Annotated in this window: 48 protein-coding genes, 1 tRNA gene and 2 pseudogenes (1 of these 51 running past the window's edge); 31 read left to right on the forward strand and 20 right to left on the reverse strand. The window is 67.9% G+C overall.

Features of this window, described 5'->3' with window-relative positions; translation table 11 throughout:
• The first annotated feature begins 137 nt into the window (after positions 1–137).
• The 9 genes from lpdA to CQY20_RS16145 all read left to right on the forward strand — a co-directional run bounded on the left by lpdA (position 138) and on the right by CQY20_RS16145 (position 11,279).
• Positions 138–1,508: a dihydrolipoyl dehydrogenase gene (gene lpdA / locus CQY20_RS16110; RefSeq protein WP_097941089.1), complete on the forward strand. Its 1,371-nt coding sequence runs from the start codon at positions 138–140 to the stop codon at positions 1,506–1,508.
• Positions 1,498–1,632, forward strand: coding sequence for a hypothetical protein (locus CQY20_RS35935; protein WP_272938816.1), 135 nt, complete (start codon positions 1,498–1,500; stop codon positions 1,630–1,632). The genes lpdA and CQY20_RS35935 overlap by 11 nt, the downstream gene beginning before the upstream one ends.
• 574 nt (positions 1,633–2,206) lie before the next feature.
• Positions 2,207–2,938: an SDR family oxidoreductase gene (locus tag CQY20_RS16115; RefSeq protein WP_097941090.1), complete on the forward strand. Its 732-nt coding sequence runs from the start codon at positions 2,207–2,209 to the stop codon at positions 2,936–2,938.
• 245 nt (positions 2,939–3,183) lie between these two features.
• Positions 3,184–5,469 carry an MMPL family transporter gene (locus CQY20_RS16120; RefSeq protein ID WP_163700877.1) on the forward strand — a complete coding sequence of 762 codons (2,286 nt, stop codon included), beginning with the start codon at positions 3,184–3,186 and terminating at the stop codon, positions 5,467–5,469.
• A 45-nt stretch (positions 5,470–5,514) separates the two neighbouring features.
• Positions 5,515–6,303, forward strand: a complete 789-nt coding sequence (locus tag CQY20_RS16125) for a UbiA family prenyltransferase (protein WP_207767284.1) — start codon at positions 5,515–5,517, stop codon at positions 6,301–6,303.
• Between the two features lie 70 nt (positions 6,304–6,373).
• Positions 6,374–7,435 carry a type III polyketide synthase gene (locus CQY20_RS16130; RefSeq protein WP_097941143.1) on the forward strand — a complete coding sequence of 354 codons (1,062 nt, stop codon included), beginning with the start codon at positions 6,374–6,376 and terminating at the stop codon, positions 7,433–7,435.
• Positions 7,436–7,443: 8 nt separating this feature from the next.
• Complete coding sequence (locus tag CQY20_RS16135) at positions 7,444–7,953, forward strand: isoprenylcysteine carboxyl methyltransferase family protein (RefSeq protein ID WP_097941093.1); 510 nt, start codon at positions 7,444–7,446, stop codon at positions 7,951–7,953.
• Positions 7,950–8,966 (forward strand): NAD(P)/FAD-dependent oxidoreductase, encoded by a 1,017-nt coding sequence (locus tag CQY20_RS16140; protein WP_097941094.1) that lies wholly within the window; start codon positions 7,950–7,952, stop codon positions 8,964–8,966. The genes CQY20_RS16135 and CQY20_RS16140 overlap by 4 nt, the downstream gene beginning before the upstream one ends.
• An 84-nt stretch (positions 8,967–9,050) precedes the next feature.
• The gene (locus tag CQY20_RS16145; protein ID WP_097941095.1) at positions 9,051–11,279 is read left to right on the forward strand and encodes a 6-phosphofructokinase; all 2,229 of its coding nucleotides are present in this window, start codon (positions 9,051–9,053) and stop codon (positions 11,277–11,279) included.
• 77 nt (positions 11,280–11,356) lie between these two features.
• Here the strand turns inward: CQY20_RS16145 and CQY20_RS16150 are convergent, their stop codons facing one another.
• Positions 11,357–11,818 (reverse strand): 6,7-dimethyl-8-ribityllumazine synthase, encoded by a 462-nt coding sequence (locus CQY20_RS16150; RefSeq protein ID WP_097941144.1) that lies wholly within the window; start codon positions 11,816–11,818, stop codon positions 11,357–11,359.
• A gap of 80 nt (positions 11,819–11,898) precedes the next feature.
• On the opposite strand from CQY20_RS16150, the pseudogene ribB reads away from it, so the two are divergent.
• Positions 11,899–12,519, forward strand: a pseudogene (ribB, locus tag CQY20_RS16155) (3,4-dihydroxy-2-butanone-4-phosphate synthase); the annotation flags it as partial.
• Between the two features lie 55 nt (positions 12,520–12,574).
• Here the strand turns inward: ribB and CQY20_RS16160 are convergent.
• The 4 genes from CQY20_RS16160 to CQY20_RS16175 form a co-directional block, all read right to left on the reverse strand.
• On the reverse strand, positions 12,575–13,585 hold the full coding sequence (locus tag CQY20_RS16160; RefSeq protein WP_097941097.1) for a sugar-binding transcriptional regulator: 1,011 nt from the start codon (positions 13,583–13,585) through the stop codon (positions 12,575–12,577).
• Positions 13,586–13,656: 71 nt separating this feature from the next.
• Complete coding sequence (locus CQY20_RS16165; protein ID WP_163700874.1) at positions 13,657–15,189, reverse strand: FGGY family carbohydrate kinase; 1,533 nt, start codon at positions 15,187–15,189, stop codon at positions 13,657–13,659.
• A complete protein-coding gene (locus CQY20_RS16170) occupies positions 15,176–16,141 on the reverse strand; it encodes a transketolase family protein (protein ID WP_097941099.1) in 966 nt (321 codons plus the stop codon). The genes CQY20_RS16165 and CQY20_RS16170 overlap by 14 nt, the downstream gene beginning before the upstream one ends.
• Positions 16,138–17,052 (reverse strand): transketolase, encoded by a 915-nt coding sequence (locus tag CQY20_RS16175; protein ID WP_207767285.1) that lies wholly within the window; start codon positions 17,050–17,052, stop codon positions 16,138–16,140. Before CQY20_RS16175 ends, CQY20_RS16170 begins: the two co-directional genes overlap by 4 nt.
• Before the next feature lie 355 nt (positions 17,053–17,407).
• Between CQY20_RS16175 and CQY20_RS16180 the strand changes: the two genes are divergently transcribed.
• The 6 genes from CQY20_RS16180 to CQY20_RS16205 are packed head-to-tail and all read left to right on the forward strand — an operon-like array spanning position 17,408 to position 22,770.
• Entirely contained in the window at positions 17,408–18,217 is an 810-nt protein-coding gene (locus CQY20_RS16180) for an SDR family NAD(P)-dependent oxidoreductase (protein ID WP_097941100.1), read from the forward strand.
• A 38-nt stretch (positions 18,218–18,255) separates the two neighbouring features.
• Positions 18,256–19,254 (forward strand): ABC transporter permease, encoded by a 999-nt coding sequence (locus tag CQY20_RS16185; protein WP_097941146.1) that lies wholly within the window; start codon positions 18,256–18,258, stop codon positions 19,252–19,254.
• Positions 19,251–20,189: a substrate-binding domain-containing protein gene (locus CQY20_RS16190; protein WP_097941101.1), complete on the forward strand. Its 939-nt coding sequence runs from the start codon at positions 19,251–19,253 to the stop codon at positions 20,187–20,189. The genes CQY20_RS16185 and CQY20_RS16190 overlap by 4 nt, the downstream gene beginning before the upstream one ends.
• Positions 20,190–20,216: 27 nt before the next feature.
• Positions 20,217–21,704: a sugar ABC transporter ATP-binding protein gene (locus CQY20_RS16195; RefSeq protein ID WP_097941102.1), complete on the forward strand. Its 1,488-nt coding sequence runs from the start codon at positions 20,217–20,219 to the stop codon at positions 21,702–21,704.
• The gene (locus CQY20_RS16200; protein WP_207767286.1) at positions 21,701–22,498 is read left to right on the forward strand and encodes an SDR family oxidoreductase; all 798 of its coding nucleotides are present in this window, start codon (positions 21,701–21,703) and stop codon (positions 22,496–22,498) included. The genes CQY20_RS16195 and CQY20_RS16200 overlap by 4 nt, the downstream gene beginning before the upstream one ends.
• Before the next feature lie 50 nt (positions 22,499–22,548).
• Positions 22,549–22,770 (forward strand): hypothetical protein, encoded by a 222-nt coding sequence (locus CQY20_RS16205; protein ID WP_097941103.1) that lies wholly within the window; start codon positions 22,549–22,551, stop codon positions 22,768–22,770.
• A 135-nt stretch (positions 22,771–22,905) separates the two neighbouring features.
• On the opposite strand, the gene CQY20_RS16210 is transcribed toward CQY20_RS16205, so the two are convergent.
• Together CQY20_RS16210 and CQY20_RS16215 are read right to left on the reverse strand one after the other, a co-directional pair.
• Complete coding sequence (locus tag CQY20_RS16210; RefSeq protein ID WP_097941148.1) at positions 22,906–24,534, reverse strand: acetolactate synthase large subunit; 1,629 nt, start codon at positions 24,532–24,534, stop codon at positions 22,906–22,908.
• 43 nt (positions 24,535–24,577) lie between these two features.
• A complete protein-coding gene (locus tag CQY20_RS16215; RefSeq protein ID WP_097941149.1) occupies positions 24,578–24,931 on the reverse strand; it encodes an Rv2640c family ArsR-like transcriptional regulator in 354 nt (117 codons plus the stop codon).
• 96 nt (positions 24,932–25,027) lie between these two features.
• Here CQY20_RS16215 and CQY20_RS16220 point away from each other — a divergent pair, with 96 nt between their 5' ends.
• Positions 25,028–25,474: an ArsI/CadI family heavy metal resistance metalloenzyme gene (locus tag CQY20_RS16220; RefSeq protein WP_097941104.1), complete on the forward strand. Its 447-nt coding sequence runs from the start codon at positions 25,028–25,030 to the stop codon at positions 25,472–25,474.
• Here CQY20_RS16220 and CQY20_RS16225 read toward each other — a convergent pair.
• The 3 genes from CQY20_RS16225 to CQY20_RS16235 form a co-directional block, all read right to left on the reverse strand.
• On the reverse strand, positions 25,471–26,250 hold the full coding sequence (locus CQY20_RS16225) for a DUF1906 domain-containing protein (RefSeq protein ID WP_097941150.1): 780 nt from the start codon (positions 26,248–26,250) through the stop codon (positions 25,471–25,473). The two genes, CQY20_RS16220 and CQY20_RS16225, sit on opposite strands and share 4 nt — an antisense overlap.
• Positions 26,251–26,254: 4 nt before the next feature.
• Positions 26,255–27,172 (reverse strand): cutinase family protein, encoded by a 918-nt coding sequence (locus CQY20_RS16230; RefSeq protein WP_097941105.1) that lies wholly within the window; start codon positions 27,170–27,172, stop codon positions 26,255–26,257.
• Between the two features lie 173 nt (positions 27,173–27,345).
• Positions 27,346–29,721: a lysylphosphatidylglycerol synthase transmembrane domain-containing protein gene (locus tag CQY20_RS16235; RefSeq protein WP_097941106.1), complete on the reverse strand. Its 2,376-nt coding sequence runs from the start codon at positions 29,719–29,721 to the stop codon at positions 27,346–27,348.
• Positions 29,722–29,846: 125 nt separating this feature from the next.
• Between CQY20_RS16235 and CQY20_RS16240 the strand changes: the two genes are divergently transcribed.
• Positions 29,847–31,412 carry an adenylate/guanylate cyclase domain-containing protein gene (locus CQY20_RS16240; RefSeq protein ID WP_097941107.1) on the forward strand — a complete coding sequence of 522 codons (1,566 nt, stop codon included), beginning with the start codon at positions 29,847–29,849 and terminating at the stop codon, positions 31,410–31,412.
• Between the two features lie 132 nt (positions 31,413–31,544).
• Positions 31,545–33,176, forward strand: coding sequence for a sensor domain-containing protein (locus CQY20_RS16245; RefSeq protein WP_133119076.1), 1,632 nt, complete (start codon positions 31,545–31,547; stop codon positions 33,174–33,176).
• A gap of 4 nt (positions 33,177–33,180) precedes the next feature.
• Here CQY20_RS16245 and CQY20_RS16250 read toward each other — a convergent pair whose 3' ends face one another.
• Positions 33,181–34,776, reverse strand: coding sequence for an aldehyde dehydrogenase (NADP(+)) (locus CQY20_RS16250; RefSeq protein WP_097941109.1), 1,596 nt, complete (start codon positions 34,774–34,776; stop codon positions 33,181–33,183).
• 133 nt (positions 34,777–34,909) lie between these two features.
• Between CQY20_RS16250 and CQY20_RS16255 the strand changes: the two genes are divergently transcribed.
• Positions 34,910–36,265: a DUF7159 family protein gene (locus tag CQY20_RS16255; protein WP_308494445.1), complete on the forward strand. Its 1,356-nt coding sequence runs from the start codon at positions 34,910–34,912 to the stop codon at positions 36,263–36,265.
• 7 nt (positions 36,266–36,272) lie between these two features.
• Here CQY20_RS16255 and CQY20_RS16260 read toward each other — a convergent pair whose 3' ends face one another.
• A complete protein-coding gene (locus tag CQY20_RS16260; protein WP_097941151.1) occupies positions 36,273–37,055 on the reverse strand; it encodes a M15 family metallopeptidase in 783 nt (260 codons plus the stop codon).
• A gap of 51 nt (positions 37,056–37,106) precedes the next feature.
• On the opposite strand from CQY20_RS16260, the gene CQY20_RS16265 reads away from it, so the two are divergent.
• Positions 37,107–38,159, forward strand: coding sequence for a PQQ-dependent sugar dehydrogenase (locus CQY20_RS16265; protein WP_097941111.1), 1,053 nt, complete (start codon positions 37,107–37,109; stop codon positions 38,157–38,159).
• A gap of 94 nt (positions 38,160–38,253) precedes the next feature.
• Here the strand turns inward: CQY20_RS16265 and CQY20_RS16270 are convergent, their stop codons facing one another.
• Positions 38,254–38,640, reverse strand: a complete 387-nt coding sequence (locus CQY20_RS16270) for a DUF2237 family protein (RefSeq protein ID WP_097941112.1) — start codon at positions 38,638–38,640, stop codon at positions 38,254–38,256.
• Between the two features lie 39 nt (positions 38,641–38,679).
• On the opposite strand from CQY20_RS16270, the gene CQY20_RS16275 reads away from it, so the two are divergent.
• Positions 38,680–40,029: an alpha/beta hydrolase domain-containing protein gene (locus CQY20_RS16275; RefSeq protein ID WP_097941113.1), complete on the forward strand. Its 1,350-nt coding sequence runs from the start codon at positions 38,680–38,682 to the stop codon at positions 40,027–40,029.
• Positions 40,030–40,140: 111 nt separating this feature from the next.
• On the opposite strand, the gene CQY20_RS16280 is transcribed toward CQY20_RS16275, so the two are convergent.
• Positions 40,141–40,626, reverse strand: coding sequence for a hypothetical protein (locus CQY20_RS16280; protein WP_097941114.1), 486 nt, complete (start codon positions 40,624–40,626; stop codon positions 40,141–40,143).
• Positions 40,627–40,824: 198 nt separating this feature from the next.
• Here CQY20_RS16280 and CQY20_RS16285 point away from each other — a divergent pair, with 198 nt between their 5' ends.
• The 4 genes and pseudogenes from CQY20_RS16285 (at position 40,825) to stpK7 (ending at position 44,876) form a co-directional block, all read left to right on the forward strand.
• On the forward strand, positions 40,825–42,483 hold the full coding sequence (locus CQY20_RS16285; protein ID WP_097941115.1) for a serine/threonine-protein kinase: 1,659 nt from the start codon (positions 40,825–40,827) through the stop codon (positions 42,481–42,483).
• Positions 42,484–42,501: 18 nt separating this feature from the next.
• Entirely contained in the window at positions 42,502–42,654 is a 153-nt protein-coding gene (locus CQY20_RS34875) for a hypothetical protein (RefSeq protein WP_165789267.1), read from the forward strand.
• 27 nt (positions 42,655–42,681) lie between these two features.
• Positions 42,682–42,977 (forward strand): annotated as a pseudogene (locus CQY20_RS16290) (mycothiol transferase); the annotation flags it as partial.
• A gap of 111 nt (positions 42,978–43,088) precedes the next feature.
• The gene (stpK7, locus tag CQY20_RS16295; protein WP_097941116.1) at positions 43,089–44,876 is read left to right on the forward strand and encodes a serine/threonine protein kinase StpK7; all 1,788 of its coding nucleotides are present in this window, start codon (positions 43,089–43,091) and stop codon (positions 44,874–44,876) included.
• Position 44,877: 1 nt separating this feature from the next.
• Here stpK7 and CQY20_RS16300 read toward each other — a convergent pair whose 3' ends face one another.
• Entirely contained in the window at positions 44,878–45,222 is a 345-nt protein-coding gene (locus CQY20_RS16300; RefSeq protein WP_097941117.1) for a type II toxin-antitoxin system HicB family antitoxin, read from the reverse strand.
• A 150-nt stretch (positions 45,223–45,372) separates the two neighbouring features.
• On the opposite strand from CQY20_RS16300, the gene CQY20_RS16305 reads away from it, so the two are divergent.
• Entirely contained in the window at positions 45,373–45,975 is a 603-nt protein-coding gene (locus CQY20_RS16305) for a rhomboid-like protein (RefSeq protein WP_097941118.1), read from the forward strand.
• A gap of 25 nt (positions 45,976–46,000) precedes the next feature.
• Here CQY20_RS16305 and CQY20_RS16310 read toward each other — a convergent pair whose 3' ends face one another.
• From CQY20_RS16310 to selD, 5 genes are read right to left on the reverse strand one after another with little or no spacing between them, the layout of a single operon-like run.
• The gene (locus tag CQY20_RS16310) at positions 46,001–46,795 is read right to left on the reverse strand and encodes an aminoglycoside phosphotransferase family protein (protein ID WP_097941119.1); all 795 of its coding nucleotides are present in this window, start codon (positions 46,793–46,795) and stop codon (positions 46,001–46,003) included.
• Positions 46,792–48,885 carry a xanthine dehydrogenase family protein molybdopterin-binding subunit gene (locus CQY20_RS16315; RefSeq protein WP_097941120.1) on the reverse strand — a complete coding sequence of 698 codons (2,094 nt, stop codon included), beginning with the start codon at positions 48,883–48,885 and terminating at the stop codon, positions 46,792–46,794. Before CQY20_RS16315 ends, CQY20_RS16310 begins: the two co-directional genes overlap by 4 nt.
• Positions 48,882–49,892 (reverse strand): FAD binding domain-containing protein, encoded by a 1,011-nt coding sequence (locus tag CQY20_RS16320; RefSeq protein WP_097941121.1) that lies wholly within the window; start codon positions 49,890–49,892, stop codon positions 48,882–48,884. Before CQY20_RS16320 ends, CQY20_RS16315 begins: the two co-directional genes overlap by 4 nt.
• Positions 49,889–50,419, reverse strand: a complete 531-nt coding sequence (locus CQY20_RS16325; RefSeq protein ID WP_097941122.1) for a 2Fe-2S iron-sulfur cluster-binding protein — start codon at positions 50,417–50,419, stop codon at positions 49,889–49,891. Before CQY20_RS16325 ends, CQY20_RS16320 begins: the two co-directional genes overlap by 4 nt.
• A gap of 51 nt (positions 50,420–50,470) precedes the next feature.
• On the reverse strand, positions 50,471–51,472 hold the full coding sequence (selD, locus tag CQY20_RS16330; protein ID WP_371871105.1) for a selenide, water dikinase SelD: 1,002 nt from the start codon (positions 51,470–51,472) through the stop codon (positions 50,471–50,473).
• A gap of 30 nt (positions 51,473–51,502) precedes the next feature.
• On the opposite strand from selD, the gene CQY20_RS16335 reads away from it, so the two are divergent.
• From CQY20_RS16335 to fdh, 4 genes are all read left to right on the forward strand, one after another.
• Positions 51,503–51,597: transfer RNA gene (locus CQY20_RS16335), tRNA-Sec, on the forward strand.
• A gap of 75 nt (positions 51,598–51,672) precedes the next feature.
• Complete coding sequence (gene selA, locus CQY20_RS16340; protein WP_097941123.1) at positions 51,673–52,953, forward strand: L-seryl-tRNA(Sec) selenium transferase; 1,281 nt, start codon at positions 51,673–51,675, stop codon at positions 52,951–52,953.
• Positions 52,941–54,623, forward strand: coding sequence for a SelB domain-containing protein (locus tag CQY20_RS16345; RefSeq protein ID WP_097941124.1), 1,683 nt, complete (start codon positions 52,941–52,943; stop codon positions 54,621–54,623). Before selA ends, CQY20_RS16345 begins: the two co-directional genes overlap by 13 nt.
• A gap of 40 nt (positions 54,624–54,663) precedes the next feature.
• Positions 54,664–57,671: the 5' portion of a formate dehydrogenase gene (gene fdh, locus CQY20_RS16355; protein ID WP_474630424.1), read on the forward strand. 259 nt of this gene lie beyond the right edge of the window; 3,008 of the gene's 3,267 nt are visible here — the first part of the coding sequence; the start codon lies at positions 54,664–54,666; the stop codon falls past the right edge of the window.

Genomic DNA, 57,671 nt, shown 5'->3' on the forward strand with positions numbered 1-57,671 from the left:
GGACTGGGCGAGGCAATGGTCGGTATCAACGTGGAGGAGATCGCGCAGCCCCACCGGCTCGCAGAACGCGGCTGGTAACGCACCGACGGCACGACGCCGCGATACACCCCGCCCCTGTCACTCACCGAAAGGCTCTGATGAGCACCTTCAGCACCGATCTCGTTGTCCTCGGCGGTGGACCCGCAGGTTACAGCACCGCCATTCGTGCTGCCCAACTCGGCCGCACCGTCACCGTAATCGAAGAAGATCTCGTGGGCGGCACCTGCCTGCACCGCGGATGTATCCCCACCAAAGGGCTGTTGCACGCCGCCGAAGTCGTCGACAGCACCCGTGAAGCAGCGCGATTCGGCGTCAACTCCACCTTCGACGGCATCGACAACACCAAACTGCACGCGTTCAAAGACGGCATCGTCGGCCGCCTGCACAAGGGCCTGGAAGAACTAGTCGCTCACTGGGGCATCACCGTGATCCACGGTCGAGGGCGTCTCACCGGACCGACCACTGCCGTCGTCGACGGAGTCGAGATCACCGGCTCAACCGTCGTCGTGGCCACCGGATCGGCGCCTCGAGTCCCCACTGGGCTCACCCTCGGCGACCGGATCATCACCAGCGACCAGGCGCTCACCTTGCCGATGGTCCCCACCACGGCGATCGTCCTCGGCGGGGGCGTCATCGGGGTCGAATTCGCGAGTCTCTGGGCATCGTTGGGCTCCAAAGTTACTGTCATCGAAGCGCTTCCCCGGTTGGTGGCCGGCGAAGACTCCGCAGTGTCCGCCCAACTGGAGCGCGCCTTTCGCCGTCGCAGGATCATCGCCAAGACCGGCGTGTCCATTGCGAGCGTCGACGCTGATGGCACCGGAGTCGTGGTCATCGATGATGCCGGTACCCACCACGTAGCCGACGTGCTGCTTGTGGCGACCGGCCGGGCGCCCCGCACTGCCGACCTCGGGCTCGAAGACGTCGGCATCCTCCTCGACGATGGCTTCGTACTCACCGACGCCCGGTTACGCACCGCGGTGCCGACCATCTATGCAATCGGCGATATCGTTCGCGGCCCACAGCTGGCCCACCGCGGCTTCCAACACGGCGTGTTCGTCGCCGAAGAGATCGCCGGTCACGCGCCACAGCCGGTCGAAGACGCCAACGTGCCGCGAATCACGTACTGTCGTCCTGAGATTGCTTCTGTCGGTCTGACGGAGGCGGCTGCCCGGGAACAATTCGGCGACGAGATTACCACCGCCAGCCATGATCTCGTCGGCAACAGCCGCAGCCAGATACTCAAGAGTGCAGGCTCGGTCAAAATCATCGTAGGGCCCAAGGGCGACGTACTTGGGGTACACATGATCGGAGAGCGGGTCAGCGAACTAATCGGAGAGGCGCAGATTCTGTGCAGCCTCGGTGTCGCTGCCGCCGACGCTGCCCGATACATCCACGCGCACCCCACCCAGTCCGAAGCACTCGGCGAAGCATTGCTGGCCGCGGTCGGCAAACCGCTGCATGGGCACTGACGGGACAGCTGGCGGCCAGTTTGGCCGCGACGGGCTGCTGTTGCTGCTGTCGCTGTCGGCCATCGATTTCAGTCTGGAGCAGCTTTGCCAGGAAGTCCGGCACGAAACCGTATGCGAGGAGTGATTCTTCGTGTGCCTCACCACCAACCGTTGCCTTGGACATAGGTCAAGGGGGTGCCGCTTGGGCGTCGACGTCAGCGACCTGCGGGGCGGCCACCTCGCCAGAGCGCAGACCACGGTACCCAATACCAGATGAAGTCCCTCGAGTTGAACCACCGATTCAGCGGTCCCTCTCCGGTCGCGTAGTCGGTTCGGACGTCGCACCTGCTGAGGAAGAACGTCCGTGTTCACCGGGAGCGTTTCGTGATTCAGGCCGGGGTTCTGCTGCAGGCGCTGCGCTCGAGTTCGCAGCGCTGGGTGTTGGGGCCGCGGGTATCGACGGCGTGGTTTGGTCTGTCGTCTCTTGCAGCTGGATGACGTTGTATCCCATCGCGGCTCGGACTGCGAGCACATCTCTTAGTGGAGGGTTCACGGGGTCGTTTCCGATAAGGACCAGGGTTCCGCCGCCGAGGCGCTCAACTGTTGACGACGACGGAAGTGACTGGCGGTCAAATTGCGTGGGCTCATCGTCGGCGAGATACGTAGCCCATCCTGCTGGGATGCCGACCAGTGCTCCTGCGATATAGCCACCGCCCTCCATGACCGAACGGCTCGACGGCAGAAAAGTACTGGTAACAGGCGCGAACGGCGGACTCGGCGAAGAGTTCGTCCGGCAGGCGCTCGCGCGCGGAGCGAGTCGCGTCTATGCGACGGCGCGACGGCCCCACCCGTGGGAGGACCCGCGCGTCGTGCCGCTCGCGCTGGACCTGACCGACCCCCAGTCAATCGCCGCGGCGGCCGGCACCGCGACCGACGTCAATCTCGTGGTCAACAACGCCGCCATCGCCCCGTCCGACGACAAGTCGGTCCTCAGCCAGGACGAGGACATCACCCGCCGCGTCTTCGAGACGAACTTCTACGGCACGCTGCGCGTGGCGAGAGCGTTCGCACCGGTACTGGCCGCCAACGGCGGCGGCGCCTTCCTCAATGTGCTGTCGGCAGCGATCTGGATTCCGGTGCCGACGGCCTATGCCACATCCAAGGCCGCGATGTGGTCGGCCACCAACGCCATGCGCGCCGAACTCGCCGCCCAGGGCACCGCGGTAACCGCAGTGATGGTCGGGTTGATCGACACGGCCATGTCCGCCCGGTTTGACATGCCTAAGGTCAGTCCCGAAAGCGTCGTCGAGCAGGCCTACGACGGCGTGGCCACCGGTGCGTTCGAAGTGATCGCCGACGACGACACCAGGCTCGTCAAGTCGCTGCTGTCCGCCAGGTATGAGGAGGTACATGCCGCTGCGACAGAGGCGCTGAGCGGGTTCGAGCCGTAAGCCGAGCCAAGATCCCCCCAACAACGCAGAAGTGGAATCTGCTGGGGGACAGGCTCATCGAGCTCGAACACCGTGTCCGCCCAACGCGGCTTTCCGACGCCCTGGAGAATGCCCGAAGCAGCGAGGCGATTTAAGCAGCAAGGCCTAGACCCTTGTGGACCGCGCGTGAACCGACTTCCGATGCGATTCGTCATAACAAGTGGTCAGCTACGCCTTACCCTTACTCCGCAGCGGAGGAGCGGCCCTTGCTCAACGCGATCGCAAGGATGGCAATCGCCGCGCCTGGACGGATTCTGCTGGTGGCGGCGACGCTGACTCTCGCGCTGGCGATATTCGGTGTCCCCGTCGCGAAAAGCCTCTCCCCGAGCGGCTTCCAAGACCCCGCGGCGCCGTCGTCGCGGGCCACGGCGCTTCTCACCGAGAAGTTCGGCCAGGGCGATGTGCAGCTGCTGCTCACGGTGACAACACCCGAAGGCGTCGACAGCCCGGCGGCCCGCGCCGTCGGGACCGACATCGTCGAACAACTGCGCCGCTCACCCTATGTGGGCAAGGTCAACTCGCCATGGACGCTGCCGCCGCCGGCCGCCGCCGAGCTGATCAGCAAGGACCGCACCGCCGGGCTGATCGTCGTGGGCATCAAAGGCGACGAGGCCGACCAGCAGAAGTACACCAAGGACATCGTCGCGCAGGTCGTCCACGACCGGGACGGGGTCACGGTTCGGGCCGGCGGTCTGGCCATGATCCATGTGCAGATCACCGACCAGTCGCAGCGGGATCTGATCACCATGGAGTCGTTCGCGATCCCGCTCAGCTTCCTCGTGCTGGTGTGGGTGTTCGGCGGGCTGCTGGCGGCCGCGCTGCCGGTCACCGTCGGCGGGATCGCGATCTTCGGCGGGCTGGCGGTGCTCCGCGCCGTCGATTACTTCACCGACGTGTCGATCTTCGCGCTGAACCTGACCGCGGCCATGGGTCTGGCGCTGGCCATCGACTACACGCTGCTGATCATCAGCCGGTTCCGCGACGAGTTGCCCGACGCCCCCAGCCGCGACGTGGCGCTGATCCGGACCATGGTGACGGCGGGCCGCACCGTCCTGTTCTCGGCGACGACGGTCGCGCTGTCGATGGCGGTCCTGGTGCTGTTCCCGATGAACTTCCTGCGCTCGTTCGCCTACGCGGGCGTGGCCACCGTCGCGTTCACCGCGCTGGCCGCCATCGTGGTGACGCCCGCCGCGCTGGCACTGCTGGGCGAGCGTCTGGACGCACTCGACGTCCGTCGACTCGCCCGACGCATCCGGGGCCTGCCGGAACCGGGCCCCATACCCGTCCACCAACTGTTCTGGTACCGCTGGACGAAGGCGGTGCTGCGGCGCGCCATACCGCTCGGCCTGGTCGGCATCACCCTGTTGATCGTGGTGGGGCTGCCCTTCCTCGGGGTGCGGTGGGGCTTCTTCGACGATCGCGTGCTGCCGGAGTCGGCGTCTTCCCGCCAAGTCGGCGAGCAGCTGCGCAACGACTTCGTCAGCAACACCGACACCGCCGTGCAGGTTGTCATTCCGGACGCGTCCGGGGTCACGCCGAGCGACATCGAGCGATATGCCGCCGAGCTGTCACGGGTGCCCGACGTGTCGGCGGTGTCGGCGCCGACGGCGACCTTCGTCGACGGTGCCCCGGTCGGACCCGCGTCGGCGCCCGCGGGAGCGGCGCGCGGCAGCGCATTCCTGACCGTCGACAGCACCGCCCCGTTGTTCTCCGATCGCTCCGAAGCGCAATTGGACCGGCTGCACGCGGTGCCCACTCCCAACGGCGCGCAGGTGCAATTCACCGGATTGGCGCAGACCAACCGCGACAGCGTCGACGCCATCGTCTCGCGCATACCGATGGTGCTCGGCCTCATCGCGGTCATCATGCTCGCGCTGCTGTTCCTGTTGACTGGCAGCGTCGCGTTACCGCTGAAAGCGTTGGTGCTCAACATACTTTCGCTGACCGCCGCGTTCGGCGCGATGGTGTGGATTTTCCAGGACGGCCACCTGGGCGGGCTGGGCACGACACCGATCGGCACGCTGGTGGCCAACATGCCGGTGTTGTTGTTCTGCATCGCGTTCGGGTTGTCGATGGACTACGAGGTGTTCCTCGTCTCCCGCATTCAGGAATACTGGCTCGCGTCGTCGCGCACCCCCGCCGACAACGACGAGAGCGTCGCCCTCGGCATCGCCCGCACCGGCCGGGTCATCACCGCGGCGGCGTTGATCATGTCGATCTCGTTCGCCGGGTTGGTCGCCGCCAACGTCTCGTTCATGCGCATGTTCGGCCTCGGCCTCACGTTGGCGGTGCTGGTCGACGCCACCCTGGTGCGGATGGTTCTGGTGCCCGCGTTCATGCACGCGCTCGGCCGATGGAACTGGTGGGCCCCACCGCCCCTGGTTCGTCTGCACAAACGTCTGGGATTGCGCGACGGAACCCGTCCGCGGCAACCCGATGTCGGCGCAGACTTGAACAGCGAGCCCGCAGCTGCAGACAGGGTCCCCAAATGAGCCGAGGTTCCCACGCCGACAGGACGCGCAACTAGCGTCGCCCTGGTGCGCGCGGCGCACATCGAACCGACGATCGCGGTGACGACGATCGCCGCGGTGCTTGCATTTGCGTTCGGCCTCAACGCATCCCGGCTCGTGGTTGCGACCGCCGCCGTCTTCGCCGGGCAGCTCGTCATCGGCTGGTCGAACGATCTGATCGACGTCGGGCGCGACTCCGCCGTGCAGCGCAGAGACAAACCGCTCGTCACCGGCGACCTCACCCCCCAGATGGTGGCGGTCGCCCTCGGCTGCGCGACCGTCGCGGCGGTGGCACTGTCGGCCGCGCTCGGCTGGCGCAGCGCCCTGACCCATCTGGTGCTCCTGGTGGGCTCGGGCATCGCCTACAACCTCGGTCTGAAATCGACCGCGTTCTCGTGGCTGCCCTACACCATCGCGTTCGGCTCCCTGCCCGCGGTGTTGTCGCTCGCCGACAATCCGCCCGCCCTGCCCGCGCCGTGGATCATCGCAGCCAGCGCCGCTCTGGGCACCGCCGCGCACTTCCTCAACACCCTGCCCGACCTGGCCGACGACGCCGCCACCGGCGTCCGAGGCCTGCCGCACCGTCTGGGTGCTCGGTGGTCGAAGGCCTCCGCGACCGCGCTGCTGTTCGCGGCCACCGTGATCACGGTCCTCGGCGAGACCGGATCGCCGCAGGGATGGGCGTGGCTGGCGCTTCTCGGCGCGTGCGCGCTGGCGTTCGGCGTGCTCGCCGGGCACGGCCGGCTGCCGTTCCGCTGCGCCATCGCGGCCGCGGCATTGAACGTGACACTGCTGGTGACCATGGTTCGGCTGTGACCGGCCGGCGAATCTCTTTTGTTCGTTGAACCAACAGACGAGTCAACCCGTGACAAAGAACATGTCCACCATGAGCGTCATCGCAGGGGTGGATGGCGCGCTTCCGCGCTATCGCTACACCCAACAGGAAATCACCGAAGCGGTCCTCACACTGCCCGGGTTCGGTGATTTCGAGGACCTTGTCCGCCAATTGCATTCAAGTTCGAAGGTCAAGTTCCGCCACTTCGTGATGCCTCTCGAAAGGTATGCGTCGCCAAGCGACTTCGGCACCGCCAACGACACATTCATCGAAAACGCCGTCGAACTCGGGTGTCAGGCCCTGTCCGGGGCGCTCGAGGACGCGGGCCTCGAACCACAAGACGTCGACCTGATCATCACGACGACGGTCACCGGCCTGGCCGTGCCGTCCCTGGACGCCCGCATCGCCACCCGACTGGGACTGCGCCCTGACGTGCGTCGGGTGCCGATCTTCGGGCTCGGCTGCGTCGCGGGCGCCGCAGGCATCGCGCGCATGCACGACTACCTGCGCGGTGCGCCCGACGATGTCGCCGTGCTGGTGTCGGTGGAGCTCTGCTCGCTGACCTACCCCGGCGCGGAGCCGTCGTTGGCAAGCCTGGTCGGCAGTGCGCTTTTCGCCGACGGGGCCGCCGCGGTCGTCGCGGTCGGAGAAAGCCGGGCCGCGAGCATGGCTCCCCAGGGGCCTGCCGTGCTGGACTCCCGCAGCCGCATGTACCCGGATTCGTTGGGCACGATGGGCTGGCGCGTCAACTCTTCGGGATTCCACCTCGTCCTGGCGCCTGACCTGCCCGACCTCATCGAGCGCTACTTCGCCGACGACGTCACCAGGTTCCTCGCCGACCACGGCCTCACAATCGACGACATCGCCGCCTGGGTCAGCCATCCAGGCGGCCCCAAAGTCATCGAATCCATCACCAAGGCATTGGATCTGCCCGACGAAGCTTTGGAACTCGCGTGGCGTTCCCTGAGCGAAGTGGGCAACCTCTCGTCGTCGTCGGTGTTGCATGTACTTCGTGACACCCTCGACAAGCCGCCGGCCAGCGGCAGCCAGGGCCTGATGATGGCCATGGGTCCCGGATTCTGCGCGGAGCTCGTTCTGCTGCGCTGGCCCTGACTCCGGCCATGAACTGGTACGCGCTGCTGGTGGTCGTGGTGGCGCTCGAACGCGTCGCCGAACTGGTGGTGTCGCGTCGCAACCTCGCGTGGAGCCGTGCGCGCGGCGGCGTCGAGTTCGGTGCGCGCCACTACCCGGCGATGGTCGTGTTGCACACCGGTCTGCTCGCCGGCTGTGTGCTCGAGGTGCTCCTGCTGCACCGCCCGTTCGTGCCGGCGCTCGGCTGGACGATGTTCGCGCTCGTGCTGGCGTCACAGGCGCTGCGGTGGTGGTGCATCGCGACGCTGGGCCGCCAATGGAATACCCGCGTCGTCGTCGTGCCCGACGCGGCGCGCGTCGCGGCGGGACCGTACCGCTACGTCCCGCACCCGAACTACGTCGCCGTGGTTGTGGAAGGCTTCGCCTTGCCGCTGGTGCACAGCGCCTGGATCACCGCGGTGCTGTTCAGTGTGCTCAACGCCGCGCTGCTTCGGGTGCGTCTCGCCGTCGAGAACGACGCCCTGGCGAGGCTGAGATGATCGACCTGCTCGTGGCCGGTGGGGGTCCGGCGGGGCTGGCCACCGCGCTGTACGGCGCACGGGCCGGACTCGAGGTGGTGGTCGTCGAAAAGCGCTGCGGCGCAATTGATAAGGCGTGCGGCGAAGGGCTGATGCCGCACGCTGTGGACCAGCTGAAGCGGCTGGGCGTGGATCCGGGTGGCCGACCGTTTCGCGGCATCACCTACCTCGACGAGCGGAGCAGTGTCACGGCGCCTTTCCGGTCGGGTGCGGGCCGCGGTGTGCGCAGAACGGTGCTGCATTCGACGCTGCTGGACGAGGTGCAAGCGTCAGGGGTGAAAATCGAACACGGCGAGATCAGGCACGTGGATCAGGACGATGACTCGGTGCGCTGCAACGGATTTCGTGCGCGCTATCTCGCCGCTGCCGACGGGCTGCATTCGCCGATCCGGTCGTCGCTGGGGCTGGCAGTTACACCGGACCGGTTGCGCCGCTGGGGGATTCGCCGGCACTACACCATCGCGCCGTGGAGCGAGAACGTCGAAGTGTACTGGTCACGCGACGAGGAAGCCTATGTCACGCCGGTGTCGGAGGACTGCGTCGGCGTCGCGGTGCTCACCTCCCGGCGCGGCGGGTTCGACCAGCACCTGGCATCGTTTCCGGCGTTGGCTGAGCGGGTGCGCGATTGCGCGCATGGCCACGATCTCGCGGCGGGGCCGCTGCGGCAGAAAGTACGGAGCCGCACCGCCGGCCGAGTGCTCTTGGTCGGCGATGCAGCCGGCTACGTCGACGCGCTGACCGGCGAAGGTCTGGGTATCGCGTTCAGCGCGGCCAAGCTGCTCGTCGACTGCGTGGTGGCGGATCGGCCCGAGGACTACGAGCGGCAGTGGCGCCGGATGTCGCGCCGCTACCGGCTGCTGACCGCCGCGGCACTGCACGCCAGCGCCCACTCGACCGTGCGGTCGCGTGTGGTGCCCGCCGCGACGAGGTGGCCGCGTGCGTTCGCGGCGATCGTCAACCAATTGGCCAGATAGCGAAATCCGCGAATGGCGGCGCGGGGATCGACCAGGCCCGAGGGTCGCGAAACACTCGATGCGCGGGTTTGATTGGCTGGTGACATGTCCGACGTCGCGTCCCAACCCTCGAGACTCTCGAGTATCGCCGTTCTGACCAGCGGTGGAGACGCCGCCGGCATGAACGCAGCTGTGCGCGCGGTCAGCCGGAGCGCCGCGCGCCGCGGCATCGATGTCTATGCGGTTCACGAGGGCTACCACGGCCTGGTCACCGGTGGCGACCTCATCCGGCGCATGGATCCCGCTGAGACCGACGGCATTCTGCACCGGGGCGGCACGGTCATCGGTACCGCTCGGTCACGCGAGTTCAGAACACGCGAGGGCCGCCTGGCGGCTGCGCGCAACATGGTCGAGCGCGGTATCGACGCGCTCGTGGTCATCGGCGGCGACGGCAGTCTTGCCGGGGCCAATCAGTTCCGTCAGGAGTGGTCGGGGTTACTCGCCGAATTGGTTGATACCGGCGCCATCTCAGCGGAGATCGCGAAGGCGCACCCGTTCCTGCGTCTAACCGGTTTCGTCGGGTCGATCGACAACGACATGTCGGGCACCGACATGACGATTGGCGCCGACACCGCGTTGCACCGGATCGTCGAGGCGCTGGACGCTTTGCACAGCACCGCGGCCAGTCACCAGCGCACCTTTGTGGTCGAGGTGATGGGGCGCAACTGCGGCTATCTGGCCCTGATGTCCGCGCTGGCCACCGCCGCGAGTTGGGTTTTCATTCCCGAACAGCCGCCGGCTGAGGATTGGCCAGCGCAGATCTGCAGGCACATCAAAGCTGACCGGGAGATCGGGCGCAGGCACAGCGTGGTCGTCGTCGCCGAGGGCGCCCGAGACCGCGACGGGAACCGGATCACTTCCGAGCACGTCAGAGCGTTGCTCGAGGAGGGACTCGGCGAGGACGTCAGGATCACCGTGTTGGGTCACGTGCAACGTGGAGGCGCGCCAAGCGCTTTCGACCGTTATCTGGCCACGCATTTCGGATACCTGGCCGTCGAACGACTGATCGCCGACGAGGCGAACCGGCCCCCCGAGCTGATCGGGCTGCAGAACAACCGCGTGGTCACCTCGCCGCTGATGGACTGCGTGGCGCACACGCAGCAGGTGGCCGAGCGAATGAATTCCCGGGACTACGACGGCGCCCTCCGCTTGCGGGGCCGCCATTTCCGCGAGTCGTACCGGATCACGCAGACCATGCAGCAGGCGGCGCCGAGACCCGTCACCTCGGACCGTCACTTCCGGATCGCGGTTGTGCACGGCGGCGGACCGGCGCCGGGGATGAACGCCGCGGTGCGCGCTGCTGTCCGACTTGGCCTCAATCACGGCTACACGGTGCTTGCGATCAAGAACGGGTTCAAGGGACTGCGCAACGGTGACATCCAGGAGATGGACTGGATCGATGTCAGCGGCTGGGTATCCGAGGGAGGCGCCGAGATCGGCACCAATCGCTATGTGCCCGAACACCCCGCCGCCATCGCCGAAACCGCCGAACAGATTGCCGCACACCACATCGACGGGCTCCTCGTGGTCGGCGGATGGGCCGCCTACCGGGCCGCTCACGAGCTGCACCGGCACCGACGGCAATACCCCGCGCTCGACATCCCGATCGTGTGTGTTCCGTTGACCGTCAACAACGACCTGCCGGCAACCGAACTCAGCATCGGCGCCGACACCGCGCTGAACAGCATCGTCGTCGACGTCGACAAGATACGGCAGTCGGCGGTGGCCACGCGGCGGGTCTTCGTCGTCGAAGTGATGGGGCACGACTGCGGCTATCTCGCACTGATGGGCGGTTTGGCCACCGGGGCTGACCGCATCTACCTGCCAGAGGAGGGCATCACGCTGGACGGGCTCGCCGCCGATGTCAAGGCCCTCGCTGAGAGGTTCCGTGCCGGCAAGAGGGTCGGCGTGATCGTGCGCAGCGAAGGCTCCGATCGCGTCTACACCACCGGGGTGATCACCTCGTTGTTCCAAAAGGAAGGTGGGCAACTGTTCGATGCCCGGCAGGCCATCCTCGGTCACGTTCAGGAGGGCGGCAACCCGTCGCCGTTCGACCGAGTGCAGGCCACGATCCTGACCGCGCGCTGCATCGAGTTCCTTTCGGAGCAGCTCGAGTCCGGCGGGCGAGCCAGCGCGATGATCGGATTCCAGGGCGGCGAACTGCGATTCACCGACCTCACGCGCTACCCGGAGCTCGTCGAATCAGACGTTCAGCGACCTGTGGAACAGCACTGGATCAACGGGCGCGAGCTCGCCGTCGTCATGCGCGACTGACGCCAATCGCCGACTATCCAACAAGGGTGGCAGCAGGAGCCGAAAGGCGTTGGGGCACAGCCCAGTAGGACAGCCTGTTACTGCTGCTTGGCGAATGAACGGTATCCCTCAAGGGTGTTGACGCAGGCTTCGGCCGCCTCCGCGCCCTTCTTGACGAAGTGGGCGTGGAAGTAGTTGACGTGCTCGTCGTGCTCGTGGAAGTTGTGCGGGGTCAGCACGACCGAGAACACGGGTACGTCGGTGTCGAGCTGAACGCGCATCAACCCGTCGATGACTGCGCTGGCGACGAATTCATGACGGTAGATGCCGCCGTTGACCACCAGCGCCGACGCGACGATCGCGGCGTACCGCCCGCTGAGCGCCAGCCGCTTGGCCTTCAGCGGTATCTCGAAAGCGCCAGGCACTTCGAAGTACTCCAGCTGATCGGCGGAGTACCCCAGTTCGAGAATCCGCTTCGTAAAGCCTTCTCGGGCTTGATCGACGATGTTTCGGTGCCACGTGGCCTGTACGAACGCGATCTGTCCCGTTGGTTCAACCATGCTGCGAAAATAGCGCATCCGAGCAGGGCCGCAGACAGCGACGTCGGACTCCTCACCTGCTCGGTAGGATCGAAATCGCGATGCCTAAGCAGTCGGGTCGGAGCAATCACAAGCTGGCGGATGTCGACCAGTGCTTGTCGGCTTTGCGGGCAGGTCGGCCGGTCATCGTCGTCGATGACGAAAACCGCGAAAACGAGGGCGACGTCATCCTCGCCGCCGAAACCGCGAGCGCACAGTGGGTGGCGTGGACGGTCCGGCACTCCTCGGGCTTCATCTGCGCACCGATGACCAATGCGATCGCCGACCACCTCGACTTGCCGCTGATGGTCGAAGACAATCAGGACCCGCGCGGAACCGCTTACACGGTGACGGTCGATGCGGCCGACTGCAAAGGCACCGGGATCAGCGCCAGCGACCGCGCCCACACCCTTCGGGTGCTCGCCGATCCCGCGTCGACGCCTCGGCGCCTCACCCGGCCAGGCCATGTCCTGCCGCTTCGGGCCGCCGACGGCGGCACCCGCGAGCGGGCCGGCCACACCGAAGCCGCGGTCGACCTGATGCACCTCGCCGGGCTGCGGCCGGTCGCGGCCATCGCCGAGATCGTCGCCGACGACGGCGAGATGATGCGGCTGCCCGGCCTGCTCGAGCTGGGCGCGCGCGAATCGGTTCCCGTTCTGACGATCGAGCAGCTGGTGCGCCATCTCGAAAAGACCGGGACACGGCCGACATTGCGGTCGATCTAATAAGTAGGAACGACTAGGCGTCGGTCAGCTCGGCGACCGACGTCTCGACCAAGCGGCGCGCCGCCGCGGTGTCGGTGACGAGGACGTTGACCCATCCGCCCAGCAGCGCGCCGCGCAGCGCGGCGAGCTTGCGGACGCCGCCGGCGACGCCGATGCGTCGCGGAATTGCCATCAGCTGGTCCGGCGCGATGCCGATGACCCGCTCGTCGAGCTCGGATTCGACCAACACACCCGACGCGTCGAAGAACCGATAGCAGACGTCGCCCACCGCGCCCAGGCCGCGCAGCGTGTCTTGATCCTCTTCGGAGAAGACGTTGCCGCTCTGGCGCAGCAGCGGCGACGGCTCCAGCGCGCCGATCCCCACGATCGCGGTGGTGAGTTTCGACCACAGCTCGCTGACCCGCGCGATCACCGGGTCCGACATCAGGCTCTGCTTGGCCTCCGCGCTGCCGATCAGGCCCGGCGCCGGCACGAAGATCGGCGTTCCTCCTGTCGCCGACGCGATCGTGGTGAGCAGGCGATTGGCCTCGACCTGGACGCCGGGGTCGCCGACGCCGCCGACGAGTTGGACGACTTCGTTGGCCACCGGAGTGCTGGTCGGCCGCATCCGCGCGGCGGTGGCCAGCAGGTTGGCGCTCCACGACGAGATGCCGATGGACTCGTTGCCCAACAGCGTCGATTCGAGGTACGCCGCTGCGGCCGCGCCGAGATCGCCTGCGACGTCACGTTCCTCGGCGCTCATCGCGTCGACGACGACGGCCTCGGTCAGCCCGTACTGGCGCTGGAGTTCGTCCTCCAACTCGGTGTGCACACCGGCCGGAGAGGTCACCACGGTCTTGACGATGCCCGCGTCGACCGCTCGCCGCAGCAGCCGCGAAACCCTGGCCTGGGTGATGTGAAGTTCGTCGGCGATCTGCGCCTGTTTGCGGCCGTCCTCGTGATACATCCGGGCGACCTTGACCATGAGCCGGGACTGTTCGTCGGTGGGGGGCCGACGTGAGCCGCGCCCTCCTTTGACCGTCATGCTCTCACCCCAGTCGGTTAGTCATGGTCGAGTGAATATGCGTCAGTGCTGAGAGTAACTGCCGTTTTCCGTCATGGTTGCGGTGTGTGCGAGCGTGATTGGCCAGCGTGTCCCCCCGTAGAGGTGGCAGGCGCTTCGGACGCGCCACGACTCCGGTTCACCGCGTTAGCCCAGACATCGCGCCGGGCCTGTCGTTCGTCGTCGTCGAGTTGCGGCAGCAGCGGGCGATCCTCGGTGCCGTTCACCGCGTCCTCGAGCGCAGTGAACGTCCACCACCCGACTTGCAGCCCCGCGAGGTAGGCCGCGCCGAGCGCGGACAGGTTCGGGGTGGTCGACACGTACACCGGCAGCCCGCTGATGTCGGCCTGCAGTTGCATCAGCGCGCGCGACCGGGTCATGCCGCCGTCGCAGGCCAACCCCTGCATCGGCCCGGCGGTGTCCCGGAACGCGGCGATGACGTCGTCGATCTGGAAAGCGATGGATTCCAGTGCCGCCCTTGCCAATTGCGGACGGCGCGTGCCCAGCGACAGGCCGCTGATCACCGGGGTGGCGTTGCGGTCCCACACCGGCGCGCCGAGGCCGCCGAAGGCGGGGACCATGACGACCCCGTCGCTGGTGGCGGTCTCGGCGTCATGCCAGAGCCGGTCGACGTCGACGTCGAGGACCTCGGAGAGCCAGGACATGGTGCGCCCGGTGGACCGGATGTTGGCTTCCAATGCATGGGTGACGCCGCCGACGTCCCAGGCGATCGTGGAGCACACGCCGCTGTCAGCGGTGTGATGCGGCCCGATGGCCATCACCGACGATCCGGTTCCATACGTGGCCTTGACGACGCCTGGACGCCACCCCGCGTGGGCGAACAACGCCGCGTGTGAGTCGGCCAGAACGGCCAGCACGGGCAAACCGTCGGGCAGCGGGTCGAGATCACGGATAGTGGGGAACGGCCCCGTCGACGCGACCACCCGCGGCAGTGCGCCCTCGGGGACGCCGAACATCTCCAGCAGGCTGGAATCCCAACTCGCGGTGTGAATGTTGAGCAGCTGGGTGCGTGACGCGTTGCCCGCCTCGGTGACCGGCTCGCCGCCGAACCGCGACAGCAGCCAGGCGTCGATGGTGCCGATCCGCCAGCGCCCCGAGCGTGCGCGGTCGCGCTGCGGATCGAACTCGTCGAGCAGCCAGCCGGCCTTCAGCGCCGAGAACATGGGGTCGAGCGGCAGGCCGGAGGTCGCGAAGATCTTCTCGGAAACACCCGCCCGTTCCAGCTCATCGGCGGCGGGCGCGGTGCGCTGGTCCTGCCAGCTGAGCACCGGGCCGATCGAAGCGCCGGTGTTCGTGTCCCACATCGTGACCGATTCACGTTGCACGCTCAACGCCACACCCACGACCGCGCGCGCGATGTCGTCGGTGACGCAATCCCGTACGGCGCGGCGGATGCTGGCCCAGATTTCGGCCGCGCTCTGCTCTACCCAGCCGGGGTGCGGATGGCTCTGGCCGACGGGGCAGCTGGCGGATCGGTACACCCCGCCGAGGCTGTCGACCAGCATCGCTTTGGTGGAGCTGGTGCCCTGGTCGATCGACAGGATGAAGCTGCTAGGAGATGCCATCTCGGAGTACCTCGCGGGCGGCCTTGGCAATTCCGTCGGCATTCAACCCGAAGTAGTCAAGGAGGAAGCCGGCGCTTCCGGTGGGTGCGAATTCACCAGGGATGCCGAGAATTCGCATTCGGCACGGCGCGTGCTCGACGACGTGTGACGCCACCGCGGCGCCGAGCCCACCGCTGATCGTCGCCTCCTCGACGGTGACGATGCCGGCCGTCTCCGTCGCAGCGGTGGTGACGGCATCGAAGTCGAGAGGTTCGACGAACGCCATGTTGAGCACGCGCGCGGAGATCCCTTCGGCGGCGAGTTGGTCGGCGGCCCAGCGGGCCCGCGACACCATCGTGCCAATGGCGATGATGGTGACGTCGGCGCCCTCGCGGACGACGTTGGCCTTGCCCGGTGTGAAGTCGTCGGACGGCTCGCTGACGGCAGGCACCTTGAACCGCGGAATGCGGATATAGCAGCCCTTGTCCTGGGTGGCGGCCCAGCGCAGCGCGGCCCGCGTCTGGGCCGGATCTGCGGGCACCACGACGGACAGGCCCGCGATGGCGCGCATCCAGGACAGGTCCTCGATGGAGTGGTGCGTCGGGCCGAGTTCGCCGTAGGCCATGCCCGGGCTCTGTCCACACAGGATGACCCGCTGCTGGCTGTAGGCCACGTCGGCCTTGACCTGCTCGGTGGCTCGGCCGGTCAAAAACGGGCCCGCGGCCGAGACGAACGGAATGAGCCCGGCGTTGGCGAGTCCGGCGCCGACACCGACCAGATCCTGTTCGGCGATGCCGACATTGATGAGCCGGTCGGGGAACTCCTCGCGGAACTTGACCAGGTTGCTCGACCCGACCGAGTCGTTGCACACGGCGACAACGCGGTCGTCCTCGCGGGCCAGCCGAGACAGTTCGTCAGCGAAATCGGCTCTGCAGTCGAAGACCGGGGCGTCGGTGGTCGGGGTGGCGGTCATCGCGAAAGCTCCTCGAGTGCGGCGTGAACTTGCTCGTCGCTGGGCACCTTGTGATGCCACTCGACGCGGTCTTCGATGAACGAGACGCCCTTGCCCTTGATCGTGTCGGCGACGATCGCCACCGGCTTGCCGGTTGTCGACGGCCCCAGCGCTTCGAGCAGCTGGCAGTAGTCGTGGCCGTCGATGCGCCGCGTCTCCCAACCGAAGCTCGCCCACTTCTCGTCGAGCGGTTCCAGGCCCTTGGTGTCTTCGGTGCGGGCGCCCTGCTGAAGACGGTTGCGGTCCACGATCGCCGTCAGCGACGACAGCCCGTAGTGCGCCGCGGTCATCGCGGCCTCCCAGTTACTGCCTTCCTGCAATTCGCCGTCGCCGATCACCACGATCGTGCGGTAGTTCAAGCCGCGCAGCTTGGCGCCGAGCGCGCAGCCCGTCGCGACCGGAAACCCGTGGCCCAGCGGGCCCGTGTTCGTCTCGACGCCGGGCACCTTGACCCGGTTGGGATGTCCGTTCAGGGGCGAGAGGTCCTGGGCGAAATCCGCAAGGGCGGACCGCGGGAAGAAGCCTGCCCGCGCCAGCACTGAGTACAGCGACGCCGCGCAATGCCCCTTGCTCAGGATGAAGCGGTCACGGTCCTCGGCTTTCGGGGCCAGCGGGTCGATGGACATGGCGCCCCAGTAGACCGCCACCAGAATGTCGGTCACCGACAAGTCGCCACCGATGTGCCCGAGCTGCGCGTGCTGAATGGTGGTGACGACGTCGCGCCTGATCTCTGCGGCGATGCCGGCGAGGGCGGGCGCAACCTGGGCGGGAGACATCGTCCGGTACGCGGCCCGAGCGTCGAGGTAGGACCTGGCCGCCTCCGCGTCGGGGGAAAGCCGCCCGGTCTGCTCACGCTCAGCGGTCTGAGTCATTGTTCGATTCCTTCCCGTCTCTCTGCTCCTCGTGACACTCGCTGGCCACGTGCACCAAGCGGCGGTAGTCGTCAGCGTCCTAACCTCGTCGTCTTCGCGAGCGACGGATGTGATTATTTATGCAGTAACGACTAAACACTCACCAGTGTTAAACGGGATCCATGTGATGTCAATAGGTCGGCCGGCGCGCCGCCCGACGGCCCGGGTGGGACCTGCTCCAGGGGAACCGGAAGGGTGGTGTGCGCCGGTACGCACGGGCTTCGACGAAGTTGTTGACATCACACGCGAGGTCTCGCAGACTCTATCCGAGTGTTCAGTCATTAGTGACTAGATATGCAGTGGTGGAAGGTAGGCAATGAGTTCTCCTGTCGCGTCGCCTCTCTATCGCGGTCACTTCGACGGCCGCAGGGTCGCTGTCACCGGCGCCGCGCGCGGCATCGGAAAGGCCATCGCCCGCGGTTTCGCCGAATCCGGCGCCGCCGTGTTCCTCCTCGACCGCGACGAGCACGTCGACAAGGCCGCGCAGTTGCTTCGGGATGAGGGGTTCGAGGCGCACGGTGCGCGCTGCGACGTCAGCGACGAGGGCGACGTGCAGTCGGCGTTTGCGGCCATTGGGGAGACGTGGGGCCGCCTCGACACATTGGTCAACAACGCCGGAATCATCACCATCAACGAACTCGAGAACACGTCGGTGTCCGACTTCAAGCGGGTGCTCGATGTCAACACGACGGCGATGTTCATCGCGATCCGTGAGGCGCTTCCCCTGCTGCGCGCCGCAGGCGGGGGCAGTGTGCTCAACGCCGCCAGCGGTCAGGCCCGGCAGGGCTTCGTCTACACACCTTCCTATGCCGCAAGCAAATTCGGCGTCGTCGGGCTCACCCAGTCGTTGGCGAAGGAGCTCGCCAAGGACAACATCAGGGTCAACGCGTACTGTCCCGGGATCGTGGCGACCGAGATGTGGGAGTACAACGACCGCGAATGGGGCAAGCGGCTGGGCGATTACGAGCCCGGCCAGCTGATCGCCGAATGGATCGACGCCATTCCGCTCAAGCGCGCCGCCAGCGAAAGCGACGTGACCAACTTGGTGCTCTTCTTGGCCTCGCAGGCGGCGGAGTACATCACGGGGCAGGCCGTCAACATCGACGGCGGCATGTTCATGAGCTGACTCGACCGCTACGCATTACCCCCCAGCAAGGAGTGAACATGGCAACGGCAGCCGCGCCTCCAAAGACGAGTGTCGATGCGCCTCAACGAATCCGTGAACTCAAGAACCGAACGTTCGCCGGCTCCGGCGGGGCGTTCATCGGTCTGGTGCTGCTGATCGTCGCCATGTCAATCGCGGCGCCGAACTTCCTGAGCGCCCGCAACTTCACCAACATCATGGACCAGGTCACCGTGCTGGGCATCCTGGCGCTCGGGGCGACCTTCGTGATCATCATCGGCGGCATCGACCTGTCCGTCGGCTCGGTGCTGGCGCTGTCCGGCATGGTGATGGGTTGGCTGTCGCATCAGGGCGGCATTCCGCTGCCGGTGGCGATGCTCGTCGCGGTCTTGGTCGGGGCGCTCTGCGGGCTGATCAACGGCATCGGGGTCACGGTGTTTCGGCTGCCCCCGTTCATCGCGACCCTGGCGATGATGTCGGTGGCGCGCGGCCTTGCCAACCTCATCACCGACGGCCAGCAGATCGTCGGCTACCCCGAGTGGTTCTACAAGCTCTCCACCGCAAGGTATTTCGGGATCATCAGTGTCACGGTGGCCACGCTGATCCTTCTCTACATCGCCGGCTGGGTGTTTCTGCGTTACCGCCGATCGGGTCGCGCACTGTATGCCATCGGCGGTGGACATGAAGTCGCGCGGCTGGCCGGCATCAATGTGCGCGGCACCACCACCGTCGTCTACATGGTCGCGGGGCTGATGGCGGGTATCGGCGCCATCGTGTTGTCGTCACGCCTTGACGCTTCGGCGCCCAGTGCGGCGACGGGCTACGAACTCGATGTCATCGCCGCGGTCGTCATCGGCGGTGCCAGCCTGATGGGCGGCATCGGCCGAGTCACCGGCACCATCATCGGTGTACTGATCATCGGGGTGTTGCGCAATGGTCTGAACCTGCTGGGTGTTTCGCCGTTCATCCAGCAGATCGTTATTGGTGTGGTCATCGCCGTCGCGGTGGCTGCAGACGTGCTCCGGAGGAGGAACCGATGATCACTAAAATTCGCCGCGCCCTGTGCCTTTCGGCCGTGCTGGCGCTACTGATTGCACTTGCCGGATGTAGCCAGAAGGACGACCAACCCACGATCGGGTTGGCGGTGGCCAATCAGCAGGCCGACTTCTTCAATATGATCCGGCAATCGGTCGAGGCCGCCGGTGAGAAGGAAGGCATGCGCATCATCGTCGCCGACGCCAAGGGCGACGGGGATACGCAGGTGAGCCAGATCCAGAACTTCATCACCCAAGGTGTCGACGCCATCATCTACATCCCCGCGGGCGCGACGGCGGCGACGATTCCGGTGCGTGACGCGAAAGCGGCCGGCATACCGATCGTTACAGTCGACCGCAATCCAGACGGTGCTCCCGGCGACACGTTCATCGCCACCGACAGCGTCGCCGCGGCACGCGAGCTCGGCGAGCACGTCATCGATATCACTAAGGGACGCGGCGCAATTGGTGTCATTCAGGGCCAGCTCGGTACGACGCCGGAGATCGCCCGCGATCAAGGCTTCCGCGAGGCGTTGAGCAAGGCGCCGGACCTGCGCATCGTGGCCCAGCAGGCATCTCAGCAATGGGCGCAGTCCGAGGGCTTCGACATCGCCACCGACATGCTGCAGGCCCACCCCGAGATCACCCTGCTGTTCGGCCGGGCCGATGCGTTGGCGCTGGGCGCGGCGGCCGCCGCGCGAGCACAGAATCGTCACGACATCACCGTCGTCGGCTTCGACGGTGACATCGCCGGTCTGCAGGGGGTCAAGGACGGCGGGCTGGCCGCCACCGTCACTCAGCAGACCTACAAGATGGGCGGCCTTGCCGTCGAGTCCGTGAAGAAGCTTCTTGCCGGCGAATCACTGCCCGCCGAGCAGCTGCAGCCGGGTGTGCTGACGACCAAGGAGAACGTGGCGCCGTTCCTCGAAAACCATCCGTGACCAACACAGTTCGGACAGGAGAACGACGTGGTCGCACAGGATGAATCGGCCTTCATCGCCAAGGGGATAACGAAGCGCTATCCGGGGACGGTCGCTCTCGAGGATGTCGACCTGCGCGTCGACGCCGGTGAGGTGGTGGCGCTGCTCGGTGAGAACGGTGCAGGCAAGTCCACACTTGCAGGCATCATCGCCGGGCTGACAGAGCCCACCGAAGGTCAAATGACCTGGTGCGGCCAGCGTTACGCGCCCGCCAACCCCGGAGAGGCCATCGCGGCGGGCATCGGCATGATCCACCAGGAACTGCGTCTGCTGCCCGAACTCACGGTCGCCGAGAACGTGATGGTGGGACGCTGGCCGACGCGCCGCGGCATGGTCTCGCAGGCCGCGATGGCGCGCGAAGCCAAGACGCACCTCGACCGTCTCGGCTTCCGCGGGCGGATGGATCAGCTCGTCGGTGAGCTCAGCGTGGCCGGCCAGCAGCAGGTGGAGATCGCGAAAGCGTTGGCGCTGCAGGCGCGTCTGCTCATCCTCGATGAGCCCACAGCGGCGCTGGGCACCGACGAGACCGACGCCCTGTTCGAAACCGTCCGTGGATTGCGCGCGGACGGGGTGTCGTTCATCTATGTCAGCCACCGGCTGGCCGAAATCGCCCAGATCGCCGACCGCATCGTGGTCCTGCGGGACGGCCACAAGATCAGCGAGCACGCCAGCGGTCAGGTGCCCGCCGCTCAACTCGTCAAGGAGATGGTCGGGCGGTCGGTCGACCGACTGTTCCCGGAAATGGCGCCGCCGACCGACAAAGTCGTGTTGTCGGTGCGGGGGCTGACGTCGAGCACCGGGGCGTTCGCCGACATCGACCTCGATGTGCACGCCGGCGAAGTCGTGGGCATCGCCGGGATCGTCGGCGCCGGGCGCACCGAAGTGGTTCGGGCGATCGCCGGTGCTGACCCGCGCGCGGCCGGGACCGTGACGGTCGACGGCAAGGAGCTCAAACCTGGCCTGCGCCATGCGATCAACGCCGGAATCGTGCTAGTGCCCGAGGACCGCAAGCAGCAGGGCGTCATCGTCACCGAGACCATCGAGGACAACATCGCGCTGGCCAATCTCGACACGTTGCAGCAGCGGGGTTGGGTGGTGCCGCGCGGGGTGCGGGCGCTGGCCAGCGATGTGGTGACCCGGCTCGGCGTGAAAGGGCGCCCCGACGCGCCGGTGCAGTCGCTGTCCGGCGGCAACCAGCAGAAGGTCGTGCTCGGCAAGTGGCTGCAGCGCAACCCCAAGGTCGTGATCCTCGACGAACCGACACGCGGCATCGACGTCGGCGCTCGTTCGGCCATCTACGAACTGATCGCCGACCTGGCCAAGGCGGGCACCGCGGTGGTTGTGGTCAGCTCCGATCTGGACGAGATACTGGGCCTGTCTCACCGGGTGGTGGTGTTGGCGCGAGGCCGCGCGCAAGGGCAGTTGGCAGGAGCGGAACTCACCGCTCACGACGTGATGGAGCTCGCGACGCAATGACGACCACTATGCCGTCTATCCTGTCCATACCGAACGGCCTGTTCGATCTGAGTGGGCGCGTTGCGCTGATCACCGGCGCCGCAAGCGGAATCGGCCAAGCCATTGCCGTTGCCGTGGCGGCGCAGGGTGCGGACGTCGCCGCCGTCGACCTCCCGTCTGCGGATCCGCAAGCGACGCTGGACGCCATCGGAAAGTGCGGGCGGCGCGCGGTTTTCGTCGGCGCGGATGTCACATCACCCGACCAGATGCAGGCAGCCGTGGCGCAGACCGAACGGGAACTCGGTCCGCTCACGCTGGCCGTCAACGCGGCAGGCATCGCCAACGCGTGCCCGGCCGAGTCGATGCCGCTGGAGCAGTGGCAACGGGTCTACGACGTCGACGTGACCGGCGTGTTCGTCAGCTGCCAGGCCGAAGCCGCCGCGATGCTGAACCATGGCCGCGGTTCGATCGTCAACATCTCGTCGATGTCGGGCACGATCGTCAATCGCGGTCTGCTGCAATGCCATTACAACAGCGCCAAGGCGGCGGTCACCCATCTGTCGCGGTCCCTGGCGATGGAATGGGCGCGACGCGGCATCCGCGTCAACGCGCTGAGCCCCGGCTACACGGCCACGCCGATGAACCTGCGCCCCGAGATGGCCGACCGCATGAACGAGTACGCCGAGGAAACTCCCGTCGGCCGGATCGCCGACCCGGCCGAGATGGGCGGGCCCGCGGTCTTTTTGCTCTCCGATGCCGCCAGCTTCGTCACCGGTATCGACCTGTTGGCCGACGGCGGCTTCTGCGCCCAGTAGATCTCCCGCGCGATTCCGCCCCGGCAGCGCGCATCAGCGAAGGACCCGCAATGAAACCACAGTGGAAACCAGTCGAAATCATCGTGCCGGAGGGTTTGTCGCCGCGGCAGGTGCTGGACAGCATTCATGCGCAGATCCGCATCAACGCGACCGAGGCCGGTGAGTTCGTCCAACGAATACACGTGGGCGCGGGAGAGCCCTACTCCGAAGGATTTTCGAAGTGGACCGCGAGCTATCTGCCCGGGCCGCCGGCGGCGTTCCCGCAGGATTGAGGCTCATCTTCGACCCGACGAAGAAGAGTCGGTCAAGAGCTCGTCAAACCTTGCGACGAACGTGAAGCCTCTGCGATTTTTGGCCTGATTCTTCGCAAAATCTTCACGTTGGGCGGGTGGAAGGAGCGGACGTGCCTACGACAGCGACTCGTCCAACTCGCCGAGCGAGGCGATCAGCGCGCTGTTGGCCGAGTAGTCGACGGGACAGGCGATGACGCTGACCGTGTCGTCGTCGAGGGCTTGGCGCAATGTCGGCAGTAGCTCGTCGGCGGCCGTGATTCGATAGCCCTTCGCGCCGAAACTCTCGGCGTAGGCAACGAAATCGGGGTTGTTGAACCGGGTTTCGACGTTGTGGCCGATTTCGAGATCCATCTTCCAGCTGATCAGCCCGTAGGCGTTGTCGTCCCAGATGAGGATCACCATGGGCGTCCTGACCCGCAGGGCCGTCTCGATCTCCTGCGAGTTCATCATGAACGCGCCGTCGCCGGTGGCGACCAGAACCTTCGCCGACGGCCGCGCGATCTTGGCCGCGATCGCTCCCGGCACCGTCCACGCCATCGTCGACAGGCCGTTGGATATCAGGCACGTGTTCGGCTCGTACGTGGGGTAGAGCCTGGCCATCCACATCTTCAGGGCGCCGGTGTCGACGAGAGCGATATCGCTGCGCCCCAGCGCGGCTCGGGTGTCGGCGACGATGCAGGCCGGTGCGAGCGGGAATCTGTCGTCGGCGCGGCCACGCTCCAGCTCACCGGCGAGCAGTTCGCGGATCTTCTCGTGCCCCGACGACGGCGGGTGTTCGCGCGTCACCTGCGTCGCCAGCGCATCGAGGGTGCGGCCGATATCGCCCTGCAGCCCGACCGCGACGTCGTAGTGCAGGTCGACTTCGGCGGGGAAGCGGTGGATGTGGATGATCTTCGTGTCGCCGCGCGGATTGATGCGGATCGGGTCGAACTCCTGCAGTTCGTATCCGGTGGCGACGATCACGTCGGCGCGGTCGAAGCCGAAGTTCACGTAGTCGTGGCGCATGAACCCGACAGCGCCCAGCGCGAGCGGATGGTCGTCGGGCATCACGCCCTTGCCGTGAAACGTTGTCGCCACTGGGATTTGAAGCGACTCGGCGAAGCGGCGCACCGCGTCTGCCGCGCCGCCGCGCGCCGCGCCGTGACCTGCCAGCATCACGGGATTGCGTGCCGTGCGCAGGATTTCGACCGCACGCTCGATCTGGCCCGCGGAAGGGTCGTCGGGCCGCGGGACGTTGACCGGCAGCGGGCTGCACTCCGCGGGAGCGGGGGCCTCCTCGACGTCCTCGGGCACGGCCAGATACACCGCGCCGGGGCGCTCGGTCTGGGCGAGCTTGAACGCCTTTCGCACCATCTCCGGAACGGCGCCCGGTGACGGGACGAGCGCCGACCACTTCGTCGCCGGGGCGAACATCGAGACCAGATCGACGCTCTGGTGCGACTCCTTGTAGATGCGCCCGATCCCGACCTGCGCCGAAATGGCCAGCACCGGAGTCGAATTCGTGGTCGCATCGGCGACTCCGAGCAGGAGGTTGATCGCCCCCGGGCCCAGCGTCGCCGAGCACACGCCTGCCTGCCCCGTCAGGCGCCCGTACACCTCGGCCATGAACGCGGCGCCCTGCTCGTGGCGGGTCAACACGTATTCGATCGATGAGTTCGCCAGCGCCTCGACGAAGCGGATGTTCTCTTCGCCGGGGATGCCGAAGACATGCGTGACGCCCTCGTTCTCCAGACATTCGACGATCAGTTCGGCGGTCGAGCGAGTCGTTTCGTCCACGACCGCGAGCCTACTTACAGCAGTTGGGGTCCAGCACCGTGCACAGCGCGCCGAGCGCGTCCCGGTGCGGCCGGTGATAGACGCTCATGCCGCGGCGCTCCGACACCACGAGCCCGGCACGGCGGAGCTGGCTGAGGTGGTGGCTGACGGTCGACTCGGTCAGGCCAAGGGTCGCCGCCAGCTCGCCGCTGTTCTGCTCACCCGAGGTGAACAGGTACGACATGATCTTCACGCGGGCCGGGTCGGCCAGCGCTTTCAGCCGCAGCGCCACATGCAGGGCGTCCTCGTCGGATATCGGTCCGGCCGCCACCGGCGCGCAGCACACCGGGGCGGACATGTCGACCATCGGCAGCGTCTTGGGCACGCCATCGATCATGCCGAGGATATTGACATAAGTCAAAAAGGTGGAGCATGATGGCTGTGTAGTTCGATATAAGTCGAAAACCTAGGAAGGTGTGCCATGTCCCGTGTGCAGCTCGCCCTGAACGTCGACAACCTCGAGGAGGCCGTGGCGTTCTACTCAAAGTTGTTCAACACCGAGCCCGCCAAGCTCAAAGAGGGCTACGCCAACTTCGCGGTCGCCGACCCTGCGCTGAAGCTGGTCCTGATCGAGAACCCCGGGCAGGGCGGCACCCTCAACCACCTGGGCGTCGAGGTCGAATCAAGCGACAGCGTGCACGCCGAGATCGCCCGGCTCGCGGGTGAAGGGCTGTTCACCGACGAGGAGATCGGCACCACGTGTTGCTTCGCCACCCAGGACAAGGTCTGGGTCACCGGACCGGCGGGGGAGAAGTGGGAGGTCTACACCGTGTTGGCCGACTCGGAAACATTCGGTGCCAGCCCTCGAAGCTCAGCGGGCGAGGACACCAAGCGTCAGGTCTGCTGCGGAGGTGCGACGTCCGCTTAGCGGTCCAGGTCCCATTGGCCGTAATCGGCTGCCAGGATGTCGTTTTCGTCGACGTGGCTGCCGCCGAGGCTGATGCCCGGGTCGGAGGCGGTGACGATCACGCGTTGGTACAGCACCGCCGCCGGCGCGCGCACGCCGTCTGACCACGCCCTGGTCTGCCACGCCCACCGGTAGCCCGGCGTGGTGGACTGCCCGATGACGCCGTCGGCGATGGCCCACTTGCACACGCCCGCGTGCCCGTAGACGCCGGTGCGTTCGACGCCGAGCACCGAGTTGATACCGCGAAGCCAGTTGACCGCAACGCTTTTCCACGTCGACTGGTCGATGTCCTCGTCGATGCTGAAGAAGATCGGCGCGGTGTCCGGTCCACCGGCAGCGGCATGCAGGCGCGAGGCGGTTTGCGCATCGGCGACGCCGCCGTCATAGCCGCGGGTGAAGTCCGACGGCGTCGGCCAGCCGGGCTTGCCGTACTGATAGCAGCTGACCACCTGAAGGCCCAGTGCGCGCAACGCGTCCGCGTACTTTCGGGTGACCGGTTTGAAATCGAAGGTGGCGCCCGGCCGTAATTCCGATACGTACACCAACGCGCCGGTGTAGCCGGCTGCGGCGATCTGATCGGCAGGGACCTGCAGCTCGGTGAAATCGATCAGCTTGCCGTTGGCCGCTGCTGCCCGTGGTGGGTCGAACGTCGACACGGCCAACCCGATCAGGGGTGCGGCCAGCGCGCCTTTGATGATCGCGCGCCTGGTGACGCGTCCGCTTGGGAACGAGCCCAGTGACCTACTCGGGTCCGACGACACGGCACTCCGTCGCACACGACGCGATCGTCTCCGGCGAGGGTTGCAAGTGCGGTTGCGGGGCGGGCGGCGGCGCGGGCGGCGCGACCGGGATGGTCGACAGTTGCGGCGCGGCCGGGGTGGTCGACAGTTGCGGCGCAGCAGGAGTGCCCAGGTGCGGCCGGCCCGTGGACAGGGGCGAAACCGTAGGAGTCCGCGGTGTCGCGTCGCTGTCCCCAGGCGTCTCCTCGTCCTCCTGGGGTGTCGCGAGTTTGGCGGCGACGAATGTTGCCGCCTGATCGACCATCCCCGTCTCCTTGTACTGCGTGTGCGCGTTCCAGTCGCGCCCGCTCGAGCACACGAAGTCCTCGGGCACGCACAGATCGATGGTCTTGTCCGCATACAACGGGCCGACGACGATGTCCGGCTGGTTGATCACCCGCATGAACCGCTCGTTGGGGGTGCCGAACAGCGCGACGGCCGCGACGTGTTCGGCCACATCGGCCGGCATGGGATTGGGGACACCCTCGGGCACGCCGTCGGGTATGACGTCGGCCGTGACGAAGCCCGCCACGGCAGCACCCTGCGAGAACCCGCCCAGCACGATGCGGGTGTCCGGGCAGGCCGCCGCGACCGATTCGACCTTCGCGCTGGCGTCTCTGATGCCGTCAACGGCTCGGGGAAAGTCGGTGGTGGCCGGGTAGTTGACGGGATAGACCTCCATCGACTTGTCGCCGATGCGCGAGCGCAGCGCTTCGACGAACGCCTCGCCCGTCGGACCCAAACCGGGCGCCTCGGCGGTGCCGCGCGCGAAAACGACTTCCACGTCAGGGCATGGCTCCGCCGACGCCGACGGCGCGGCGGCCAGCGTCAATCCCGCTGCCGTCGCTGCGATCGTGATCGCGATGTGGCCTGCCCTCACGGCGCCATGCTGACATACCGGCAACAAACCGGCATTTCGAAAATCCAATTGTTTATGAACGTCACATGAATCGCTTATTTTCACAGTTGGGCGGTTTTTCGCCGTCGATCACGAAATAGCCTGACACGCTGGGCGTTTAACGTCTGCCACGAGTTAACCGTGCCAGATCCCCGCTAGACCATATCCTTACTCGTCATCCAGCGCATCAGGAACCAGCCCACGAACACCGGCAGCCAGCACGTCAACACCCGGTACAGCAGCACCGACGGCACGGCTACCCCGGCGGGCACCCCGAACGCGGCCAGACCACCGATCAACGCCGCCTCGACCGCGCCGACACCGCCGGGCGTGGGTGCAGCCGACGCCAACGTGCCGCCGATCATCGTCACCACCGTCACCGTGATGAACGAAGCGTCGCCGCCGAACGCCGAGATGCACGCCCACAGCGCCAACGCACCGCCGAGAGTCGTTGCCGCACAACCGAGAACGATGAGAACGAGGCGGCGCGGTTCGGTCGCGAGCTCACGCAGGTCGCGCAACACCTCTGAGATGCGCGGCCCCAGTGTCGCCACCAGCCACTTGCGCAGCCTGGGCACGACGACGAACGCCGCGAGGACCACCAGCAATATCCCGGCGACCGCGTACAAGATCGTGGCCGACGGAACGAACTTCGACAGGTCCGCAGAGGCACCGGCGAAGGCGCTGAACAGAATCAGCAGGCCGATGTGGGTGACCACCTGCACCGACTGCTGCAGCGCCACCGCCGTTGCGGCGCGCAACGCACCGAGTCCGCCCTTCTGCAGGAACCGCGCGCTCAACGCCAGACCGCCGACGCCTGCGGGTGTCGTGGTGGCGGCGAAGGTGTTTGCCACCTGCATGATCGTGAGATTGCGGAAGCTGACCAGCCCGTCGGCGCACGCCCACAGCGCGGCCGCGGCGCCGGTGTACTTCAACGCCGACACGGCAAGGCCCAGTAGCGCCCACCACCAGTTCGCCGTCCGCAGTTCGGCGAAGAACGTCGGCACGGTGCTGATGAACGGCAACGCCACATAGACCAACGCGACGATCAGCACCATCTGCAGAATCTGGTTGCGGTTGAACCGGGTGACGGTTTCGGTCTCGATCTCGTCGGCCCCGGTCTGCAGTTTCACCTCGTCGCGCACCTCGGCCAGCGTCGCCTTGGTTGCGCCGCATTCATCCCGAATGCGTTTGGGGACAGCAGCTTTGGTGAGTCTCCGCGATGCCGTCAACACCGTCGCCTTGCCGAATACGCCCATCGCAGCACGCACCGCGGTCGGCGCGTCGTACAGCGCGCTCGTGGTCACCAGCAGCTGGGCGATGTCGGATTGCAGTTGCGCGTCGGTGGCTCCGTACTCGGCGTGGTCGAAGCCGCCGAACAGCGCTGCGCCGTCGTCGACGGTGATCTTCTTGGCGCGCAGGTCGCCGTGCGAGATGTACTGGTCGTGCAGCACACGCAGCGCTCCCCAGATGCGGGCCACCAGCATCATCTCCGCGGCGTCTTCGAGCGGCGTGCCGCGCGCAGGCGTGTGCGCGAACATCGTCCAGCCGCGGTCGAGCGATGTGACGGCCAGCGGCGTGGTGTTGGCGACCCCCAGATCGCCGATGGCGATCGCCATCAGCGCACGATGCTCCACCACGCGGCGCATCGACGCGTGCAACGGCGCCGTTTCGCCGCCGCGCAGCGTGGCCTTGCGCCACAGCTGACGCAGCGCACCGCCGCTGCGCTGATTCGGGCTGTACAACTCGAGCTCGATGGACTTGCCGTCGCCGTCGCAGTCGGCCGACAGCAGCAGTGACCCGCGGCCGGCCAGCCGGATCACGGTCAAACCGGTGATCGTGCAGCCCCGCCGCTGCATCGCCCGGACGGCGCCCTCGAGCGGCACCTCCAGCGCGGGCGTGCCGACGACCAGGATGACCAGGGCGCCGACGAACCAGCCCACGGCCAACCCCAGCAGCGACCGGGCCGGCACCACGGTGCTGACCACCAGGTGGATCGGCACGAAGGCCAGCAGCAGCGCCCACCACCAGCGCCGCCACCGGGCGGGCAGCCACGGCCCCGACACCGTCAGCATCGCCGCCAGCATCGCGATCCAGCGCGGGTCATCGAGGAACTGCGACAGGAAGGTCTTGGGCTGGTCGGCGACGTCGAAGTGCCACCGCGGCGCGGCGACGCCGTCGGGACGCACCGACAGCGCGAGCACGGCGACGATGCCCGCCGCGGCGTAGGCGCCGAGCAGCTTCCAGTTCCGCCCGACGATCAGCCCGACGAGGATGGCGAACGGCAGCACCACGATCGCGATGCCGTAGGCCAGATAGACCAGGTTGGACTGGGTGGGGGTGAGCACGCCGACGACGTCGGAGATGGATCGCTCCAGCGCGACCCAGTCATAGCGGGTGAGCAGCGAAGTGGTGATGACGATCGCGAGGAACGCCGTCGCAAGGACGAGCCGCAGGATATCGCTGGTGCGCCGGGTCAGCGGTTGCAGCAAGCTGCCCGTAACGGTGACTTCCCGCCCGTCGACTCGCACGCGACTAGTTAACCGGACACGCTCGCCGGGACACGACATTGCGCACGGCGGGTAGGCGGGCGGCTAAGCGGCGGGGAAACTGCCAATCGCGAATTTTTGCTTTCGGCGTTAAATACGCTCGGTTGATGCCGGAAACGGCGTACGCCTCGTGCGGCGACCTGAGCCTGGCTTATCAGGTCTTCGGCGACGGGCCGATCGAGCTGGTTTTCGTCGGACCGATGATCACCCATGTCGAGCTGTTCTGGACCCTGCCCGACTTCAAGGCCTTCTTCGACCAGCTCGCCACCTACTGCCGGATCGTGATCTTCGACAAGGCAGGCGTGGGACTGTCGGACCCGATTCCGCGGATTCGCACCTTGGACGATCGCGCGGCCGAGATCGAGGCGGTCATGGATGCCGTCGGCTTCACCAAGGCCGTCGTCTTCGGGATGAGCGAGGGCGGACCCGCGTCGTTGGTGTTCACCGCGAAACGGCCGCAGCGGGCGAGGGCGTTGATTCTGTACGGGTCCTTTCCGTGGTTTACCGCGGAATGGGAAGACCTGGACCGTGAGCCATCCGTGGTGCATGCCCGGCTCTGTTCGATGGCCCGCGAGAACGAGGGCGACGAGAAGTACATGCCGTCGATGGAACAGATCGCCTGCCTCGTCGAGATGGCTCGAACGGCCACACGGTCGTGGGGCAGCGGCGAGACGGTGCGGATTCTGTTTCCGGGCGCGGGATCGGTCCGGCAGCGGGCGATGTTGGAGCGCATGTGCGCCAGCCCCGGAATGGTGCGCGCGACGATGCAATCGGTGTTGAGCCTCGACGTGCGGCCGATCCTGCCGACGATCACCGCGCCGACGCTGGTCATCCATGCCCGCGGTGACCTGATACCGGTGCAGTTGGGTCGTTACCTCGCCGACCACATACCCGGCGCGCGGTTCCTCGAAGTCGAGGGCCGCGAACACGGGCCGTGGGCCACCGAACCCGATCGGATTCTGAGCGAGATCGAGGAGTTTCTCACCGGGGGACACCTGGCGCCGCCCCAGTCGCACCGGGCCCTGCGGACCGTGTTGTTCACCGACATCGTGGCGTCGACGGCGCATGCCGCGGCGGCGGGCGACGAGCGGTGGCGCGCCACGCTGCAACGCTTCCGCGAGATGACCGCCGAAGCGGCCGAACCGTTTGACGGCACCGTCGTGAAGAACACCGGCGATGGTCATCTGCTGACGTTTGACGGGCCCACCCAAGCGATCCGATGTGCCGAGGCGTTGTGCGCAGAAGCGGAGGCGCTGAGCATCAAGATCCGAGCGGCGATCCACACCGGTGAATGCGAACTCATGGACGCCGACATCGGCGGGCTTGCCGTCCACATCGCAGCGCGGATCCTGGGCCACTCGGGTCCGGGGGAGATTGTCGTCTCGCGCACCGTGCGCGACCTCGTCGTCGGGTCGGGGATCGCGTTCGACGACCGCGGCAGTGTCGAGTTGCGCGGCGTTCCTGGCACGTGGGATCTGCTCGCGGTCAGCCGCAACGGCGTGCCGACGGGTTCAGCCGAAGCGAGGCTGGTGTCTACACCGACGCCGGGACCTCGTGCCGGCATGCGCAGGTCCGACAGGGCCATGGCGGCGGTCGTCCGACATACCCCCTGGATACTTCGCGGGGTGGCGCGTCTGGCGCCCACAGCGGACCGCAACAGCATTCGCGCATAAGGCGTTTCGGGCGGGTCTCCGACAGGTCTTCAAAAGCCAAGCGGCCGTATAATTCTGACTTTGCCGTCAATTTCTGCAGAGCGTTAATTACAGCTCCGAATTCGGGCGTGTCGCTTTTTGACACCCGGTACCTTGGCAAACATCGACGGCAAGGCAGTGCGCATTCTTGGCGCTGAAGGGTTCCCCACTGGACTGGCCGACGATCAGTTCCGAAGGCTGATCGAAGGCAGTCCCGATGCAATCTGCGTGCATCAACACGGCCGCCTGCTGTATGTCAACGACGCCGGCGTGCGCCTGATGCGCGCCCAGTCCAGCGACGATCTCGTGGGCCGTCTCCTCACCGATTTCGTCGCACGTGAATCACTGACCCCGATGGAGGCAGGCCTCGCGGAGTTGCGCGAGGTCGGCGACTGCTCGCCGCGGTACCCGGCGCAGATGATCCGCTTGGACGGTACGCGGCTCGAGGTCGAGGTCGTCATCGTCAAGACGCTGTGGTGCGGCGAGATCGCCTACCAGGTCATCACCCGCGACGTCAGCTCGCGGTACGCCGCAGAGACCGTCCTGCGATATCAGGCGGCATTGATCAACCACGTCAGCGACGCCATCATTGCGACCACCGCGACCGGACTGGTCACCAGCTGGAATCCCGCCGCCGAGGCGATCTACGGATGGTCGGTCGACGAGGCCTACGGCCGCCCGATCAGCGAACTGGTGGGCGGAGCGGCGGACCCGGTCGCGATCGTCGCCTCCGGCGGCATTGTGCACAGCACCCACCGCGCGGCCGACGGCACACCGCTCGACGTCCGGGTTTCGGCCGCGGTGATGGCCGACGGCTTCGTGTTCGTCTGCTGCGACATGACCGCCCTGCACCGCGCCGAACAGCACTTCGAAGCTGTCGTCGGGTCGATGGCCGAAGGCGTCATCGTCACCGACAAGGCCGGCTGCATCAAGTCGATCAACCCCGCCGCCGTGCAGATCATCGGCGGCGGGCTCGAGCACCTCGGCGGCAACTTCTTCGAGATCACCAGCCGCTTCCGGTTCTACGACGTCGACGGCGTGAACATCCCGCCCCTGCAACGGCCCGCGATGGCCGTGCTGCGCACCGGTGTGCCGTTCTACAACCAGCTCTACGGATTCGACCGCCCGGACGGGCAGCGTGTCTGGTTGCTGTCCAGCGCCCGCCTGCTCGCTCCCGCCCTACCCGGCCAGTCGGACATGTTGCTGTCGTTCGCCGACGTCACCGACCAGCGCAAGACCGCCGACAAAGTGCTGTTCTACGCCACCCATGACGCGCTCACCGAGCTGCCGAATCGGGTGTCGGTGCTGCGCAGGCTCAAGAAGGCGCTCGCCGCACCCGATGACGCCGACAAGCTGCGCGCGGTGCTGTTCATCGACATCGACGACCTCAAGTCGATCAACGACACCCTCGGCCACACCGCGGGCGACGAACTGCTGCGGGCTGCGGCGGCGTGCCTGCGGCGCGTGGTGGACCCCGACGACGTGGCCGGCCGCCTCGGCGGCGACGAGTTCGTCGTGCTCGTCTTCCGCGACGCCAGCCGCGAGCAACTCGACGAGATGATCGAGCGGCTGCGCCGCGAACTGCAGACCCCCGTTGCCGTCGGCGGCACCACCACGGCGATCGCGGCTAGCATCGGTGTCATCGAAGTGCGCCGCGACGAAAAGCGAAGCGCCGACGAGATTTTGCGCGACGCCGACCTCGCGATGTATGAGGCCAAACGCGCGCGCCGCACCGTCGACGGCTGACGGGTCAGTCCTGCTGCAGCCTGCCGTCGATGCGCCGCCACAGGTGTTCGGGGTTGCCGTCGGCAATCGCGCTGGGCAGCAACGACTTCGGCGCGTTCTGATAGCAGACCGGCCGCAGGAAGCGCTCGATGGCACGCGCACCGACCGATGTGGTGCGCGAATCCGACGTGGCGGGCGAGGGGCCGCCGTGCACCATCGCGTGGCAGACCTCGACGCCCGTCGGCCAGCCGTCGAAGATGATCCGGCCAGCCTTCAACTCCAGCAGCGGCAGCAGTTGCCGTGCCTCGTCGTAGTCGGATTCGTCGGCATGGATCGACGCGGTGAGTTGGCCCTCGATGTTGTCGGCGACGGCGCGCATCTCGGCCGTATTGGTGCACCGCACCACGAGGCTGGAGGAGCCGAAGACCTCGCTCTGCAGCGCCTCCGACTTGAGAAAGTGGTCGACGTCGGTGGCGAACAACGCTGCGCGGCAGGTTGTTTCGCTGTCGCTCTCCTTGCCGCGCACGATCAGCTCAGCGTCCGCCTCGAACTTCTTGACGCCCTCGGCGTACGCATGCGCGATGGCGGGGGTGAGCATCGGGGTGGCGTCGGTCTGTGCGATCGCGTCGCGCGCGGCGGCGATGAACGACTCGAGGCCAGGCCCGTCGACAGCGATCACCAGACCAGGGTTGGTGCAGAACTGTCCCGAGCCGAGCGTCAGCGAGTTGACGAATGCGCGGCCCAGATCGGCGCCGCGGCTTTCCAGCGCTCCGTCGAGCAGGAACACCGGGTTGATCGAACTCATCTCGGCGTAGACCGGTATCGGCTCCGGCCGGCTCGCCGCCGCGGCGACGAGAGCCCTTCCGCCGGAACGTGATCCGGTGAACCCGACGGCCTTGATGCGCGGGTCGGTCACCAGCGTCACCCCGAGGTCCGGCCCGTAGCCGTACAGCAGCGAGAACGTGCCTGCGGGCAGATCCGCGGCGGCCACGGCGTCGGCGATCGCCCTGCCGACGAGTTCCGAAGTGCCGGGGTGGGCGTCGTGCGCCTTGACGACGACGGGGCACCCGGCGGCCAGCGCCGATGCGGTGTCACCGCCTGCCACCGAGAACGCCAACGGGAAGTTGCTGGCGCCGAACACCGCGACGGGTCCCACCGGGATAGAGCGCTGCCGAATGTCCGGCCGCGGCAGCGGTTTTCGATCGGGCAGCGCCGGGTCGATGCGGGCGCCGTTCCAGCTGCCCTCCCGCAGCACGTCGGCGAACAGCCGCAGCTGACCGGTGGTGCGGGCGACTTCGCCGGTGAGCCGGGCCTGCGGAAGGCCGCTCTCGGCGACGGCGCGGGCGGCGATCGCGTCCGTTGCGGCGTCGATGTTGTCGGCGATCGCTTCGAGGAAGCGGGCACGCTGTTCGGACGTGGTGGCGCGATAGTCGGCGAACGCGGCGGCCGCGGCGGCGCAGGCCGCGTCGACATGCGAGGCGTCGCCGTACGGGTAGGCCGGTTCGAGTTCGTGTCCCGCGGTGGGGTCGAAGGCGCGGATCTCTTTGCCGGACCCGCGAACGAGTTCACCGGCGATCAGCATCTGTCCCGTCAGTTGGGCATCGCGCATGGTGGCGGTCATAGCGTCCTTAATAGGTGGTCGAGTTTCGGCGGTATGGGCTCAACCGTAGGCCTGGCCCCGGCGTAGATGTCCAGTGCAGAATTCTTCGCGTGAATAGGCCCCCGACAGGGCTCGGCTGTAGTCTCTGACCTGGATGACAGGCAGAGGGGGTAAGCGAATGGACCTGGTGCTCGGTCTGTCGGTGACCTCGACAGCCGTCCGCTGGGTGCTCGTCGAAGGCTGGACCGGCGACGGCGACGCCGTCGACCGTGGCGCGCTCGACATCGACGACGTCGAGTCCTTCGACGCAGAAGCCCTGCTGACAGTGTTGCTGGACGCCAACGAGACGGTTCTCGAGAACGGCCTGCACGCGGTCGGCGTGACGTGGACCACCGACGGCGACATCGTCGCGGGCGCGATCCTCGCCGCGCTCGAGGCCCGCGGGGTGCAGAACGTCGTCTCCGTCTCGGAGGTCGAGGCCGCCGAGGCGCTGGCAGGCGGCATCGCCGCGCTCGCGGGCTACCAGGACGTCGCGGTCTGCGTCTTCGAGCCCGACGCCACCCTCGTCGCGGTGGTGGGCCCCGACGGTGTCACCGTCGACCGCCAGGAGCTGCCCGCCGACGGCAACATCGAACTGGCCAGCAGCGTGATCGCGCTGGATCTCAACGACCGCCAGCTGGACGCCGTCTTCGTCGTCGGCTCGACGGATCTGGAGCCGGTCATTTCGTCGATGGACCCGGTCGCGGCCGCGCCGGTGATCTCGTCGGCCGAAGCCGACATGGCGATGACGCGCGGGGCCGCGGTGGCCGCGGCTCTTGCGGTGAACGCGCTTACCGCTCCGCCGAGATCGCTGTTCAAGCTGCCCGCGATGTCGACCACCCGGGTACTGACGTCGGTGGTGGCCGCTGCGGCGGTGACACTGGTCGTGTCGCTGTCGGTGGCGCTGGGCATGCGCGCCACCCCTGGTGCGCAGACCGAGCAGACGAAGAACGCCAGCGCCACCGGCGAGCAGGCCGGCCCGACGCCTGGGCCGTCGGAGGTGAAGGCCGCGCTGGCCGCGCCGAAACTGGAGCCGCGCGAGGCTGCCCCTGCGCCGAAGCCCGAGGCGGCCGCGCCGAAGCCCGAGGCGGCCGCGCCGAAGCCCGCGCCGGCAGCCCCGCCGCCCGCACCAGAGCCCGCGGCTCCGCCCGTCGCGCAGACGATGGCCGCCGCCCCGCCCGCACCGGCAGCGGTGCCCGAGGTCGAGCCGCCCGCGGCGGTGCCGCCCGCACCGGAATACGTGCCGCCCGCGCCTGTGTACACGCCGCCGGCTCCGGCGTACTCACCGCCGGCTCCGGCGTACTCACCGCCTGCGCCCGCCTACGCTCCGCCCGTGCAACCGCAGGTGCCCGCGGTGCAGCCGCAGGTGCCCGCCGTGCAGCCGCAGCCGCGCCTGCGCGACAAGATCATCGAGCGGATCCCGATCATCAACCGCTTCCACGAGCCGAAGTACGAGTATCCGAACCCGTAACGGTTCGTCAGCGGCGTTCGAAGTGCTGATAGTCCTTCGGCGTGCGCCAGTCGCCGCCCCAGCGCCAGCCGCGATCGGTGAACGCCAGCACGGCGGGATCACCGGCATGCAGCATGCCCGGGTCGGTGCGGGCACGGTCTAGAAACGGCCCGGCGTTCTTCGGCTCGATGTTGCCGCGGCTGTCGATGTACGGATTGATCAGCGGGTTGATGTCGATGGCCCTGCCGTAGGCGTGCAGCGACCAGCCGCGCCCCGACGGCAGTGGGCGGCAGTTGAACGCCGAGGTGTTGTTGTCCTCCATCGACAGTTCGTCGAGGGCGTCAGGGTAGTGCTCGACCGTGCGCATCTTTTCGATCGGATAGCGCAGCCGGTACAGCTGCTCGAACACCGCGATGACGTCGGCGACGAGATCCTGGTGCACGATCAGCTCGCCGCGGTGGGTCTGCCCGTCGAAGCCGACGTGGTCCAGCGAAACCCGACGCAGCAGCTCCGGGCCGACGGGGCAACCCGGCCGCCAGCTGGCGCCGAGTTCGGCGGCGGTGACCGGCCGCACGGTCGCTGCGGCGGGTGTGGGCGTCGTTGGGGTGGGCCGCGTCGTCGGCTTGGCGGTGGACGCGGTCGTCGGCGGTGTGGTTCTCGTCGATGTGGTTCTCGTCGATGTGGTTGTCGTCGGGACGGTCGTCGTCGATGTCGTCGTCGGCGCAGGCGGAGAAGGGGCGCCGCATTGCGTCAGGAAGGCCCCCACGAAGATCAGCGCCACCGGTGTGGCGAATCGGCGAAAAACCCTGATATCGCAACGATAACCGCCTCTGCGGCGGGGGCATCCGGGGTATACAGACGTATGGCCGTCTCCCTTCGCGCCAGTGTGAAGCGGGCTGTGCTGGCGCTGGCGTCGGCGTTGATGTTGGTCGTCGCGTGTGCCAATGACGTCGAATCGAGCGGTCAGCCGAACGACGGCGCCGAAGACGTCGCGACCGGCCTCGCGGTGCCGTGGGGCATCGCGTTCCTGGGCGACGGCAGCGCGTTGATCGCCGAACGCGACAGCGGATCGGTCAAGCGGTTGGTATCCGGCGAAGTGACCGACGCGGGCAGCGTGGCCGGTGTCGCACCTCGCGGCGAGGGCGGGCTGCTGGGCCTTGCGACGGCGGGCGACACCGTGTTCGCCTACCTCACCACCGGGCAGGACAACCGCGTCGTGAGGATGCGGTTCGACGGCAACACGCTGACCGGGCAGACGCCGATCTTCACCGGCATTCCCGCGGGCAGTCGCCACGACGGCGGGCGCATCGCGTTCGGACCTGACGGCAAGCTCTACGTCGCCACCGGCGAAACGGGCAATCCCGGTCTGTCGCAAGACAAGTCGTCGCTGGGCGGCAAGCTGCTGCGGATCAACCCCGACGGGTCCATACCGTCGGACAACCCCGATCCGTCGTCGCCGATCTGGTCGTACGGGCATCGCAACATCCAGGGTCTGGCGTGGGACTCAGCGGGCCGGTTGTGGGCGACCGAATACGGCGCGAACCGGGTCGACGAGCTCAACCTTATCCAGCCCGGCGGCAACTACGGCTGGCCGACCGCTGAGGGCAGGTCCGACGAGCCCGGCCTGATCAATCCGGCCGTCGAATGGGCCACCGGTGAAGCGTCGCCGTCCGGGCTGGCGTACTACGGCGGGTCATTGTGGGTGGCCTGCCTGCGCGGCCAGCGGCTCTACCGCATCCCCGTCGGCGGCGACGGGGCATTGGGCGAACCCGTCGCATTGTTCGCCGGACAGTACGGGCGCTTGCGCACGGTCGAGCCCGCACCCGACGGCACGCTGTGGTTCTCCACCAGCAACCGCGACGGCCGCGGCTCCCCGCGCCCCGGCGACGACCGCATCCTGCGCCTGGCGCCCTAGCAGCCGCTTGCCGTGAAACTGTATTCCCGCAGGGCCCTACTCGACATTTTGCTGCGGGAACGCAGTTTCGCGGCGGGGGATTAGCGGCGGGGGATTAGAGGTCGCTGGGGTCGTCGGGGACGTCGACGGCGTGCTCGGCGAGCGCCTCGAGCGGCACGATCTCGAGCGTGCGTTCATGCGTCGACGCCATCACCACCGGCGCGGCCCGACCATCCTGATAGGCCTTCAGCCAGTTCGCGGCGGTCACACACCAACGATCGCCGGGCACCAGGCCGGGGAAGCGGTACTCCGGCCGCGGGGTCGACAGGTCGTTGCCGATGAACACCTGGTGCTCCAGAAACTCGGCCGTCATCACCGCGCAGATCGTGTGCAGACCGATGTCCTCGACGCCGGACGAGCAGCAGCCGTCGCGGTAGAACCCGGTCATCGGATCGGTGCCGCACGGCTCCAGCGGTGTACCCAGCACGTTGCGTTCGACCACCGACTCAGTATCACCCGGTCGATCGATAGTGTCGTCGCCATGCCGTCCGTCACACCCGTCGAGGGCCAGCCGAACCTGATCATCGGCGCCTACGATCTCGCCGACTTGGGCTATGCGGCCCAGGAGTACTTCGTCTCGGGCACGGCGTCGTCGTACGCGGGCGAAGGCGCACAGGCGGACTACACCACCCGCGTCGTGGCGCTGACGCCGATCGATGTCGAGAAGTTCAACGGCACCGCGATGGTGGAGTGGCTCAACGTCAGCGGCGGCGTCGACGCGCCCGCGGTCTGGTTGATGGCCCACCGTGAAATCGTGCGCGAGGGCTACGCCTACGTCTGCGTGTCGGCCCAGCAGGTCGGCGTCCAGGGCGGTATGAGCCTCGTCGGCGACTTCTCGTTGAAAACCCAGAACCCGCAGCGGTATTCGCAGCTGCATCACCCCGGCGACGCCTACTCGTACGACATGTTCAGCCAGGTCGGCGCGCTGGTCCGCGACGGCGACGAGGTGCTCGGCAGGCTGAAGCCGAAATACGTTGTCGCGGTCGGCGAATCGCAGTCGGCAATGTATCTGACCACCTACATCAATTCGGTGGATCGCCTGGCCAACGTCTTCGACGGGTTCCTTGTGCACTCGCGGTTCGGCGGGTCGGCGCCGCTGGACGGCACCAACACGCTCGAGGCGATGGCGGGCGGTTTGAAGGATCCCGCGCCGTTCCGCGACGACCTGCGGGTGCCCGTGATGAGTGTCATCACCGAGACCGACGTCGTCGGCGCGATCCTGCCGGGCTACTACGTCGCTCGGCAGCAGGACACCGAGCACCTGCGGACGTGGGAGATCGCGGGCACCTCACACGCCGACGCCTACACGATCGCGGTCGGGTTCATCGACAGCGGCGCGACACCGATGGAGCAGATCGCCGCCGCCTACACGCCGACCGACACATTGATGGGTCAGCAACTCGACCACTGCATCAACTTCGCGCCGCAACACCACTACGTGCTGCAGGCGGCGCTGAACGGGTTGCACGAGTGGGTGCGCACCGGCACGCCGCCGCCGAGCGCGCCGCGGTTGGAGGTCGGCGACGAGGATCCGCCGCCGCTGGTCCGCGACGAGCATGGCATCGCCGAAGGAGGCCTGCGGACGCCCTGGGTCGACGTGCCGGTCGCCGTCACCTCCGGCGAGGTCGGCGACGCGACCGAGCAACCGATCGCGCTGCTCTTCGGCACGGGTGAGCGGTTCGACGAGCACACCCGCGATGAGTTGTATCCCGGCGGCAAGAACGAGTATCTGGCCCGCTTCACCGACTCTTTGGACGCGACGATCCGGGCGGGCTACCTGTTGCGGGCCGACCGCGACGAGATCCTGGCGCTCGCGGCGGCCACCTACTAACCACTTCCGCGAGCGTGAAGCATGTGCGAGAAATCGGCACGAAAATCGCAGAGGTTTCACGCTGGGCGGCAAGGAGTGGGCGCCCCGACGGCAACGCGGCTATGAGCGCGGCTACGACCGCGGCGTCAGTCTGACCGCGGCCACGCCTTCGCGCCGCGCCGCCTCGGTGAACTCCTCGACGGTGGGGATGCGGCCGTCACGGAACTTCAGCCCCATCAGGCGCTGTGCCTCCTTGACGCCGTACGACTCGGCCGCGCGGTGGCACACGTGCGCGACGGCGGTGGGGTCGCGGATCAGCTCGCCGCGCATGGTGGTGGTCCGCCCGTCGAGAAGCACCTCGGCGTCGGCGCCGTCGCGGAAGTTGGCTTTCCAGCCCGCGGCGGCGATCGCGTAGAGATCGCCGTCAATGCGGTGTGCGGTGACGGGGATCGAGTAGCGCCGTCCGCTCTTGCGGCCGGTGAAGTTCAACACCATGAGCTGCTTGCGAGCTCTACCGGCAAGCGGTGTTCGCAGAAGCCGGCGCACGAGCGGGTTTACCGCATGCAGAACGGCTTCCGGTGGATGCGAGATGGTCACTGCGGGCGACTGTTCTGCCATGCCAGTACCGTAGAACCTATTGGGGCCCTTGGGGCCCCCATTCGCGTCGCGTTCTGTCGGGGGAACAGGCGTCCGCATCCAGGTCAACTGGCTGCCGGATGAGTAAAACGGGCGTCGATGCGGGAACAACAGGTTGGAGCCGCACGTCGGGCCGGCGGCGGTGGTTCGCGACGTGCGAAGGGACGGAAAGGAATACGAATGGCCTCCCCGCAGGGCGGTTCACGACTGGGCACTCGATTCGGCCCGTATGAGCTGCATTCTCTGATCGGTGTCGGGGGAATGGGCGAGGTGTATCGCGCGTACGACACCGTCAAGGAGCGGATGGTCGCCGTCAAACTGCTACGCGCCGAGATGGCCGCGGACAAGAGCTATCAGGAGCGCTTCCGCCGCGAGTCCAGGGTCGCGGCTCGACTGCAGGAACCGCATGTCATCCCGGTGCACGACTTCGGCGAGATCGACGGCACCCTGTTCATCGACATGCGCCTCGTCGAGGGCCACAGCCTGAAGGACGAACTGCGAAACAACGGGCCGCTGGAGCCGAAGCGGGCGGTGAACATCATCTCCCAGGTGGCGTCGGCGCTCGACGCCGCGCACGCCGACGGCCTGGTGCACCGCGACATCAAGCCGGAGAACGTGCTGCTGACGCCCGACGACTTCGCCTATCTCGTCGACTTCGGCATCGCCCACGCCGGCGGCGACGCCAGCGTGACGTCGACGGGTCTGATCATCGGCTCGGCCGCCTACATGGCCGCGGAACGGTTTGCCGGCGGGAAGGTCGGGCCTGCCGCCGACATCTACTCGTTGGCGTGTCTGCTGTACGAATGCCTCACGGGCCGGGCGCCTTTCGAAACCGGCGGCGATTTGCGGCAGCTGATGAGCGCGCACATGTTCTCGCCGCCGCCGCGGCCCAGCATCATGCGCAGGGGCATCAACCGCGCGTTCGACGAAGTGATCGCGAAAGGCATGGCCAAGACGCCGGGGGACCGGTACGCGACCGCGGGCGAGCTGGCCAAGGCGGCGAGGGCGGCCGCGGAGGGCGCCGCGCTGCCGCCAGCGCCGCCGCCGCCCGCGCTGAATCCGCCGAACACAGCGCCGACGAATCCGCAGAGCACGCGGCCGTTCACAGCGCTCTACGAGAACCCGGCAGGCACGGGATACACGCCGTACCCGCCGGCCGCCTACGCGCAGAGCCCGCAGGCCCCGCAGACACCTCAGCCGCCGCCGCCACCGCCGGGCAAGAAGCGGTTCAACACCACGCAGGTGGTCCTCGGCGCCGCGGTTATCGTGCTGTTCGCGGCCGCTGTCGTGCTGGCCTCGATGCTGGTGTTCAGTGACCGCGACGGCGCCTCAGAGCCGCAGACCAGGCTGGCGGCCCCGCCGTCGCCGAGCACCACGACGGTGACGACGACGGCCCCGACGACGACCGCGGCCACCACAACAGCCACATCGACGCCGACCACCACGCCCACGACCACCCCGACCACGCCGACCACAACGCCCACCACGGCGACCACGCCTGCGCCCGGCTTCGCGAACATGACGGGCGTGGACAGCCAGGGCTTCGTCGGGCACACCACACGCTGCGATCCCGGTTCCAAACTGGTGTCGGCCATCCAGACGTCGCAGTCGATGGCGGTGGTGTGCGAGACGTCGCCGGGGAACTACCAGTACCGCGGCGAACGGTTGCGCGACGGCGCCAACATCCAACTCGACAACGCCAGGCCGAACGGAAGCGGGTTCGACGCCGTCAACCCGGCCGACGGCGCCCGCTACGAGGTGCGCCCGGACCGGCTGCGGATCCTCAGCGGCAGCGGTGTCGACTCCGATGAGCCTGCGCTGCAATACGGCTCGCAGTAGCGATAGGAAGGTCTTTCGATGGAACACAACGATCCGCCGGCCAAGCCCGAAGACGCCACCAAGGTGACCGAGGAGCAGCGCGAGATCCAGGACGAGCTCGACCACCAGAACGACGACCCCGACGCGCCTGGCGGTCACCAGACCCGCGAGCAGGTCGCCGACGAGACGTAGCCGCCGATGACGTCGAGCGAGCGGCCGGTGCCGCCGTCGACGATGACGCTGCTGGGGTTGATCCAGCACGCCGCCGAAGTGGAACGCAACTGGTTCCGCCGCGTGCTGGCCGGTGAGGACGCGCCGCCGCGCAGATCTGGCAAGACGAAATCGACCGCGCCCGCGCCAACTGCGCGACGCGGCAGCTGGACGACACCAGCCCGTTTGCGGCCGGCGCGGTGAGTTTGCGCTGGATCTATGCGCACATGATCGGCGAGTATGCGCGCCATTGCGGACATGCGGATTTGATTCGCGAGCGTATCGACGGTGTGACCGGCGTCTGAGCGGAGTTGCCTGCGGTGTTCTGTTGTGCGCACGCACGGACAACCCCGGCAAACGTGGTGTAGCTTCAAGCGACATATCAAAGTGGGTTCGCCTGCCCAGGAGTAAACGCGTTGGATGCGACACCATTCGGGCACTATCGGCTTCAGGAGCTGATCGGCCGGGGCGGAATGGGCGAGGTCTACAAGGCCTACGACACCAACACCGACCGCGTCGTCGCACTGAAGGTACTGCCGTCGCACCTGGCCAAGGACGAGGTCTTCCAGAAGCGGTTCCGGCGCGAGTCGCAGGCCGCCGCAGGCCTGAACGAACCGCATGTGGTGCCGATCCACGGCTTCGGAGAATTCGACGACAAGCTCTACCTGGACATGCGGCTGATCGAGGGTCGCAACCTCGGCTCGATCATCAGCGACGGCGGCAGGCTGAAGCCGTCGCTTGCGGTGTCGATCATCGAACAGGTCGCGGCCGCGTTGGACGCCGCGCATGAGCAGGGGCTGATCCACCGCGACGTCAAGCCGTCGAACATCCTGATCACCGACCACGACTTCGCCTACCTGATCGATTTCGGGCTGGCCCGCACGGCCGGTCAGCAGGGTCTGACGACCGCGGGCAGCACGCTGGGCACGATGGCGTACATGTCGCCCGAGCGCTTCGAGGGCGGCGAGATCGACCCGCGTTCGGATGTCTACGCGCTGACGTGCGTGCTTTATGAATGCCTGACGGGTTCGCGGCCCTATCCGGTGGACAGCCTCGAGCAGCAGATCGCCCGCCACATCAACGCGCCGCCGCCGAAGCCGTCGGCCACCGACCCGAAGCTGGCCGCGTTCGACGATGTCATCGCCAAGGGCATGGCGAAGAAGCCGGCCAAGCGCTATCAGACCGCGGGCGAACTCGCGGCCGCGGCGCGGCAGGCGCTCAGCGTGCCGGTGCGGACGACGGGCGGCGGATCGGGCCGCCACTCCGCGGGGCGGGCAAAGCGCGGTGGACTGTCGGCGCGGGCGGTGGCGCTGGCGGGCGCTGCGGTGCTGGTGATCGCGGCGCTGGCGGTCGCGGGGTGGCAGCTTTGGGGTGTACGAAGCGAAAGCGGATCCACCTCGCCGACGTCGGCGGTCGCGGAAGGTCCGGAGGGGATGGTTCCCGAGATCGCGGCGACGCTGCCCGCCGACATCAAGGGGTCCGGCCGGTTGACGATCGGCGTCAACGTGCCGTACGCCCCCAACGAGTTCAAGAACTCCGGCGGCGACATCGTCGGCTTCGACGTCGACCTGATGAACGCGCTGGCAAAGACGTTGGGCCTCATCCCGGAATACCGCGAGTTCGTGTTCGAGGACATCATCCCAACGGTGCAGCGCGGCGAGTTGAACGTCGGGATGTCGTCATTCACCGACACTTTCGAGCGTCAGGAACGCGTCGACTTCGTGACGTACTTCTCGGCGGGCACGCTGTGGGCGCAGCGCGCCGGATCCGGTGTCGACCCGAACGCCGCGTGCGGGCTGCGGGTCGGGATGACACCGGGCACGACGCACGAGACCGTCGAGATTCCCGCCAAGAGCGACCAGTGCGTGGCGGCGGGCCTGCCGCCGGTGCAGGCGGTGGTCTATCCGCGTCAGGACGAGCTGACCACGGCCTTGATCAACGGCGAGATCGACGCGATTTCGGCGGATTCGCCGGTGACCGGGTTCGCGATCAAGGGCAGCGGCGGCGCCTTGGAGCCGGCAGGCGAGGTGTTCGACACCGCGCCGTACGGCTGGCCGGTGGCCAAGGGCTCCAGGCTGGCGGAATCGTTGCGGCTGGCGTTGGAGCACGTCATGTCGACCGGCGAGTACGCGGCCATCGCGACCAAGTGGGGCGTCGATGCGGGGATGATCGACAAGCCGGTGATCAACGGCGCGGTCAGCTAGTTCACCAGTCCAGTGTCGGCTTGCGGTCGGTGAGCTTCTGCAGGACCCATTGGTTGAGCGAAACGGCTTGCTCGTTGGCTTCCATCACCAGCCGGGCGTGCAGGTTGCGCGACATGCGGACCATGAAACGACCGCTGAAGTTCCTCTCGGACAACGGTTTCGGTGGTTCGAGGCCGAAGACCTCTTCGCGTTCTTGGAGGTAGGCGACGACGGCGGCCTCGGCGCGGGCGAGGGCCTCCTGCGCGGTCGGAGCCGTCGCGAAGAGTCCGTCGATCTCCAGGCACCGGGCGAAATATTGGACGCTGTCCTCCGACCACTCCACGCGGTAGGTGTAGTGGGTGTCCACGCCCCGACGCTACCGTGCGGGAAAGCGTGCTCCCGACACGAGTTTCGGGCGCTTTCGTCACTCCAGTCACAAAATCGGAACCGATAGTGCCCGTCGAATTGTGGCACCAGATGCGGTACCACAAACGCGCCTGCTCGGTAAGTTGACCATGTGGTCGATGCCCCGCTGAGCTACCTCTGGCTGGCCGTCCTGTTCGTCACCACGCGCATCCAGCGGTCGGCCGGGCGGCACGGCGGCAAGCGGATTCAGCGCGCGCATTCCACCAACCTGCGCCGTCTGCGCTCCGAGCCGTCGCGGGTGCTCGCGGCGATCCTGTTCTGGCTCGACGACCCGAGATGGTGGCCCTACGTGCCGATGTTCGTCGGCGTCGTCGCGCCGGCCGAACGCCGATTGGGTTCGTGGCGTTGGCTTTTCGTCGGCATCGCGGCGCACGTCATCGGGACCCTTGTTGGGCAGAGCTTTCTGCGGCTGCTGATCCACCGCGGCAGGGCGCCTCAGCGCTTGGTGAACGCACGCGACGTCGGCGCCAGCTACTTCATGCTCGGCGTGGCAGGCGCGTTGTCCGGCTACGTGGTTCGGCCGTGGCGGCGACGGTGCCAAGTCGCGGCGCTCGGCGCGCTGAGCGTCAACGCCATCGCGCGGCCGACCTTCACCGAGGTCGGCCATCTGACGGCCTTTCTCGTCGGGCTCGCAGCCGTTCCCCTTGCACCCGACCGCGAACGTCTGCCCTATCCGCGCGGGAGGGGACGCTGATGTGCCGCAGCCCAACCAACGCAGTTCACTCCTGGACTGCCTTGACCAGAGCGACATACTTCGTCATGTTCGAAGGGTCGCGCGTCGCCTCCCGCACCGCCCGCGCGATGACCCACGCGCGGGCGCGGTCCTCGTCGAACCCAGCCGCGTCGACCAGCGCGAAAAACCGCCGCTGCACACCGAAACGAACGCTTCGGCCCGTGCCGAGCTCATCCCAGCGGTGCCACAGCATGGGCGCGATCTCGTAGGCCGGATCACCGTTCACCGCACGGGGCGCAATCGCCAACCACCGCGACCGCTCACCGGCGAGCACCTTGCCGTAGTGCAGATTCCCGTGCAGCACATGCGAATCCGGCACCGACGACAACTCCCGGCACAGCGCGACAGCCTGCTCGACCAGCCGATGCGGCACAGGCGCGCTGCGCGGCAGCGCCGACAACTCGTCGGCCCACTGCACCAGCAGCCCGGAAAGCGACGGCAACTGCGGCATGGCAGGCACATGCAGCGCCCGATACAGCTCGACGACCGCCGCGCACGCGTCGACGTCGGACAACGACTCCAGAGACGACGGCCCCGCCCGCTCCAACAACAGCGCGCGCCGGTGCGGGTCGGCCCGCAACAGCCGCACCGCACCCGAGCCGCCCCACCGCCTCAGCACCAGATGCTCGTGCTCGGAGTGGCCCACCTTCGCCACCGCCGGCGATCCGTCCGCCGTCCGCACCGGCACGACAACAGCGTGGGAGCCGCGGACGGCCGAACCGTCCAACCGCAGATCCCACTCGTCGACCAGTTCGCCGACCAACCGATCAACCAAAGTCACGTCAACAGCGCGTCGCACATCACCGGTAAGTCTCGCACCCGCACACCGCTTGCGTGATAGACGGCGTTCACCACAGCCGCCGCGGACCCGACGATGCCGATCTCGCCCGCTCCGCGCGAACCCATCGGATTCGAGTACGGGTCGACGTCGTCCAACCAGATCGCGTCGATCTCGGGGATGTCCGCATGCGAGCTGATGTGGTACGTGGCCAGGTCCTGCGTCACCACGTGCCCGAAGCGGTGATCGCGAAAACCCTCCTCGTGCAACGCCATCGACAGCCCCATTGTCATGCCGCCGATGAACTGCGAGCGCACCGTCGTCGGATTGATCACCCGGCCCACCGAGAACACGCCCAGCATCCGCGACACATGGATCTCGCCGGTGTGGGTGCTGACCCGCGCCTCGACGAAATGCGCGCCGAACGAGTACATCGCGCGCTCCTTGGCCTCCGGATTCTCCGGCGCATCGGCAACGCTGACGGCGCCCACCTCGGGATTCGAGCCGTGCGAGCGCCGAAATTCCCGCGCCGCAGCCACAATCGCGCGGCCCCACGAGCTGATGCCCGACGAACCGCCCTCCACCGACGCCGTGGGCAACGCGCTGTCGCCGATCTGCAACTCGACGCCCGACAATGAGCAGTCCAGCGCGTCGGCCGCGATCTGCGACAGTGCCGTCCACGTGCCGGTGCCGATGTCGGCCGCGCCGATCTGCACGACGTAGCGGTCCGGCGCTGCATACTCGATGCGCGCCGAGTTGCCCGGCTGGATCATCGCCGGGTACACCGACGACGCCACACCGGTGCCCACCAGCCATTCACCGTCACGCCGCACCCCTGGCGTGGGATCCCGTGGCGCCCAACCGAACCGATCGGCTCCGGTGCGCAGACACTCCACCAGCCGGCGGTCCGACCACGGATGCCCCGTCTCGGGGTCGACGTCGGGCTCGTTGCGCACCCGCAGCTCGATCGGGTCGAGCCCGCACGCCACGGCCAGCTCGTCCATCGCGACCTCGAGGCCGTACATGCCGGGGCACTCGCCTGGCGCCCGCATCCAGAACGGCACCGGAACATCAAGCGCCGCCAACCGATGCGACGTCGAGCGGTTGGCACCGGCGTACATCATCCGCGACGGTACGGCGGTCTGCTCGGCGTACTCCTTGACCGTCGCGGTCTGTTCGACGACGTCGTGGCTGATCGCTGTCAGCGTGCCGTCCCGTCGCGCACCCAGCCGGATGTGCTGAATGGTCGGCGTGCGATACCCCGCGATCGCGAACGTCTGCTGTCGCGCAAGCGCCAACTTCACCGGGCGTCCGCTGACCCGTTGCGCGGCCATCGCGGCGAGAATGTTGTGCGAGTGCGGCGCCCCCTTCGAGCCGAAGCCGCCGCCGACATGCTTGGCGATGACGCGCACCTGCTCCTTGTCGAGGCCGAACGACGTCGCCAGCTGCTCGCGGACGACGTGCACGCCCTGGGTGGAGTCGTACATCGTCAACTGCGGCCGATCGCCGTCGGCCGACCAAATCGCAATGCACGCATGCGGTTCCATGGGGTTGTTGTGCTCGTGCGGCGTGCTGTACGTTTCGTCGACGACGACATCGGCCTCGCGAAGCGCCGCCTCCACGTCGCCTTCCGAGGTGTCGGTGGGAAACGAGGCGTTCACCTCCTCCGGCGCATACAGCTGCGGATGGTCGGCGCGCAGCTCGGTGTCGTGGGCGGCCGCCTCGTAGTGCACCTGTACGAGATCAGCTGCATCCCGGGCGATTTCGGCGGTCTCGGCGATGACGCCGCCGATCAGCTGGCCCCGGTAGTGCACCTGGTCGTCCTGCAGGATCGTCAGGTCGCCGTCGGAGGTGTCGGCCAGCGGCGGTGCGTCGAACATGCTGAAGACGTCGACGACACCGTCGACGGCCTGCGCCTCGGTGGTATAGATGGCCTTGACCCGTCCGCGGGCGATGGTGGCCTGCACCGGATGCAGGTACAGCGGGTCGTCGACGGGATGCTCGACGGCATACGGCGCGGCGCCGGTCACCTTTGCGGGCCCGTCGAGCCGGGTGACGCGGGTGCCGATGACCCGCGGCTGAAGGGCCGTCACAGCTGCCGCCCTTCCGCCAGCGCGGTCAGCGTCGCGACGATGGTCCGCCGCGTAAGCTCCACCTTGAACTCGTTGCCCGCCAACGGTTTCGCCTCGACCAGCTCCGCTTCGGCGGCTGCGCGGAAGCTGTCAGAAGAAACTGGCGAGCCGACGAGCCTCTTCTCGACCCGTCGCGCTCGCCAGGGCTTGTGGGCCACCCCGCCCAGCGCGACGCGCGCCGAGGTGACAGTGCCGTCAGTGCCGTCGGTGCCGTCGTCGACGACCAATTCAGCGGCCACCGACGTCAACGCGAACGCGAACGACGCGCGGTCGCGCACCTTTCGATACGTCGAGCGCGCACCGGCAGGCGGCGCAGGAATCTCCACCGCCGTGATGAGCGCGCCCGGCGGCAGCACAGTGTCCTGCTCCGGCCGGTCGTCGGGCAATCGGTGAAACTCCGTCACCGGCACACGGTGTTCGCCGTCGCCGTCGACGAACACCACGACCGCGTCGAGTGCGGCCATCGCGACGGCCATGTCGGACGGGTGCACCGCCACGCAGTGCTCGGAGGCGCCGAGTATGGCGTGGTAGCGCACGTAGCCGCCGATCGCCGAACAGCCTTCGCCGGGTGTGCGCTTGTTGCACGGCGTGGTGATGTCCTGGAAGTACACACAGCGCGTGCGCTGCAACAGGTTCCCCGCCGTCGTCGCCAGATTGCGCAGTTGACCCGACGCCGCCGACAGCAGCGCTCGCGCCAGCACGGGATAGCGGCTGCGGACCACAGGATGCGCGGCCAGGTCGCTGTTGCGGACGTCGGCGCCGATGCGCAGCCCGCCGTCGGGCAACTGCTCGATGTCGGTCAGCGGCAGATGTCCGACGTCGACCACGAGGCCGGGCGCGACGACACCCAGCTTCATGTGGTCGACCAGGTTGGTGCCGCCTGCCAGGAACACGGCGTCGGGTCGGTCGGCGACCGCGGTGACGGCGTCGGCGACGCTGGTGGCGCGGTGGTAGTCGAACGGCCTCATCGGGCGGCCCCGTGCGGATGCGCGTCGTGGATCGCGGCGACGATGTTCGGATACGCCGCGCAGCGGCACAGGTTGCCGCTCATGCGCTCGCGGATCTCGGCGTCGGACAGTTCCGGAACGCCGTCGAGATCAGCGGTGACGAAGCTGGGTTGGCCCGCCTTGAGCTCGTCGAGCATGCCGACCGCCGAGCAGATCTGGCCGGGTGTGCAGTAGCCGCACTGGAATCCGTCGTGCTCGAGGAACGCCTCGGCGATCGGGTGCAGCGCGTCGGCGTTGCCCAGCCCTGCGGCCGTGACGATCTCGGCGCCGTCGTGGGCGACCGCCAACGCCAGGCATGAGGTCGCGCGCCTGCCGTCCAACAGGACCGTGCACGACCCGCACTGGCCGTGATCGCACCCCTTCTTCGGGGCGGTCACGCCGAGGCGTTCGCGTAGCAGGTCCAGCAGCGTGACGCGGTTGTCGACGCGCACGGTGTGGGCGGTGCCGTCGACCTCCAACGTGATCTCGGTGAAGTGGGCTGACTCCATCGAACCGGCGTACCCAGGTGGCAAATGCTGAAACGGGGCCCGCCGCCACGGTCAGCGCACGACGATGGTGTGCTCGCCGGCGGGCACCAACTCGCCGATGACCGGCGCGCCGGGGATCTCGCCCGCGATCAACAGCCCACCGGAGGTCTGCGCGTCGGCCAGCAGCAGCGCCTCGTCCTCGTCGATCGCCGAGAGGTCGATGTGCGGGCGCACCCAGTCCAGGTTGCGGCGCGTGCCGCCGCTGACGTAGCCGTGCGCCAGCGCTTCGCGGGCGCCGTCGATGTACGGCACCGCGGCGGTGTCGACGACGGCGGTCACGCCGCTGGCGCGCGCCAGCTTGTGCAGATGTCCCAGCAACCCGAAGCCCGTGACGTCGGTCGCGCAGTCGACACCGGCCGCCAGCGCAGCGGCAGAGGCGTCGGCGTTGAGCGTCGTCATCACCTCGATCGCTTGCGGAAACACGTCGCCGGTGGCCTTGTGCCTGCTGTTGAGCACCCCGACGCCCAGCGGCTTGGTCAGCGACAGCGGTGTGCCTGGTTTGCCGGAGTCGTTGCGCAGCAAGCGATTTGGGTCGGCTATCCCCGTCACGGCCAGGCCGTACTTGGGCTCGGGGTCGTCGACGCTGTGCCCGCCGGCGAGGTGGCAGCCTGCTTCTGAACAGACGTCCATGCCGCCGCGCAGCGTCTCGGCGGCCAGCTCGAACGGCAGCACATCGCGCGGCCAGCCGAGCAGGTTGACCGCCACCACCGGCCGACCGCCCATCGCGTAGACGTCGGACAGCGCGTTGGTCGCCGCGATGCGGCCCCAGTCGTAGGGGTCGTCGACGACCGGCGTGAAGAAGTCCGTCGTCGCGATCAAGGCGCTGCCGCCGTCGATCCGGACCGCGGCGGCGTCGTCACCGTCGTCCAGCCCGACGAGAAGCTCGCCGACGGGATCGCGCGGCCGCGCCTTGGTCAGGCCGCGGACCACGTCCTCCAGCTCGCCGGGTGGGATCTTGCACGCGCAGCCGCCGCCGTGGGCGTACTGGGTCAGTCGGTAGGTCACGGTCTCCATCGTGCCTGCCATGATGAAGCCATGGGCCAGGGAGGCGTATCCGATCTGGTGATCGGCACGATCTTCAAAATCGCTGAGCGGCAGATGCTGTCGCTGGCGGGTTCGATTCCCGTCCGCCTCCGCCACCCTTCCCGCGATTTCGGCGCGTCAGGGTGCGCTCAGCGCCCGTTTGCGCGCCGAAATCGCCGCCGGGAGGCGCGGTGACTGACCCGCGCCGCCGCGTGCCCCGCACCGACGCCCTGCTGGCCGATCCGCGGTTGGTCGACGCGCAGCGCACGCTGGGCCGCGAACTCGTGAAAAGCGTTGTCGCGCAAGCGCAGGCGCGGGCCCGCGAAGGCGTCATCCAGCCCGAACAGGTGGCCGACGACGCCGTCGCGGCCCTGCCCGCCAGCGCGGCGAGCCTGCGGCCGGTCATCAACGCGACGGGCGTCGTCGTGCACACCAACCTCGGGCGTGCGCCGCTGTCGCGGGCGGCCGTCGACGCCGTGGTGACCGCCAGCGGAGCCACCGACGTCGAGTTCGACCTGCAGACCGGCCGCCGCGCCCGCCGCGGACGGGGCGCGCTGGAAGCGCTGGCCCGCGCGGTCCGGACGGCCGGCGGCGTGCACGTGGTCAACAACAACGCCGCCGCGCTGCTGCTGACCGCAATGACGTTGGCGCCCGGGAAAGAGATCGTGGTCAGCCGCGGCGAGCTCATCGAGATCGGCGACGGCTTCCGGCTGCCCGACCTGATGCAGTCGGCCGGCGCCCGGTTCCGCGAGGTCGGCACCACCAACCGCACGCACCTGCGCGACTACACCGACGCGATCGGCCCCGACACCGGCTTCGTGCTCAAGGTGCACCCGTCGAACTACCACGTCAGCGGGTTCACGTCGACGGTGTCGGTGCCCGAATTGACCGACTTGGGCGTGCCGGTGGTCGCCGACATCGGCTCGGGCCTGCTGACGCCGCATCCGCTGCTGCCCGACGAGCCCGACGCGACGACCATGCTGCGCGACGGGGCCGACCTGGTCACCGCCAGCGGCGACAAGCTGCTCGGCGGCCCGCAGGCCGGGCTGCTGTTCGGCCGCGCCGATCTGATCGAGCGGCTGCGACGCCACCCCGCCGCCCGCGCGCTGCGCGTCGACAAGCTCACCCTGGCCGCGCTGGAGGCCACGCTGGTCGGCCCGCCCCCGCCCGTCGCGCAGGCGCTCGACGCCGACGTCGCCGACCTGCGCAATCGCGCCCAGCGGATCGCCGACCGACTGCCCGACGCCAAGGCCGTCGACTGCGTCGCGGCCGTCGGCGGCGGCGGCGCCCCTGGCGTCGAGCTGCCCAGCGCCGCGGTCAGCCTGCCGGAAGCCTGCGCGGCGCCGCTGCGCACCGGAACGCCCGCGGTCGTCGGGCGGTTGGAGAACGGCCGCTGCCTGCTGGATCTGCGCACGGTCGCGGCCGAGGACGACGACGCGCTTGTCCGGGCGGTGCAGGCATGCATGTCGTAGCCACCGCCGGTCACGTCGACCACGGCAAGTCGACGCTGGTGCAGCGGCTCACCGGCATGTGGCCCGACCGGCTGGCCGAGGAGCAGCGCCGCGGCCTGACGATCGACCTCGGGTTCGCCTGGACGGAGATCGACGGGCGGCAGTTCGCGTTCGTCGACGTGCCGGGCCACGAGCGGTTCGTGGCGAACATGCTCGCCGGGGTCGGGCCGGTGCCCGCCGTGATGTTCGTCGTCGCGGCGACCGAGGGCTGGATGCCGCAGTCCGACGAGCATCTGGCCGCGATCGCGGCGCTCGGCGTGCGCGACGTGATGGTCGTCATCAGCAAGGACGACCTGGCCGACCCCGCGGCGGCGATCGCTCAGGTGCGCGAGCGGCTGCCCGACGCGCCGATCGTGCGGGGATCCGATCTCGACGCGGTGCGGGCCGAATTGGTTGCGCTCGTTGACCGGCTGCCCGCGCCTGACGGCGACGCCGACGTGCGGCTGTGGGTCGACCGCTCATTCACCGTGCGCGGCGCGGGAACCGTCGTCACCGGCACGCTGGCGGCGGGCACGATCCGCGTCGGCGACGAACTCGAGCACGACGGGCGGCGCGTCACCGTGCGCGGGCTGCAGTCGTTGGAGCGCGACCGGGACTCGGTGGCCGCGGTGGCCCGCGTGGCGGTGAACCTGCGCGGCATCGACCGCCAGCACATCGGTCGCGGCGACACCGTCCGCACACCCGGCGCGTGGCTGGACACCGCCGAGATCGACGTCGCGCTGCGCAATCCCGGTGAACTGCACCGGCAATTGGTGCTGCACATCGGGTCGGCCGCGGTGCCCGTGCATGTCCGCCCGCTCGGGCCGGCCGCGGCGCGGTTGCGGCTGACGCGGCCGTTGCCGTTGCGCGTCGGCGACATCGGCTTGCTGCGCGATCCCGGCGAGCACCGCATCGCGGCGGGCACCGAGGTGCTCGACGTGCGGCCGCCCCCGCTGCGTCGGCGCGGGGCGGCGCGGGAGCGCGCGCAGGAGTTGGCGACCGGCCGTGCCCGACCGCCGGTGTGCGCGAGGGCAGAAGAGTTGCGCGCCATGGGATTTCCCGTATCGGGGCAGCGTGTCGGCGATTGGGTCGTCGACCCGAATTGGTGGGCGCGGCGTCGTGAACGGTTGGCCTCGGCGCTCACCGAATGGTCGGCCGCCCACGACATCGCGGCGGGCATGCCGCTGGAGACGGCGCGGCAGGCGCTTGGCCTGCCCGCCACGGAACTTGTCGTCGAGCTGCTGTCCGGGACCGGACTCGAGGTCGTCGACGGGCGCATCCGGCGGCCGGGCGCGTCGCTGCCGCCGCGCGTCGACAAGGCGATACAGACGGTGGAGGAGTGGCTGGCGGCCGAACCGTTCCGCGCGCCTGAGGCCGACGAACTCGCCGAGCTCAAGCTGGGGGCGAAGGAACTCGCGGCGGCGGTCCGCGTCGGGCGGCTGACCCGCATCGCCGACGGGATCGTGCTCGGCCCGAACGCCTGCGAACGCGCCGCCGAGGTGCTCAGGACGCTGCCGCAGCCCTTCACCGTGGCGGAAGCCAAACGGGCGCTGGACACCACGCGCCGCGTCGCCGTGCCGTTGCTGGAAGAGCTGGACCGGCGACGCATCACGCGCCGCGCCGACAACGGCACCCGTACGGTGGTTGGATAGACGGCGAACGGGTAGGAGGGACGTCGTGGACTTCGAGAACTTGCTTCGGTCGTGGCCGGTGTACAGGCAACTGACAGGTGATGACAAGTTGGGTCGCGGCAAGGCCGCACAGTCCAAGCGCTCGCTGACGCTGACACCGCGCACCGTCGACGCCGACAAGGTCGCCCACTCCGTCTGCCCCTACTGCGCGGTCGGCTGCGCGCAGAAGGTCTACGTCAAAGACGGCAAAGTCACCCAGATCGAGGGCAACCCCGACAGCCCCATTTCGCGAGGCCGGCTGTGCCCCAAGGGTTCTGCGAGCAAACAGCTCGTGACGGGTCCGCAGCGGCTGACCAAGGTTCGCTATCGCGCGCCGTATGCGAAGGACTGGCAGGACCTGGACCTCGACACCGCGATGGACATGGTCGCCGACCGCGTGCTCGAGGCCCGCGAAAAGGGCTGGCAGCAGTTCGACAAGGACCGCAACACGCTGCGTCGCACCATGGGCATCGCGAGCCTGGGTGGTGCGACCCTGGACAACGAAGAGAACTATCTGATCAAGAAGCTCTTCACGGCGCTGGGCGCGTTGCAGATCGAGAACCAGGCCCGTATTTGACACAGCGCCACGGTTCCCGGTCTGGGAGCCTCCTTCGGTCGCGGCGGGGCGACGGATTACCAGCAAGACCTCGCTAATTCGGACTTCATCGTCATCATGGGCTCGAACATGGCCGAGGCCCATCCCGTCGGGTTCCAGTGGGTGATGGAGGCCAAGGCGCGCGGCGCCCGTGTGGTGCACATCGACCCGCGGTTCACCCGCACCAGCGCGGTCGCCGACCAGCATGTGCCGCTGCGCGCGGGCAGTGACATTGCGTTCCTCGGCGGGGTGATCAACTACATCCTGTCCAACGAACTCGACTTCCGCGAGTACGTCACCGCATACACCAACGCGTCGTTCCTCGTCGACGAAAAATTCTGCGACACCGAGGATCTCGGCGGACTGTTCAGCGGCTACCACGACGAAACCGCCGCGTACGACACGTCCACCTGGCAGTACCAATCGACCGACGAGCACGAACGCGGCTCCGACGCCAAAGAGCGCGCGACCCCGGACGAATCGGGCTCCGGCGGTCCGCCCGTCGAAGGCGCGCAACGCATTCCGTCCGACCCGACGCTGCAGCACCCGCGCTGCGTGTACCAGATCCTCAAGCGGCACTACTCCCGCTACACACCGGACATGGTCGAGCGGGTGTGCGGCGTGCCCGCCGAGCAGTTCCTCCAGATCGCCAAGTGGTGGACCGAGAACTCGGGCCGCGAACGCACGTCGGCGCTGGTGTACAGCGTGGGCTGGACGCAACACTCGGTGGGCGCGCAGTACATTCGCGCGGGCGCCATCATCCAGTTGCTTCTCGGCAACATCGGTAGGCCCGGCGGCGGTGTCATCGCGTTGCGCGGTCACGCCAGCATTCAGGGCTCGACGGACGTGCCGACGCTGTTCAACCTGCTGCCCGGCTATCTCGCCATGCCCAAGGCGGGTCAGGAGACGCTGGCCGATTACCTCGACGACATCGTGAGCCGCAACCAGAAAGGCTTCTGGGGCAACGCCGACGCCTACATGGTGTCGCTGCTCAAGGAGTACTGGGGTGATGCGGCGACGGCCGAGAACGACTACTGCTTCGACTATCTGCCGCGCATCAACGGCGACCACGGCACCTATCGCACGGTGATGGACATGGTCGACGGCAAGGTGTTCGGCTACTTCCTGCTCGGGCAGAACCCGGCGGTCGGGTCGGCGCACGGACGGCTGCAGCGCCTCGGCATGGCCAACCTGGACTGGCTGGTGGTGCGCGACCTGGTCGAGATCGAGAGCGCGTCGTTCTGGAAGGACAGCCCCGAGGTCGAGACCGGCGAGATCAATCCGGAGACCTGCCGCACCGAGGTGTTCCTGTTCCCGGCCGCGTCGCATGTCGAGAAGGAGGGCACGTTCACGCAGACCCAGCGCATGCTGCAGTGGCGGGAGAAGGCCGTCGAACCGCCCGGCGACGCGCGATCGGAGCTGTGGTTCTTCTATCATCTCGGCCGGATCCTGCGCGAAAAGCTCGCGGGCTCAACCGATGAGCGCGACCGACCGCTGCTCGACCTGTGGTGGGACTACGAGGTGGACGGCGACGAGCCGTCGGCTGAAGACGTGCTGCGGCGCATCAGCGGCGTCGACCTGACGACGGGCCGCGCGGTCGACAACTACATGTCGCTGAAGGCCGACGGGTCGACGTTGTGCGGCTGCTGGATCTACAGCGGGGTGTACGCCGACGAGGTCAACCAGGCCGCGCGCCGCAAGGCTTATGACGGGCCGAAGTCTCACGCCTCCGCCGATGCGGAATGGGGCTGGACCTGGCCGATGAACCGGCGGGTGCTCTACAACCGCGCGTCGGCCGACCCGCAGGGCAGGCCGTGGAGCGAGCGTAAGAAGCTGGTCTGGTGGGACGCCGACAAGGGCGAGTGGACCGGATACGACGTGCCGGACTTCGAGAAGAACAAACCACCGGACTACCGCCCGCCAGAGGACGCGGTCGGTGTGGCGGCGCTGCGCGGCGACGACCCGTTCGTCATGCAGGCCGACGGCAAGGGCTGGCTGTTCGCGCCCAACGGTGTGCTCGACGGGCCGATGCCGACGCACTACGAGCCGCACGAGTCGCCGTTCGCCAACTCGCTGTATGCCCAGCAGGGCAATCCGGCGCGCAAAGTCTATGGGCGAGACGACAATCCGTCGAACCCGTCGCCGCCCGAGCAGCACGGCGAGGTGTTCCCGTATGTGCTGAGCACCGCGCGGTTGACCGAGCATCACACCGCGGGCGGCATGAGCAGGCAGCTGCCGTACCTCTCCGAACTGCAGCCCGGGCTGTTCGTGGAGGTGTCGCCTGCGCTGGCGCGCGAGCGCGGGCTGACGCACATGGGGTGGGCGCACATCATCACCAGCCGCACCGCTGTCGACGCGCGGGTGTTCGTCACCGACCGGATGCGTCCGCTGCGCGTCGAAGACCATGTCGTACACCAGATTTGGATGCCGTACCA

The organism is Mycolicibacterium agri (assembly GCF_002553505.1).
GTDB lineage: Bacteria > Actinomycetota > Actinomycetes > Mycobacteriales > Mycobacteriaceae > Mycobacterium > Mycobacterium agri.

Bases quoted from the DNA above. Each gene is read 5' to 3' on its own strand.
- lpdA (WP_097941089.1), top strand. From the start codon at position 138: ATGAGCACCTTCAGCACCGATCTCGTTGTCCTCGGCGGTGGACCCGCA.
- CQY20_RS35935 (WP_272938816.1), top strand. From the start codon at position 1,498: ATGGGCACTGACGGGACAGCTGGCGGCCAGTTTGGCCGCGACGGGCTG.
- CQY20_RS16115 (WP_097941090.1), top strand. From the start codon at position 2,207: ATGACCGAACGGCTCGACGGCAGAAAAGTACTGGTAACAGGCGCGAAC.
- CQY20_RS16130 (WP_097941143.1), top strand. From the start codon at position 6,374: ATGAGCGTCATCGCAGGGGTGGATGGCGCGCTTCCGCGCTATCGCTAC.
- CQY20_RS16135 (WP_097941093.1), top strand. From the start codon at position 7,444: ATGAACTGGTACGCGCTGCTGGTGGTCGTGGTGGCGCTCGAACGCGTC.
- CQY20_RS16140 (WP_097941094.1), top strand. From the start codon at position 7,950: ATGATCGACCTGCTCGTGGCCGGTGGGGGTCCGGCGGGGCTGGCCACC.
- CQY20_RS16145 (WP_097941095.1), top strand. From the start codon at position 9,051: ATGTCCGACGTCGCGTCCCAACCCTCGAGACTCTCGAGTATCGCCGTT.
- CQY20_RS16150 (WP_097941144.1), bottom strand. From the start codon at position 11,818: ATGGTTGAACCAACGGGACAGATCGCGTTCGTACAGGCCACGTGGCAC.
- CQY20_RS16160 (WP_097941097.1), bottom strand. From the start codon at position 13,585: ATGACGGTCAAAGGAGGGCGCGGCTCACGTCGGCCCCCCACCGACGAA.
- CQY20_RS16165 (WP_163700874.1), bottom strand. From the start codon at position 15,189: ATGGCATCTCCTAGCAGCTTCATCCTGTCGATCGACCAGGGCACCAGC.
- CQY20_RS16170 (WP_097941099.1), bottom strand. From the start codon at position 16,141: ATGACCGCCACCCCGACCACCGACGCCCCGGTCTTCGACTGCAGAGCC.
- CQY20_RS16175 (WP_207767285.1), bottom strand. From the start codon at position 17,052: ATGACTCAGACCGCTGAGCGTGAGCAGACCGGGCGGCTTTCCCCCGAC.
- CQY20_RS16180 (WP_097941100.1), top strand. From the start codon at position 17,408: ATGAGTTCTCCTGTCGCGTCGCCTCTCTATCGCGGTCACTTCGACGGC.
- CQY20_RS16185 (WP_097941146.1), top strand. From the start codon at position 18,256: ATGGCAACGGCAGCCGCGCCTCCAAAGACGAGTGTCGATGCGCCTCAA.
- CQY20_RS16190 (WP_097941101.1), top strand. From the start codon at position 19,251: ATGATCACTAAAATTCGCCGCGCCCTGTGCCTTTCGGCCGTGCTGGCG.
- CQY20_RS16200 (WP_207767286.1), top strand. From the start codon at position 21,701: ATGACGACCACTATGCCGTCTATCCTGTCCATACCGAACGGCCTGTTC.
- CQY20_RS16205 (WP_097941103.1), top strand. From the start codon at position 22,549: ATGAAACCACAGTGGAAACCAGTCGAAATCATCGTGCCGGAGGGTTTG.
- CQY20_RS16220 (WP_097941104.1), top strand. From the start codon at position 25,028: ATGTCCCGTGTGCAGCTCGCCCTGAACGTCGACAACCTCGAGGAGGCC.
- CQY20_RS16240 (WP_097941107.1), top strand. From the start codon at position 29,847: ATGCCGGAAACGGCGTACGCCTCGTGCGGCGACCTGAGCCTGGCTTAT.
- CQY20_RS16250 (WP_097941109.1), bottom strand. From the start codon at position 34,776: ATGACCGCCACCATGCGCGATGCCCAACTGACGGGACAGATGCTGATC.
- CQY20_RS16255 (WP_308494445.1), top strand. From the start codon at position 34,910: ATGACAGGCAGAGGGGGTAAGCGAATGGACCTGGTGCTCGGTCTGTCG.
- CQY20_RS16265 (WP_097941111.1), top strand. From the start codon at position 37,107: ATGGCCGTCTCCCTTCGCGCCAGTGTGAAGCGGGCTGTGCTGGCGCTG.
- CQY20_RS16275 (WP_097941113.1), top strand. From the start codon at position 38,680: ATGCCGTCCGTCACACCCGTCGAGGGCCAGCCGAACCTGATCATCGGC.
- CQY20_RS16280 (WP_097941114.1), bottom strand. From the start codon at position 40,626: ATGGCAGAACAGTCGCCCGCAGTGACCATCTCGCATCCACCGGAAGCC.
- CQY20_RS16285 (WP_097941115.1), top strand. From the start codon at position 40,825: ATGGCCTCCCCGCAGGGCGGTTCACGACTGGGCACTCGATTCGGCCCG.
- CQY20_RS34875 (WP_165789267.1), top strand. From the start codon at position 42,502: ATGGAACACAACGATCCGCCGGCCAAGCCCGAAGACGCCACCAAGGTG.
- CQY20_RS16320 (WP_097941121.1), bottom strand. From the start codon at position 49,892: ATGAGGCCGTTCGACTACCACCGCGCCACCAGCGTCGCCGACGCCGTC.
- CQY20_RS16325 (WP_097941122.1), bottom strand. From the start codon at position 50,419: ATGGAGTCAGCCCACTTCACCGAGATCACGTTGGAGGTCGACGGCACC.
- selD (WP_371871105.1), bottom strand. From the start codon at position 51,472: ATGGAGACCGTGACCTACCGACTGACCCAGTACGCCCACGGCGGCGGC.
- CQY20_RS16345 (WP_097941124.1), top strand. From the start codon at position 52,941: ATGCATGTCGTAGCCACCGCCGGTCACGTCGACCACGGCAAGTCGACG.